The organism is Pseudocolwellia agarivorans (assembly GCF_002000085.1).
Classification (GTDB): domain Bacteria; phylum Pseudomonadota; class Gammaproteobacteria; order Enterobacterales; family Alteromonadaceae; genus Pseudocolwellia; species Pseudocolwellia agarivorans.
Genome location: NZ_MUZU01000019.1, coordinates 1 through 52,581 on the forward strand (window position 1 = coordinate 1; position 52,581 = coordinate 52,581).

Annotated in this window: 40 protein-coding genes, 1 tRNA gene and 1 riboswitch; of the genes, 31 read left to right on the forward strand and 10 right to left on the reverse strand. The window is 35.1% G+C overall.

The features are described 5' to 3' along the window. Nucleotides 1–229: 229 nt before the first annotated feature. A complete protein-coding gene (locus tag B0X80_RS18975; RefSeq protein ID WP_077343172.1) occupies nt 230–1,477 on the forward strand; it encodes a GGDEF domain-containing protein in 1,248 nt (415 codons plus the stop codon). Nucleotides 1,478–1,582: 105 nt separating this feature from the next. On the opposite strand, the gene B0X80_RS18980 is transcribed toward B0X80_RS18975, so the two are convergent. Continuing rightward, complete coding sequence (locus B0X80_RS18980; protein ID WP_077343174.1) at nt 1,583–3,166, reverse strand: LysM peptidoglycan-binding domain-containing protein; 1,584 nt, start codon at nt 3,164–3,166, stop codon at nt 1,583–1,585. A gap of 72 nt (nt 3,167–3,238) precedes the next feature. Further along, nucleotides 3,239–4,048, reverse strand: a complete 810-nt coding sequence (gloB, locus tag B0X80_RS18985) for a hydroxyacylglutathione hydrolase (RefSeq protein ID WP_077343244.1) — start codon at nt 4,046–4,048, stop codon at nt 3,239–3,241. Nucleotides 4,049–4,218: 170 nt separating this feature from the next. Here gloB and B0X80_RS18990 point away from each other — a divergent pair, with 170 nt between their 5' ends. After that, a complete protein-coding gene (locus tag B0X80_RS18990; protein ID WP_077343176.1) occupies nt 4,219–4,974 on the forward strand; it encodes a class I SAM-dependent methyltransferase in 756 nt (251 codons plus the stop codon). A 34-nt stretch (nt 4,975–5,008) separates the two neighbouring features. Then, nucleotides 5,009–5,782 (forward strand): Nif3-like dinuclear metal center hexameric protein, encoded by a 774-nt coding sequence (locus tag B0X80_RS18995; RefSeq protein ID WP_077343178.1) that lies wholly within the window; start codon nt 5,009–5,011, stop codon nt 5,780–5,782. A gap of 20 nt (nt 5,783–5,802) precedes the next feature. On the opposite strand, the gene B0X80_RS19000 is transcribed toward B0X80_RS18995, so the two are convergent. After that, nucleotides 5,803–6,510 carry an ElyC/SanA/YdcF family protein gene (locus tag B0X80_RS19000; RefSeq protein WP_245825501.1) on the reverse strand — a complete coding sequence of 236 codons (708 nt, stop codon included), beginning with the start codon at nt 6,508–6,510 and terminating at the stop codon, nt 5,803–5,805. Between the two features lie 204 nt (nt 6,511–6,714). Further along, nucleotides 6,715–6,887: riboswitch (Lysine riboswitch) on the forward strand. 155 nt (nt 6,888–7,042) lie between these two features. Between B0X80_RS19000 and lysC the strand changes: the two genes are divergently transcribed. From lysC to B0X80_RS19020, 4 genes are all read left to right on the forward strand, one after another. After that, the gene (lysC, locus tag B0X80_RS19005) at nt 7,043–8,404 is read left to right on the forward strand and encodes a lysine-sensitive aspartokinase 3 (RefSeq protein ID WP_077343182.1); all 1,362 of its coding nucleotides are present in this window, start codon (nt 7,043–7,045) and stop codon (nt 8,402–8,404) included. Nucleotides 8,405–8,625: 221 nt separating this feature from the next. Then, entirely contained in the window at nt 8,626–9,108 is a 483-nt protein-coding gene (locus B0X80_RS19010) for a low molecular weight protein-tyrosine-phosphatase (RefSeq protein WP_077343184.1), read from the forward strand. Between the two features lie 261 nt (nt 9,109–9,369). Beyond that, on the forward strand, nt 9,370–10,209 hold the full coding sequence (locus B0X80_RS19015; protein ID WP_077343186.1) for a sulfurtransferase: 840 nt from the start codon (nt 9,370–9,372) through the stop codon (nt 10,207–10,209). A 77-nt stretch (nt 10,210–10,286) separates the two neighbouring features. After that, nucleotides 10,287–10,634, forward strand: coding sequence for a hypothetical protein (locus tag B0X80_RS19020; RefSeq protein ID WP_077343188.1), 348 nt, complete (start codon nt 10,287–10,289; stop codon nt 10,632–10,634). A 63-nt stretch (nt 10,635–10,697) separates the two neighbouring features. Here the strand turns inward: B0X80_RS19020 and B0X80_RS19025 are convergent, their stop codons facing one another. Continuing rightward, the gene (locus B0X80_RS19025) at nt 10,698–11,753 is read right to left on the reverse strand and encodes a 3-deoxy-7-phosphoheptulonate synthase (protein WP_077343190.1); all 1,056 of its coding nucleotides are present in this window, start codon (nt 11,751–11,753) and stop codon (nt 10,698–10,700) included. Nucleotides 11,754–12,087: 334 nt separating this feature from the next. Between B0X80_RS19025 and B0X80_RS19030 the strand changes: the two genes are divergently transcribed. Then, on the forward strand, nt 12,088–12,822 hold the full coding sequence (locus B0X80_RS19030) for a PEP-CTERM sorting domain-containing protein (RefSeq protein WP_077343192.1): 735 nt from the start codon (nt 12,088–12,090) through the stop codon (nt 12,820–12,822). Nucleotides 12,823–13,023: 201 nt separating this feature from the next. Next, nucleotides 13,024–16,098, forward strand: coding sequence for a D-2-hydroxyglutarate dehydrogenase YdiJ (gene ydiJ / locus B0X80_RS19035; RefSeq protein WP_077343194.1), 3,075 nt, complete (start codon nt 13,024–13,026; stop codon nt 16,096–16,098). Nucleotides 16,099–16,210: 112 nt separating this feature from the next. Here ydiJ and B0X80_RS19040 read toward each other — a convergent pair whose 3' ends face one another. Both B0X80_RS19040 and B0X80_RS19045 read right to left on the reverse strand, forming a co-directional pair. After that, nucleotides 16,211–19,282, reverse strand: coding sequence for an immune inhibitor A domain-containing protein (locus B0X80_RS19040; protein ID WP_077343196.1), 3,072 nt, complete (start codon nt 19,280–19,282; stop codon nt 16,211–16,213). Then, nucleotides 19,275–19,622 carry a hypothetical protein gene (locus B0X80_RS19045; RefSeq protein WP_077343198.1) on the reverse strand — a complete coding sequence of 116 codons (348 nt, stop codon included), beginning with the start codon at nt 19,620–19,622 and terminating at the stop codon, nt 19,275–19,277. The genes B0X80_RS19040 and B0X80_RS19045 overlap by 8 nt, the downstream gene beginning before the upstream one ends. A gap of 248 nt (nt 19,623–19,870) precedes the next feature. Between B0X80_RS19045 and B0X80_RS19050 the strand changes: the two genes are divergently transcribed. The 15 genes from B0X80_RS19050 to B0X80_RS19120 all read left to right on the forward strand — a co-directional run bounded on the left by B0X80_RS19050 (nt 19,871) and on the right by B0X80_RS19120 (nt 39,751). After that, nucleotides 19,871–19,961 (forward strand) — tRNA-Ser (locus B0X80_RS19050). A 439-nt stretch (nt 19,962–20,400) separates the two neighbouring features. Beyond that, a complete protein-coding gene (locus tag B0X80_RS19055) occupies nt 20,401–21,375 on the forward strand; it encodes a GGDEF domain-containing protein (protein WP_077343200.1) in 975 nt (324 codons plus the stop codon). A gap of 101 nt (nt 21,376–21,476) precedes the next feature. Beyond that, nucleotides 21,477–21,983, forward strand: coding sequence for a CreA family protein (locus B0X80_RS19060; RefSeq protein WP_077343202.1), 507 nt, complete (start codon nt 21,477–21,479; stop codon nt 21,981–21,983). Between the two features lie 33 nt (nt 21,984–22,016). Then, on the forward strand, nt 22,017–22,874 hold the full coding sequence (locus B0X80_RS19065) for a hypothetical protein (RefSeq protein WP_077343204.1): 858 nt from the start codon (nt 22,017–22,019) through the stop codon (nt 22,872–22,874). Nucleotides 22,875–22,999: 125 nt separating this feature from the next. Continuing rightward, nucleotides 23,000–23,440 (forward strand): CBS domain-containing protein, encoded by a 441-nt coding sequence (locus B0X80_RS19070; protein ID WP_077343206.1) that lies wholly within the window; start codon nt 23,000–23,002, stop codon nt 23,438–23,440. 123 nt (nt 23,441–23,563) lie between these two features. Next, nucleotides 23,564–27,499, forward strand: coding sequence for an ATP-dependent RNA helicase HrpA (hrpA, locus tag B0X80_RS19075; RefSeq protein ID WP_425439720.1), 3,936 nt, complete (start codon nt 23,564–23,566; stop codon nt 27,497–27,499). Nucleotides 27,500–27,555: 56 nt separating this feature from the next. Next, nucleotides 27,556–28,080, forward strand: a complete 525-nt coding sequence (locus B0X80_RS19080; RefSeq protein ID WP_077343208.1) for a hypothetical protein — start codon at nt 27,556–27,558, stop codon at nt 28,078–28,080. A gap of 520 nt (nt 28,081–28,600) precedes the next feature. Next, entirely contained in the window at nt 28,601–32,632 is a 4,032-nt protein-coding gene (locus B0X80_RS19085) for an ExeM/NucH family extracellular endonuclease (RefSeq protein WP_077343210.1), read from the forward strand. A 70-nt stretch (nt 32,633–32,702) separates the two neighbouring features. Then, the gene (locus B0X80_RS19090) at nt 32,703–33,302 is read left to right on the forward strand and encodes a cohesin domain-containing protein (RefSeq protein ID WP_077343212.1); all 600 of its coding nucleotides are present in this window, start codon (nt 32,703–32,705) and stop codon (nt 33,300–33,302) included. A gap of 254 nt (nt 33,303–33,556) precedes the next feature. Next, nucleotides 33,557–34,201 (forward strand): ANTAR domain-containing response regulator, encoded by a 645-nt coding sequence (locus tag B0X80_RS19095; protein ID WP_077343214.1) that lies wholly within the window; start codon nt 33,557–33,559, stop codon nt 34,199–34,201. A 349-nt stretch (nt 34,202–34,550) separates the two neighbouring features. Beyond that, the gene (locus tag B0X80_RS19100) at nt 34,551–35,951 is read left to right on the forward strand and encodes a CmpA/NrtA family ABC transporter substrate-binding protein (protein WP_077343216.1); all 1,401 of its coding nucleotides are present in this window, start codon (nt 34,551–34,553) and stop codon (nt 35,949–35,951) included. 91 nt (nt 35,952–36,042) lie between these two features. Beyond that, the gene (locus B0X80_RS19105) at nt 36,043–37,041 is read left to right on the forward strand and encodes an ABC transporter permease (RefSeq protein WP_089024924.1); all 999 of its coding nucleotides are present in this window, start codon (nt 36,043–36,045) and stop codon (nt 37,039–37,041) included. Between the two features lie 70 nt (nt 37,042–37,111). Next, a complete protein-coding gene (locus tag B0X80_RS19110) occupies nt 37,112–37,948 on the forward strand; it encodes an ABC transporter ATP-binding protein (RefSeq protein ID WP_077343218.1) in 837 nt (278 codons plus the stop codon). A 75-nt stretch (nt 37,949–38,023) separates the two neighbouring features. Beyond that, nucleotides 38,024–39,181 carry an alginate export family protein gene (locus B0X80_RS19115; protein ID WP_077343220.1) on the forward strand — a complete coding sequence of 386 codons (1,158 nt, stop codon included), beginning with the start codon at nt 38,024–38,026 and terminating at the stop codon, nt 39,179–39,181. 339 nt (nt 39,182–39,520) lie between these two features. Further along, entirely contained in the window at nt 39,521–39,751 is a 231-nt protein-coding gene (locus B0X80_RS19120) for a hypothetical protein (protein ID WP_077343222.1), read from the forward strand. 7 nt (nt 39,752–39,758) lie between these two features. On the opposite strand, the gene B0X80_RS19125 is transcribed toward B0X80_RS19120, so the two are convergent. Continuing rightward, nucleotides 39,759–39,986 carry a glutaredoxin family protein gene (locus B0X80_RS19125; protein WP_077343224.1) on the reverse strand — a complete coding sequence of 76 codons (228 nt, stop codon included), beginning with the start codon at nt 39,984–39,986 and terminating at the stop codon, nt 39,759–39,761. A gap of 529 nt (nt 39,987–40,515) precedes the next feature. Here B0X80_RS19125 and B0X80_RS19130 point away from each other — a divergent pair. Next, nucleotides 40,516–42,963 (forward strand): ATP-binding protein, encoded by a 2,448-nt coding sequence (locus B0X80_RS19130; RefSeq protein ID WP_077343226.1) that lies wholly within the window; start codon nt 40,516–40,518, stop codon nt 42,961–42,963. A gap of 81 nt (nt 42,964–43,044) precedes the next feature. Here the strand turns inward: B0X80_RS19130 and htpX are convergent, their stop codons facing one another. Further along, entirely contained in the window at nt 43,045–43,920 is an 876-nt protein-coding gene (gene htpX / locus B0X80_RS19135; RefSeq protein WP_077343228.1) for a protease HtpX, read from the reverse strand. Between the two features lie 186 nt (nt 43,921–44,106). Beyond that, complete coding sequence (asnS, locus tag B0X80_RS19140; protein WP_077343230.1) at nt 44,107–45,507, reverse strand: asparagine--tRNA ligase; 1,401 nt, start codon at nt 45,505–45,507, stop codon at nt 44,107–44,109. 145 nt (nt 45,508–45,652) lie between these two features. Here asnS and B0X80_RS19145 point away from each other — a divergent pair, with 145 nt between their 5' ends. Further along, the gene (locus B0X80_RS19145) at nt 45,653–46,018 is read left to right on the forward strand and encodes a hypothetical protein (protein WP_076419998.1); all 366 of its coding nucleotides are present in this window, start codon (nt 45,653–45,655) and stop codon (nt 46,016–46,018) included. A gap of 34 nt (nt 46,019–46,052) precedes the next feature. Here the strand turns inward: B0X80_RS19145 and bioA are convergent, their stop codons facing one another. Further along, entirely contained in the window at nt 46,053–47,354 is a 1,302-nt protein-coding gene (bioA, locus tag B0X80_RS19150; RefSeq protein WP_077343232.1) for an adenosylmethionine--8-amino-7-oxononanoate transaminase, read from the reverse strand. Nucleotides 47,355–47,496: 142 nt separating this feature from the next. Here bioA and bioB point away from each other — a divergent pair, with 142 nt between their 5' ends. The 5 genes from bioB to B0X80_RS19175 all read left to right on the forward strand — a co-directional run bounded on the left by bioB (nt 47,497) and on the right by B0X80_RS19175 (nt 52,047). Beyond that, complete coding sequence (gene bioB, locus B0X80_RS19155; protein WP_077343234.1) at nt 47,497–48,579, forward strand: biotin synthase BioB; 1,083 nt, start codon at nt 47,497–47,499, stop codon at nt 48,577–48,579. Nucleotides 48,580–48,595: 16 nt separating this feature from the next. Next, entirely contained in the window at nt 48,596–49,735 is a 1,140-nt protein-coding gene (locus tag B0X80_RS19160; protein ID WP_077343236.1) for an aminotransferase class I/II-fold pyridoxal phosphate-dependent enzyme, read from the forward strand. After that, the gene (bioC, locus tag B0X80_RS19165; RefSeq protein WP_077343238.1) at nt 49,735–50,520 is read left to right on the forward strand and encodes a malonyl-ACP O-methyltransferase BioC; all 786 of its coding nucleotides are present in this window, start codon (nt 49,735–49,737) and stop codon (nt 50,518–50,520) included. Before B0X80_RS19160 ends, bioC begins: the two co-directional genes overlap by 1 nt. After that, entirely contained in the window at nt 50,513–51,184 is a 672-nt protein-coding gene (gene bioD, locus B0X80_RS19170; RefSeq protein ID WP_077343240.1) for a dethiobiotin synthase, read from the forward strand. Before bioC ends, bioD begins: the two co-directional genes overlap by 8 nt. A 389-nt stretch (nt 51,185–51,573) precedes the next feature. Beyond that, nucleotides 51,574–52,047, forward strand: coding sequence for a hypothetical protein (locus B0X80_RS19175; RefSeq protein WP_077343242.1), 474 nt, complete (start codon nt 51,574–51,576; stop codon nt 52,045–52,047). Nucleotides 52,048–52,581: the final 534 nt, after the last annotated feature.

A 52,581-nucleotide genomic window follows, 5' to 3' on the forward strand; every position in this document is an offset into this window, starting at 1 on the left:
CCTGCTTGAAGTGCTTTAACTGCATCTTCGAAATTGAATTGATTTGTCATGTGTCATTCCTGTTTTTACTAGTTTACTGAAATGACACAGATTTTTGAACACTACCATGATTAATGCTTTTTTTAATCTACTGTTTATTCATAATTTATCGCCTTGATATTTGACTATATTCATTACAAATCTATACTCAAATAAGAATCTCCCCCACATAAGTTTGAAATTTATAGTTATGATGACAATAGAACCTCTTTTTGCCTTTTTAGCTGTAACAATACTTTCTGTTAGCTTAATTATGTTTTTTGCCTCTGGTTTACTGTATGCCTTAAATAGCCAAATGGGATATTTTTATCAGAAGTACTGGGCAATGGCTTGGTTTTTGATGGCTGGTTATACATTTTTTGGTGGTTTGACTATGATTTTAAGGATCCAAGGAATTAATGAACACTGGTCCTTATTAGTCTGCACAGGTTTCTCACAATTTTTTGGTTATAGCGGGCCCATTTTACTACTTGCTGGTTGCTTAACGATGAAGTCTGAGCACAAGATCAACTTTCATTGGTGGTTCGTTTTTACAATTATTATTATTTTTTCTGTGGGGGTTACATTTTCATTTAACTCACCGGAACAATGGCAAGAAAGATATATTTTACGAGTAGGGTTAAGAAGTGTTTTTTGCCTTATTATCTCTTCTTGGGTGGCAATAAAAACCATTCAATTCTTTAAAGATGATTCAAAATCTGGGCCTAAAATATTTTCGTATGCCATGCTTACCTACGGTCTTTCATGGAGCGTATACATCATTGCCAGTATAGACTTACTTTTTGGAGGATTATTTTATCGATATTTAGCAATATTCGGCATTATTGAATTTGCTTGCCAAGTTGTACTTATTTATGGCTTTACTATTTGGGCTATTCAAAATGAAAAAGAGAAAGTAGATAACGCCCAACAAAAGCTTGAAGAAATGGCTTGGTTAGATAGTTTAACCGGCTTATATAATAGAAGGTGGTTAGATTGTCATGCTGAACAGTGGTTGCAAAACAATAATATATCGGTAAATAGTGTTGCTGTCATGTTTATAGATCTTGATGGGTTTAAACAAATAAACGATCGATTTGGTCATAAGGTGGGAGATGAATTATTGCAAAAAGTCACCTATGTACTAAAAGAAGAAGCAAGTAACACCGATATTCTTTGTCGATTAGGGGGAGATGAATTTATTTATGTATACACGTCTAGCAGTTCATATGACGATATAAAAAACAAAGCCAATAAATTACGTTCAAATATTCGTTCAATTAAAGATATAGCGAATAACCCCATAAAATTATCTTGTTCAATTGGTATATCTTGCCCGGATAATGTTTTTAATATTGAAGCACTTACCATCGCGAGTGATAAAGCTATGTATGTTGCTAAAAATAAAGGTAAAAATACAATAGAGTTTGCAACATATGAAACCAATTATAATAGGTGAGATTTAATAAAGAGTAATACTGACGTTATTTTTTAGTCAACTCACTTTTGTTACCTGTATAAAAGTGAGTTGATCACAACTGAGTTAGCATTTGTTTAAGATCTGTTAACCATTACTACTGACATCTATTTTTAATTTTTGCCCTGGTTGCAAATACTCTTTTCTGGTTAGGTTATTCCATTTCTCAATACTTTTAATTGATACTTTAAATTTATTTGCTATACGTGCAAAAGAATCGCCACGTCTTACTTTGTAAGTAATGCTTTTAGATTTTGGTGTTATTGATGCGTTCCAAACAACAAGTTTTTGACCTAACTTTAAGGTCGATTGAGTTGAAATATTATTCCATTTAGCTATCTCTTTAGTACTAACTTTATAAGCTTTACTTATATCCCATAAAGTATCACCAGCACTCACTACATGGATTTGTTTTGTTTCAGTTGGTTGACTATCAGTCAATTGTACTTGTTCAGTTAAAGTATATTGTTGACTACTTGAACTGTCTTTTGCAGCAACCGGAATTAATAAATGTTTGCCTGCTCGTATATTATTACCTGATAATTTGTTGATGGTTCTGATTGAATTAATATCTAAATGAAATTTATGGGCTATTTTTCCTAAGCTATCACCTTGTTTTATTTGATAACGTTGCCAAACCATGTGATCTTTTTTGGGCAGTTTAGCTAACTTGTCATTAAAACTAGCAATATTTTCATTCGGTAATAGGAAGCTTGTTGAATGATTAGGATCTGTTGCCCATTGATTGAAACCGGGGTTTAATTCTTTAAATTTGTCTAAAGGTAAACCCGCTAAATGGGCTGCAACAGATAAATCAATTTGTGATTCTACTTTAACCGTATTTACCACTTGTTTATTTTCAATAGGGTAAAGGTCAATTTTATATTCTTGAGCGTGTTGAATAATATCAATAATGGCTAAAAGTTTAGGAACATAATCTCGAGTTTCTTTAGGTAATTCTAATTCCCAGTAATGCGTAGGTCTGTTTTTACGGATGTTTTTTTTCATTGCGCGTTGTACACGACCTTCACCCGAGTTATACGCGGCTAGGGCAAGCATCCAGTCACCATCAAAAAACTTATGTAAGTATTTTAAATATTCAACTGCGCCGTCTGTTGAAGCAATAACATCGCGTCTGCCGTCGTACCACCAATTTTGTTTTAAGCCAAATTGTTTACCTGTTGCAGGAACAAATTGCCATAAACCTGAAGCATCTACACTAGAACGTGCATAAGGACTGAATGCGCTTTCTACTAAAGGTAAAAGAGCTATTTCAAGTGGTATGTTATTTTCTTCTAATTTTTCAATAATATAGTAAAGAAAGGGTTCTGAGCGCTTTAATAAGTTATTTAAAGCGGTAGGGTGCTTTAAATAAGTATTTCTATGACTGATCACATTTTCATGAATAGGGATATCTAATACGAGGTTGTTTTTTATACGTTCCCATACATTACTATATTCTACGGGTGTGCCTTTAGCTATTTTGGGTAAAGGAGCAATACTTTCTTCTTGTATACCGAGTACAAGTAATCGATGAATATCAGACGGTTTAGCGGTGTTTTCAGGTGTTAACTTGGGATTATTTGTCTGTTTTGCTTGTTGAGAAAATGGCGTGCTTTGACAACCAACAAGTACTATTGATAATGCTAATGAGAGAGAAATATACTTCATGAAAAGTTCTATTCGTTAAATGTGGCGTAAGTGTCACTTATTTGAAATACTAATTCAAGAAAGACTATTAAGTTAAAATTCATTTTTCCAATTTCTTAATTGAGTAAAAATGTCTAATTCACTTGTTAATGTAGCATTGCAATATGCTTCAACACTTTGCTTTATGTTGTTGTCAAAACATCGTAAAAATGGATTTATTTTTTTCTCGGTGCAAATAGATGTAGGAATACTGCTTTGATTTTTATCGCGTATTTTTTTTACATAATTATAGTAATTCACTAGTTCTTCATTACTGGGATCTACAGTAAGCGCAAAAGCTAAGTTAGATAGGGTGTATTCGTGTGCACAATAGACTTGTGTTTTTTCAGATAAAGCAGATAAGGTTTGTAATGAGTTAAAAAGTTGTTCGCTTGTTCCATCAAATACTCGTCCACAACCCGCAGAAAATAGAGTATCACCACAAAATAAATTATCTTCAATTAAATAAGCGATGTGCCCTAATGTATGGCCTGGAATATCAAGCACTCGACAGTCTATCGCTAAAGCTTCTAAGTAAATGTTATCTGCATTTTTAACTTGAATGTTACTGTATTGTATTGCTTCTTTGGTGGGGCCGTATACGGTAATTGGCCAGTTGTTATCGTTACAGTACTTAACAAGTTTTTCAACACCACCAACGTGATCACTATGACGGTGAGTAATAAGAATGTTGCTTAGTTGAAGTTTGTTGTCTTGTATATATTTAATACATACGTCAGCATCTCCTGGATCAACTAAAGCAATATAATTCGCAGTGTTTGAATGAATGCACCAAATATAGTTATCGCTAAAAGCCTTAATTGCTTTTACCAATAGAGGCGAGGTAGGTTGTGTTGAATTCATTTTAGACTTATTTTTAATATATAATTTCTGTAATACGGTTATTATACTCATACTACTTCAAGATGCGAGTTTCAGTACCTTGAGATATTATGTTCATATAAACGTTTTAAAATACGGTATCAGTTTTTAAAACTTTATTATTCACGCAGTTAATTAAGGGAATTAGGTATATGAAACCTGCTTTAGCTTTTAGAAAGCAACGCTACCCAAAAGGTTGGGAGCAATTACCTAATGGCAAAGTTATTCTTGATGAAATTAATCAGGTTTTAGCTCGATGGACACCGAAGTTTTTTGGATATCATTTACTTAAAATAGGCGCTTTAAGTGGAGAGGTGGATTGTAGTCAATCGACGATTAAACATCAGGTTACCATTGATGAAAGATCGCCCGATGCTGCTGTAATTTCTGATATTGATGATTTGCCTTTTTTAGAACATAGCGTGGATGTTTGCTTGTTAAGCCATGTTCTAGAATTTACAGGCGATCCGCATCATGTTGTACGTGAAGCAAATCGAGTCTTAATTCCCAACGGCTATTTAGTTATTACAGGATACAATCCTTTTAGTTTAGCGGGACTAAACAGCTTTATACCATATAGGCGACAGAAGTCTCCTTGGAATGAGCGATTTTTTTCTTCTATGCGAGTAAAAGACTGGTTACATTTAATGGGCTATGAAATTTTAGCTGACGAACATTTAATACATTCATCACTTGCTGGTACTATAGGAAAGGGGAAGTTGTTTTCTTATTGGCAGCGTTTTGCTAATAACTTTTTGCCTCAATTAGGTTCTGTTTACATTATAGTAGCTAAAAAGCGCGTGTTGCCATTAACGCCTATTAAGCCAAAGTGGAAGTTACGTCCAAAGTTTTCACCTGTTAAAGTTACAGGCATGAGCTCTAGCCATAAAACACCTAATAAAACTTAGGTTTTCTTCATTCAATAATATTCAAAATAAGACTATGACATATAAAACAATTGCCTGTACAACATTAGAAAAATACTTATTAGACTTACTTAAACCGGAAAAAATTAGAGATTTTTGTCCTAATGGATTACAAGTACAGGGCTCTGAAAAAATCACTAAAATAGTGACGGGAGTTACTGCTACACAAGCATTAATAGATGAAGCTATTAGCATAAATGCCGATGCGATTTTAGTACATCATGGCTATTTTTGGAAAAATGAGTCTTATGTTATTCGAGGTATGAAGCATAAGCGTATTAAGTCACTTCTAATGAATGATATTAATTTATTCGCTTATCATTTGCCCTTAGACATTCACCCCGTTTTAGGTAATAACGCACAACTTGCTAAACTTTTTGGCTTAACCGTTACGGGCCCTTTAGAAATTGGAAATGATTACAGCGTTGCTATTCAAGGAAAATTTACTGAAGAAAAAACAGGAGAAGCACTTCAGACATTGATTTCCAACACGTTAAGACGCGAATGTTTACACATTCAGCCACCTTCTAATAAGCCTATTAAAACGGTTGCTTGGTGCTCAGGCGGTGGTCAAAACTATATTGAATTAGCCGCAGAACAGGGTATTGATGCGTTTATTTCTGGTGAAGTATCAGAGCAAACGACTCATGTAGCGCACGAAATGGATATTCACTTTTTTGCGGCAGGCCATCATGCAACAGAGCGCTACGGCGCAAAAGCTTTAGGCGAGCATTTACAAACTGAGCTAGGCGTAGAAGTTGTATTTATTGATATCGATAATCCGGTTTAATCTTTTTTATTGATAAATAATTAACGTTTAAGCCACTGCACAAATTGCCCAAGTTTTTCATACCAAGCAACAGATGTTTGATTTAATGCAGTAGATCGGGGGAGTTCTTCAAGAAAATTATCATTGCTGCCTTTATAAAAATATCCTGTTGGGGCAGGAATAGGGGCAGTGTTTTGGTTGATAAAATACTGCGCAGCTCTTGGCATATGATTAGCATTTGTCACCAACGCGAATTTTTTATTAATTAATAGTGGAGCAATTAGTATGGCCTCTTCTTCTGTATCTTTAGGAGAAGGTTGAGTTATTATTTTAGCTTCAGGTATTCCTAACGATATAGCAGCATCTTTAACTTTTACAGCATTCGATTCTACATCACCCCCACCATAACCCGAGGTTATGATTGTTGCTTCTGGATGTAATTGAAAAATCCTAAACGCTTCTATTAGTCGTTGTAATGAGCATGTTTGTAGTTGAGTTAAAGCAGGTAATTCATTATTGGTTGTATGACCACATCCTAAAATAACTATATAGTCTAATGTCGTATCTTGTTTACTAAAGGTTTTATATTGGCTTTCTATCGGTTTGATAAAGTTATCTGAAATATAAGGTGTAGAGGCTATGAATAACACCATAAAACCTAATATGAGAAAACCTCGACTAAGTTTTTGATGGTATTTAAATAATAAAATAGCAATGAACAATAAGACAAGAACGATATTAATAGGCATTAATAAAATACCTAAAAGCTTTTTAATAAAGAATAAATCCATGAATATTTAACTAACTCAGTATGTTTTGTTAAGTATAACGATTAGTAAAATAATATTCTTTCGATTTTTTCAAATAGCCATCTAAAAGGCTATTGCATTGCTTTTGTATTTAGTGTCTAATACGCATCGTTAAATGCTACTAATTCTTTATTAGTATTTTTTAATACCAGAAGAGGTGCGATAGCCAGGTAAATAATATGAGGAAGCCAATATTCCGATGATTATTATTGAGGGGGACTACCGCCGAGAATATTACTGTTAATGGCACATAATATTCGGTCGCTAGGGTTGAATCCTTAGGGCTGTCACCATGTTGGTGGAGAGCTTCTGGCTGAATGTTTAGTTATAAGTTCATCTGCACACTAATCCAATCAGTCATGCTCTTCCTTATTTTTTAAACGTTTACTAACGTATTTAGGGAGACTTTAATGTTAAATATCTCACAAACAAATTCTATTCAATTATCTCATTCAATAAGAGCGAGTTTATAATGTCTACTGTAAAAAACTTAACTGTATCGAAATTTGGTGGAACCAGTGTTGCCGATTATGAGGCGATGCTTAGATGCGCGAATATAATTAAAAGTGACTCAGCTAATAAAGTTGTGGTTGTTTCTGCAAGCTCAGGCGTAACTAATTATTTGGTGCGTTTAAGTCAGCCTCAAATTTCACAAGATGAACAACTAGACATTGTTAATAAAATAAAAGCAATTCAATTCAATATTACTCAACATTTAAGTAAAGAGCTTGAGTTAAATGAAAGAGTAGAGCAGTTACTGGCTGAACTTACTCAGCATGCAAAAGAACAATCATTAAATCATAGTTTACGTATTGCCGACGCTATTCTTTCTTACGGTGAGCAACTGAGCTCAATTATATTTGCAGAAGTATTACAAACCATAGGTGTAAACGGTAAAGCGTTTGATGTTCGCCAAATAATGAGAACAAATAGTTTATTTGGTAAAGCGGTGGTTGATCTTGACGCATTAAAAACAAATACTACGCAAGTGCTACTTCCTGAACTTGAAAACAATGTGATTGTGACTCAAGGCTTTATTGGCCAAAATGAAGCGGGGCAAACAACAACGCTAGGTAGAGGCGGTTCCGATTACAGCGCTGCGCTTTTAGCTGAAGCATTAAACGCTAACGATTTAGCTATTTGGACCGATGTTGTAGGTATTTTTACAACGGACCCCCGTATTACTGATCAAGCGCGAGCGATTAAAGAAATCAGTTTTGGTGAAGCAGCAGAAATGGCAACCTTTGGCGCTAAAATTCTGCATCCTGCCACGTTAATTCCAGCCATGAGACAAAACATCCCTGTTTTTGTGGGTAGCAGTAAAGCGCCTGAACAAGGTGGTACACGCATTCAAAAAGTGGTTGATTCTGCACCTACATATCGTTCAATTGCTTTAAGACGAGAGCAAACACTGGTAACTGTTAAAAGCCCTGAAATGCTTCATGCAAGCGGGTTTTTAGCTAAAGTATTCACTATTCTAGCTAAGCATGAACTGAGTGTAGACCTCATCACTACAAGTGAAATTAGTATTGCGTTAACCTTTGATAATCCAGCAGGTTCAACACAAGCGGTTATTACCAAAGCGGTTGTTGAAGATTTAGAACAACTTTGTGAAGTAAAAGTTGAGCACGGTTTATCATTAGTAGCGGTTATTGGTAATAATATTCATACTACAAGCGGTATAGGTAATGTTATTTTTGATGCTGTTGAAGGTGTAAATATTCGCATGATTTGCCAAGGTGCTAGCGCACATAATTTGTGTTTCTTAGTACCAGAAAATGATGCTAATAAAGTGGTTGAAACCTTACATCACAGACTCTTTCCTTTATCATAAATAGGATGGTCATACTAAATAGATGCGTTTATTTGGTATGACTCGCTTAAATTGTATATTTTAGAATGCCTAATTATTATTATTTTAGGATTATGGCTATAAATGAAGTTTTTGTTAATAAAGTATTAAATTATTGTTTTAAAAATGCTGAACAATGATTATAGTATATGTTATCTCGTCTAAATCATTAGGCGGTCCTTTAACTTCATTATAGGTGAAACATGCTAGAAAACAGCGATTTAAAAAATATTAACTCAGTACTTTTTGTGTGTATGGGCAATATTTGTCGCTCACCTAGTGCCGAAGCTGTTTTCAGACATAAAGCTAATCAAGCGGGTTTATCTATTATAATTGATTCAGCTGGAACTATAGGTTCTCATGCTAGAGAAAAGCCAGATCATCGTGCTCAAAAAGCAGGTATGGCTCGAGGTTATTCTTTCGATAAAATTAAAGCTCGTAAAGTTGTAGAAAAAGACTTTGACGCTTTTGATCTTATACTTGCTATGGATAGTGACAACGTTAAAAATCTTAAAAAAATAGCACCGGAACACCTACATTATAAAATTCAACTTTTTCTAGACTACGCTAGTAATCATGAAGAATCTGAAGTACCAGATCCTTACTATGGTGGTGCAAAGGGATTTCAATTCGTTTTAGATCTAGTGGAAGATGCTAGTGATGGTTTGTTAGCTAAACTAAAGTAAGCCTTTATACTCGCTAATACCCATAAAGGTGCATAATTTAATTATTAGCACCTTTTTTTAATAGCGTTACCCTGAAATATTTCTATTTTCGTCACATACCACCATTCTTTTATTTATATTCTTAATTTCTTTCAGATTTAGTTTTATACTTTTCATAACGATTTACAATATAAGACTTATTGACTTTTATGTGTATACAATTTGTTATTAATTAACTTAATATAAACGTACTCATTAGTACATAGGTCATAGAGAAAGCATATGAATAACCCGTTGGTTTCTACACATTGGTTAAAAACAAATATTGATAAAAAAGATTTATTTATATTAGATGTCAGTGTAACGACTGTAATAGGCAAAGAACCTATTATTTATGATGAATTAATCACTATTCCTAACAGCTACAAAGTAAGTATTGAAGCATTATCGAATTTACGATCACAAGCTATACATGCTTTTCCTTTAAAAGAAGATATTCAACAACTTGCCGCTAAAATAGGTTTTACAAAGCAAAGTACTTTAGTGCTTTACGATAATCAGGGAATATATTCTTCCCCAAGGGCTTGGTGGGTTTTTAAGTCGTTTGGTTTTGATCATGTTTTCATTTTAAATGGCGGTTTACCTAAGTGGATACAAGATGGATACTTAACTGAAGATCGTCATATCGAAGCTTTAAAAACTACAGGTGAAATAATTGAACCTGTTTATAAACCTCAGTTACTGGTTAATAGTAATGATGTACTAAGTAACATAACTTCAGAAACAGCTTTAGTTGTTGATGTTCGTTCAAAAGGGCGGTTTATGGGTACAGAACCAGAGCCTCGTTCTGGTGTTAGGTCAGGACATATTCCTAAATCAGTTAATTTACCTTATGGAATGGTACTGAATTCAATTGAATATAAAACCACTGAAGAATTAAAAGCGTTATTTGATGGTATTTGTGATAATAAAACGTCATTGATTTTTTCGTGTGGTACTGGCGTTACTGCAAGTATTGTTCTTGTTGCTGCTTATATTGTTGGTTTTGAAGATGTACGTTTATATGCAGGTTCTTGGGCTGAATGGGGCGCTGACCATTCACTTCCTATTTCAATAGAGTAATGCTAATCCATTAATGAAATGGATGTCATTTAAATAAATTTACAACGTTGTTTGCTTATTAGAACAAGGACATTGTTTTGAATATTGCTTTAAAAGCCGTTTTACTTTCGGCGCTTGTATATCCAGGTGTTGGCCACTACATTTTAAATAAGCGTATAGCGTGTGCTGTGCTTGCATGCGCTTTTACTTTACCTTTACTCTTCTTATTTAGCGATATTTTTCAGGTGGCTCACAGTTTAGCTGACCAAATTTCAGCCGGACAAATACCTCTCGATATTATTGAAATTAGGCATCAGATAGACACTGAACTTGCAAGTATGACTGAAGGCAGTTTTAGCTATTATCTTTACGGATTAGGTATTATTTGGTTGATAGGAATTATAGACTCTTATCGATTGGGTAAAGCTGAGAGCCATTTAAAATAAAGGGTATTTTATTATTCAGTTTTAAGGGGTATATTTTAAAACTGAATAATAAATAATTTAGTGTTATTTAGCGCGTGCAACTTTTACTGCGTTGGCAAGCACATTAATAATTTCTTCACTTTCGGTTAAGTTTACACAAGCATCGGTAATACTTTGTCCGTAAGTTAACGAATCAATAGATTCAACTTTTTGATTACCTTCAACTAAAAAGCTTTCTACCATTAAACCAAATATAGATGTTTCACCGTTTTTAATTTGATCAGCAATTGAGTTTGCAACATCTATCTGTTTTTTATGGTCTTTGTAGCTATTTCCGTGACTGCAATCCACCATTATTTTGGTATGAATACTCGATTTTTCTAATGATTCACGTGTTTGCTTTATATCATTTTCATGGTAGTTCGGTGTTTTTCCACCACGTAAAATTACATGAGCGTGCGGGTTACCATGTGTTTGATAGATACACATTTGACCACTTTTATCGGGTGAATATAAAACATGAGGTACACTTGAAGCTTTAATGGCATCTAAAGCAATTTGAATATTACCGTCAGTTCCATTTTTAAAACCTACTGGACATGAAAGAGCAGAAGCTAATTCACGATGAACTTGGCTTTCTGTAGTTCGTGCGCCAATAGCTCCCCAACTAATTAAATCAGAAATATATTGCCCAGTTACCATATCCAAAAATTCAGTACCGGCAGATAAACCTAATCTATTAATATCCATTAACAAATTACGCGCAAGGTTTAACCCTTTTGCTACATTAAATGACTTATCTAAATTAGGATCACTTATTAAACCTTTCCATCCGACGGTTGTTCTAGGTTTTTCAAAATAAACACGCATTACAATTAATAGCTCATCTTTATGTTTATCACTTAATACCTTAAGTTTTTTAGCGTAATCAATAGCTGCTTCAGTGTCATGAATAGAACAAGGACCAATAACAAGGAGTAACCTGTCATCTTCACCTGTAATGATGTTTTCAATGTTTTTTCTACTTTCGATAATAAAATCAGCGGTTTCTTGATCAAGGGGAATTTGATTAGCTAATTCTTCAGGAGAAACTAAGTTATCAATAAGCGTTGTACGTAATTCATCAGTTTTAATTGTCATGGGCTTTTCTAAAAGAGTTGTACTCAAAGTTGAACAGTAAAATTATGAATAAATTGTACAGGTAAAGTCGGGCTTAGTTAATGGTTAATCTTATTATTATATTCTCATTTTTTTTCAAAACTTATCAGGAGTACATTTTTATATACATATGTTGTAAAAAGGGAGCAACATGTTTAATCATTTGATTGTTATATGTCCAATATTTTTACAGTTATAAGTCAATTTTATCTATGTTGAATTATAATTCATTGTATTTAAATGTAATTAATAGATTGGCATTTATTATGCTGGCTTTAGTTATAGTTATATAAAATAAAATGAGAGGGATACCAATATGTATATTGCATTTATAAAATTAATTAAATATATACTATGTTCAACTTGTATATTTGCTGCTACGGCTAGTGCCGCAATTATACAGTGGGCCGACTGGCAATCAGGCACAGCAAACGAAGTAATTGGTGAGTTTGTAACCACGACTTCAACGGTTAATATCACTTATACTAATCCACAAGGTTATGCGTTTCTTCAAACAGGTACAGGATTTGATTATTTTCATGGGTTTGAAGATGTAACTCGATCTCCTTATACGAGTGCATTTGTAGAAAATATACCTACGGCAGCTGAAATGATTGCACTGCGTTACGCAGGTTCTCAAACACTTACCTTTTCTGAAACTGTTGCAAATCCTGTATTCTCATACGTGAGTTTAAATGGTAATGGTTACGCTTTTGATCAAGACTTCGAAATTTTAAGCTTTGGTGATGGTGTGGATAACCTTCGAGGACATTGGGGAGCTGGCACTTCATATAAAGATGTAGTTGATATTGGTGGAGGGGTTATGGAATACCGTTTATTAGGTACTGGTGAACCTCATGGTACAATCCGATTTACAGGTGCATTTGATAGTGTAACTTGGCAAAGCTCAAGTAATGAAAACTGGAACGGTTTCACTGTTGGTATTCAGGGGACAGCGAAAGAAGTGTTTGATGTTCCAGAGCCATCTACTCTTGCTATTTTTTCTTTGGCGGTAATGGGGTTAGTGACTCGTAGAGTTAAAAATAAATAATAATTTACTATACCATTATCCAAAAGCACCTAAACTTTAGGTGCTTTTTTTTATTGAGCAGTTAGTGAACTTTAAAGTAAGTTAATTCTTATCTATTAAAATATAAAAAAGTGTCAATGAATTAGGTTTTCAATAATCAATTCTTAATTACGTCATGATATACTAACGGCATGTTAAACCTTGCTGAAATATAATAATTACATGTTACCTAGGATTGATCACCTCGAAGTCGTAGCTCCGCTATATCAAGAATTTGCCCGTTTATTACAAACTAAGCCCTACCAAGGCGATATTAGTTGTCAATATAGTGCTCGTTTATCTGTTGCAACAGATAACAGTGTATATCAACAACTGCCACAGTTGGTGTTAAATCCACGTAATAAATTCGATGTTCAAATAATTACTCAACTTGCGAACGAAGAAAAATTTAATAACATTAAATTTAGCGCAAGAGGGGGTGGTACAGGTACTAACGGCCAAAGTTTAACACCGGGTATAGTGGTTGACTTGTCTAAATACATGAATCGTATTTTAGAAATCAACGTAAAAGAAAACTGGGTTAGAGTTGAAGCGGGTGTTGTTAAAGACCAACTCAATGATTATTTACGACCTTTTGGTTTCTTTTTTGCTCCAGATTTATCAACCAGTAACCGTGCAACCATTGGTGGCATGATCAACACCGATGCTTCAGGCCAAGGCTCCTTGTATTACGGTAAAACATCTGATCATGTTCTAGAATTAGAGTCTATTTTAGCTAATGGTGACTTTTTACATACAGCTCCCATGAGTATGGAAAAAGCCGTTGAACTTTCACAAGAAGATTCAAGTTTAGGTAAAATTCTTCAACAAGTACTTGCTACATGTAAAGATAATCGAGAACAAATCCTTGAAAAATTCCCTCGTTTAAACCGTTTTTTAACGGGCTACGATTTAGAGCACGTGTTTAATGATGATCTAACACAAGTTGATTTAAGTCGTATTATTACTGGTTCTGAGGGATCTTTAGCTTTTGTATGTGAAGCTAAATTAGATTTAAACCAAATTTTAAAAGCTAAAACCGTTATTAATATTAAATACGACAGCTTTGATTCAGCATTAAGACATTCTCCCGCTTTAGTTGAAGCTAAAGCAACGTCTGTTGAAACAATTGACAGTAAAGTTCTTAATCTCGCTAAACAAGATATTGTATGGCATTCAGTGAGTGATTTAATTACTGATGTTGAAGGTAAAGTGATGGATGGTATTAACGTTGTTGAATACAACGGCACCAGTGTTGAAGATTTAGCGGATCAAGTTGCTGAATTAACCGCTCGCTTAGACAAAGATATTGAAAGTAGCATTGGCGGTATTATTGGTTATCAAGTAACAAGCGATCTCGCGAGCATTAACAAGCTTTACGCTATGCGTAAAAAAGCGGTGGGTTTACTCGGTAATACTAAAGGTAGTCAAAAGCCATTAGCGTTTGCCGAAGACACAGCGGTACCTCCAGAAAACTTAGCGGATTATATTGTTGAATTTAGAGCATTATTAGACAGCTACAATTTACAATACGGTATGTTTGGTCATGTAGATGCTGGGGTTTTACATGTGCGCCCAGCACTTGATATGTGTGATCCAGAACAAGAAGTTTTATTACGAGAAATATCAGATAAAGTTGTTGCTTTAACCGCTAAATATGGCGGTTTAATGTGGGGCGAACATGGTCGTGGTTATCGTAGTGAATACGGTCCAGAATTTTTTGGCGAAGCATTATTTTTAGAACTGCGTAAAGTTAAGAGTGCTTTTGATCCATTTAATAAAATGAATCCAGGTAAAATTTGTACACCGATAGAGTCTACTGAAAAGTTAGTTTCGGTTGATGCAATTAAACGTGGGTTTTATGATCGTCAAATACCTATTGAAGTAAAAGACTCGTTTAAATCAGCGCTAGACTGTAATGGTAACGGGTTATGTTTTAACTACGATGCCAATAGCCCTATGTGTCCTTCAAGTAAAGTAACGCGTGACCGAAGGCAGTCGCCAAAGGGCAGGGCTGGCTTGATGCGTGAGTGGTTACGCTTATTAGAGCAAAAAGGTGTAGATGTTCTTAAACTCGAACAAAATGTTAATGGTTGGTCTGTTAAACAACTACTTGAACAAACATTATTTAAGATGAAAAGTCGTTTCTCTAGTGAATATAAAAATGACTTTTCTCATGAAGTGATGGAAGCTATGTCTGGCTGTTTAGCTTGTAAAGCGTGTGCAAGCCAATGTCCAATTAAAGTTGACGTTCCTGACTTTAAAGCGCGTTTTGTGAATTTGTATCACACGCGTTATTTCCGTCCTTTGAAAGACCACTTAGTCGCAAATGTAGAAGTTATTACGCCGTTGTTAGCTAAAGCACCCAAGTTAGTTAATAGTGTATTAAGTACTAAAATTTATGATGCGTTTTCAAGCGCGACAATCGGTTATGTAAATACACCTTTATTATCTGTGCCTACACTTGAAGAAAGTGTAAATAATCATGTAAGCAAAGGTTTGTTTGAAGCGTTTGATTTAGAAAAGTTAGAAGCATTAACACAAGAAGAAAAACAGCAATATATATTAATAGTACAAGACCCTTTTACATCGTTTTATGATGCTAAAACGGTTGAGTCTATGATGTTGTTAGCGCATAAATGCGGATTTAAACCTGTGTTATTACCGTTTAAACCTAATGGTAAAGCACAGCACGTAAAAGGCTTTTTAGCGCGCTTTGCTAAAACGGCTAAAAATACAGCTGAGTTCTTAAATAAATTACACAACTTAGATTTACCTATGATCGGTTTAGATGGTTCTTTAGTGCTTTGCTACAGAGACGAATATAAACAAGTGTTAGGCGAAAACCGCGGTGACTTTAACGTGATGTTAGCTCATGAGTGGTTATTACCTAAGCTAGATATCATTCAAGAAAAGCTGCAATTAACTTCTCAAATAGAATATAAATTATTCTCACACTGTACAGAGAAAACTGCATTGCCTAATAGTGAAACTCAGTGGGTTACTATATTTAATGCGTTAGGCTTGTCTTTACAAAAAGAGAGTGTAGGTTGTTGTGGTATGGCAGGTACATATGGCCATGAAAAAGTGAATGTAGAAAAGTCTAAAACATTATTTGAATCAAGCTGGGAGCCTAAATTAGAGCGTTTAAACGCGCAACAAATTGTGGCGACTGGCTTTTCATGTAGAAGTCAAACAAAACGCTTTGCTGATTTAAAAGCACGACATCCAGCGCAAGTATTAGCCGAGTTGTTATAAGTTGATTGATGTTTAGCTTTTAATGAGCAAATTATAAGAGAATGAAACTAAAAAGGTCAGATAAATATTTATCTGACCTTTTTTATTTAAGATGGAATTTATAATTAAAAAATTATTTGTTTAGCTTCGTCTTTCTCCAGCCTAATAAACCAATAATACTAAACATAAACCAACCCATAGAGCCACCTGAATCGCTATTTGAGCTACTTTGATTTTGATTATTCGTAACGGTGGTTGTGGCACTAACGGTTATGTTATTACTTACCGTTTGTGTTTTTTCATCTGCATCTGTTATCGTTAAACTCACCGTATAAGCACCAGCAGTAGCATAAGTGTGGCTAGGTGTTGCCGAGGTATCTGTTTGGGAATCACCGAAATCCCATAAATAACTATAGGGTTTACTTCCTCCTGCTACATTACTGGTAAAGCTTGCGATTAAATTATTTGTTGAAGATGTAAACGAAGAAATTAAGGGGTTGTCTATCGTAATGCTTTTAGTGAAAACAAACGATTCACCGGTTTCATCTGTTACGGTTAACGACACAGTAAATGCACCAGCGTTCTTGTAGGTATAAGCACCAGAAACCAAGCTTGAAACACCTTCGTTATCACCAAAGTCCCACCGGTAGGTAAAGTTGCCTTGGCCGCCCGTTAGTGTGGCGCTATAATTTAATTGCGTATTATCTGCTGATAAATTGATATTACCCTGTATGGGAGATCCAACAGTAATTGATTTTGATAATTCTTTCTCACCACTATCAGTTGTATAAGACACTTCAACATTATAAGAGCCAGCACTTTGATAAGTATGATTAACAGAGCTGCCCGTTAACTGTGTACCATCACCCATTTTCCAAGTAAAAATACTCGTATCGGTTATTTCATCGTCTTCAATTGAAAGGCTAACACTTAACCCATTTTGCGTTTTTACTAAACTGCTTACTTCATTTTTTGTTAATAAAACAGTCGCTGTTGAACTATCAGAAGCTTGTGTAATAATTTCCATATTTAAACCTAAAGTCGGTAGTTTAATACCCGACTCTGGTTGAAGTGGTGAAGAGTAATCATCTCTATCATTAAAAATAGCGTTATTCGTTAATGATGTATCAAAGGTCGAAGTCGTTTGATCATACAAACTAAAAGCAGCATCTCGTAATTGCTTTTCGGTTGTTCTTATAGCGTTATTACGTTTAATAAGTGTTTGGTCTGCATCAACTACACCAATAAAAACTTCCCCCGCATGTTGACTCACATTGTTGTTTTCAACCCCTTCGTTTCTATACCAAAGCAAAACACCAGGATCGTGGTCTATCGTTTTTAATGCTGAATCAGTTACGCTGTGGTTACGTAGTTGAACATAGTAATAATGTTCAGCTCCGTCTACTGTTTCACTTATCCGGCTAAAACCATCTAATATAAGAGGGAACAATGTTTCAGCACCATTACTGAATATAGTACCGTTACTTGATGTTATTTTAATATCATCAGCCACAAAGCCATAACCATATTCAGCAGTGTCAGTAACATACTCAATTTCAATATTGACATTTTGATTAGTAAAATTTGATAAATTAAAAGTTAAATCAACCCAACCTAATGGTAATGATGCACCGGAGAGATTAGTTGATTCACCACTAATAAAGTTTTTGACTTGAGAGTAAAATTCATTTGTCGCTTTGGTATAATTACCAGCAACTACTTGGTTATTTACTTTAACAACAAGGTAGTCGTAATCTTGTTCTATATCCCATCGGGCTTTCATGCTTAATATCGGGTTACTACCAGAAATTGAGGCATTAAAGCTGAGGCTGTTGTTTAATTCATCACCTTTACCCGAATAATATTGATGCGTGCCTGAAAAAGGTTGTCCAAAATCTTCAGGAACATTAGGTAAGTTGATTTTTATCTGATTAACGCCACCGCTGTGGTTAGTCGCGCGATTTACTGTGAGGGTTTCGTTTAAAGACTCTGTTAACGTGACACTTTGTTGGTTGACCCAATTTCCTTCATAGCGTGTTTGAAAATATTCTCTAGCATAAGGACTAAAAGATACTGGTTGTGATCCTCTTGGGCTTCCTAACCAACTACCGCTTCCCATAACCGACCATGCCTGCACAGGAGCGCCAATATCATCATTACCTGTATCATATTCGTCAGGTACGCCTAAGTCATGGCCAAACTCATGAACCACTACTCCAGTAGACGAATCTATTGGTGTTATAGTATAACCAAATATTTTCGTGGTCGAGCCTACAATATCCATAGGTTGGTTGTTATCGTCAAACACGAAAAATCGATGCGACCAAATAGCGTCTGTTCCTAAATTCCCACCGCCAGACTCTTCACCAATACTTGAATGAAATATCATTATATGATCAACAATGCCGTCAGGTTCGTTAATATTGCCATCGTTATCTCTATCAAAATAATCGGTTTTGTCATAATCACTTAAATCAATTTGGTTTTGAGCGACGGCTTTGGTTACTGCTTCAATAACAAGTTCGCCTACGTTGCTATCATTTTCATCATTATTATTAGCACCATAATACTTTGCATCGTTATCTGCCGTTATCCAACCATAAGTGTTACCCGTAAACGAAAGACTTTCGCCTGATTCATGTTGATAATATTGGTAAGCTGATTCTATATTTTGATTCGAAGGGCCGTTATAGCCAGTAGCTGAAAATAATAAATCTTCATAATGAGATTTAGGATATTCATTGTAAAACATGTCTGTATCGCCATCACTTAAACCATGGTTGTCATGCTTTAAGTCTTGAAAATCAATCATAATAGCGAGTACTTTTACTGTGTTTTTGACATCGGCAGGGGCAAAGTTAGGGCGACTGATTTTTGATAATTGATTGTTTGATTTTGATGCTGAGTTGTTAGACATCGCTTTCAACGTTGCTTGGTGTTGGCCTAATACTTTTTTATTGAAGGTGTTAAATGCACTATTAGCTGATACTCTTTTAGAAAGGTAGACATTCACAGCGTCTTGTTTTTCTTTTTCTGTAGCATTTGAAAATAATATGCCTCTTTTTTCTAACCAGTAAGCAATCCTTTCTTTATTAACCACACCCAGATCTGTTGGAGTAACAATGTTAGTAAGAGATTCGGCATAAGATAAGTGACTTGATATAAGAATACTTGTTAAAAGAGTGGTTTTAAAAAATTTATGCATAATGAATTTTCTCTAATAGGGGAGTGATAACTGTTAACTTTTGTGATTTGCATGATTTATTTTTCTTTTTGATAAAGTCATTAACATACTGAGTTATTTCTTCTTCAGTCATTGTTTTATTTAACTTACCTTCTTTGAACAACATATCTTTGATTTTACTTTTATCTTTAACCAGTGGAGATGAATAATTCTTACAAGGAATAGGAAGAGAAGACTGAGCTGAAACTTTACCTGTAGTTTGGTTATTATCATCCACACTTATAGTTTGTTGATTTTGACAACCTAAAGCACTGATTGAAAATGCGACAAATACTACTGAACTTAAAATTCGTCTATCCATATTATTCCTTACTGCAAAAAAGGGGGTAACTAAACTGTAGAACGTATACTGTAATTGTAAACATAATTCAGTGTTTTTGATTGAGTATTTTACAATAAGACCTGAAATGTATGCTTTTTATTCATTCTTTTGGTGTTTTTTACACAAGATAAATAAAATTACACTTTTGCTTTAAAAAATACTTTACAAACATACTAAGTGTCTTTAATATTCGCCTCGCTTTAACGCTACAGCGTTATTTGCATTCAGGTGAGATGGCTGAGTGGTCGAAAGCACCGGTCTTGAAAACCGGCAAGGGTTTGTAGCCCTTCTAGAGTTCAAATCTCTATCTCACCGCCACATTCTAAGAAACCGCTAATTATTTAGCGGTTTTTTTTCGTCTAGAGTTTATAGAATATATCTTTAGGTTTGTAGCGCTAAACCTATTATAGAGTTCAAATCTCTATCTCACCGCCACATTCTAAGAAATCGCTAATTATTTAGCGGTTTTTTTTCGTCTAGAGTTTATGGAATATATCTTTAGGTTTGTAGCGCTAAACCTCTTATAGAGTTCAAATATCTACCTAAACCCTATAACTTTATCTTTAAAGAAAACAGGCATATTGTAAAACGTTATTGAATATCAACTATAAAAGAAGTAATCATCTATTTTTTTGTTAATATGTAGGAGGGCGTAGTTATTTATATAAAATATTTACAATATCGAGTATTACATTTTTCATATAAGTCATTTTATTATTCTTAACCAGATGGCATAATTTTTTATTTTGAGAGCGCTATGATCAATCAGTTGCAACAAAAATATCAACTTTCTATATTGTTCTTACTTGGGATTGTTGCTGTTGTTGGCGTTTTCCCATTTGTTTGTATTCGATTTTATGAAGGTAATAATCTCGCAGCATTTATTGATTTGATGTTAGTGATAGGTATTGTTTCTTTGGTTGCCTACGCAAGTTACTCAAAAAAAATTCGGTCAGTAAGTATTGTTATTGCTCTATTTATTAATGGTGGTGCTGTTACTATTATTGTTGCTAATGGCATTAATAGCTTTTTATGGATTTACCCTGTATTAGCCAGCACTTTTATTTTCATTAAGCCTCTTGAAGCTTTTTGTATTAATCTCCTATCATCAATGTCGTTAATCTTTTTCTCCGATGTATTTACGATTATTTCTCTAGATTCCTATATTGTAGCAACGTCAATGTTATCTATGAGTATCTTTGTTTCAGCCAAACACAGTGAAAAACAATTTAGTTCGTTAGAAATGCTAAATTCTGTTGATACGCTAACAGGGGCTTTTAATCGCCGAGCGATGAATTTTGATTTGGAATCTGCTTTGTCTTTTTCGAATAGAAATGGAGCAAAACAATTATTAGTTATGTTAGACCTAGATTATTTCAAGAAAATTAATGATAAATATGGGCATGCTGTAGGTGATCAGGTACTTAAAGAGTTTGTTTCGATTGTACAATCAAATATACGTAAGTCTGATCGACTTTATCGTTTTGGGGGCGAGGAGTTTGTATTGCTTATTCCAGAGCTGAATGATAACCAAGATATTTTTATTAATAACTTAAGAGAAGCGATTAAAGCACAATTAAAAACGCCTGACGGTAAAGAAATTACAGTATCTTTTGGTGCCGCTTTTTGGGTACCTAATACAACAGAAGATACATGGTTACAGCGTGCCGACGAAGCACTTTATCAGGCTAAATCAAATGGTCGTAATTGTGTTGTATTTAATCACGAATAATTAATTTAACTGTTATCTAAAAATTTTTATCAAGTTCAACTAACGTCATACCTTGTTATAGTTTATCATCTTTAGCAAACGTTATTTAAGGATGCTATATTATGAAAAACGCAACATTTTCATCTCTTTTCACCACTTTATTTATCCCATCGTTATTAACTATCGGATTCTTATCAGGTTGCTCTGATAATGTTGGCAAGGTGAGTTTAGGTTTGTTTACAACAAAAGATGTTGTGATAGAAGCTAAACAAGATCCTATTATTACCGGTGTTACTTGCCATATAAGTCATGTTGAAGCGGATTTAGACTTTAGCGATCCGTCTGATATGTCTATTGCTTGTCGTCAAACAGGTGAAATTACCGAAGCACAGTTAAATAAGATAGATCGCTCTAAAAACGGCGAAATTGTTTTTAAGCAGTCAAAAAGTATTTTATTTAAAAGCCTTAAGGTACGCAGAATTTATGATGCTGAACACAAAACCTTAATTTACCTGTCTTATTCTACAAAGGAGTCTAGCGGTAGCCATCACCATTCACTTTCAACCGTTGCGCTATTTAATACTCAAGGTTGGGATTGGGCTTTACAACAGGCGAAATCAGCTAACTAAACTTCCTCGTTTTTACGATAATAAGATACAAATATGATTTTAGATTTATTTAAAACAAAACCCGTTATTGAAGACAGTGTACACAACTGGATTGCAGATACTTATGCGTGGGCAATAACTCATCTTAATGGTGATTTTTTAAAAAATGATAGTCAGCTTATTTTACCTAGCAATAAATTTTATCCGGGCAGAGTGTCTAGCGTTCATGAAATGGCGCAACAAGTCTTTAGCCAAACGGTTAAATACGCAGGTATGGAAAACTGGCCTTTGGTGTTAGTAGAGCCTCATAAAGCGTCTACTAATGAGATACCTAAATTGTCAACAAGTCGCTTATTACGTGGAGCTTCAGCTAACATTACGATTGCCAATGAAAACACTTATGATAGTGGAAATTTAGCTGAGGTTAGTTATGGCGGCGAAAGTATTACTCGTGGAAATATCGCTAATAAGAATTTAATCGAAATTAGTTATAACCCAGCACAAGTTAATCAACCACAAGACTTAGTGTCTTCATTTGCGCAAATATTAGCCTCACTCCTTGTGTATCATTCGCCACAATTGCCACCAGGCGGCAAAGACTACATTCCACAAACCATAGATTTAGTCGCTTGTTTTATGGGATTTGGAGTTATATTTTCTAATACCGCCTTTCAGTTTAAAGGTGGGTGTGGATCTTGTAATAATCGGCAGGCCAATAGGCAATCAACATTAACTGAATTAGAAACGGTTTATTGTTTAGCTATGTTTTGCCAGTTAAAAGATATTAACAAAAGTGATGTTTTACCGCATTTAAAAGGGCACTTGAAAAGCCTTTTTAAAGGAGCTGTTAAGCAATTAAATCAACAAAATAGTGAATTAGAAGCTTCAGCTTTACTGTCGTTGATAAAATAATGAATAAAATTGAGTATTTTTACACGTTAAGGTCTACAGTTATAGAATATCCCCGTAACCATTCAAGATGCATGTTTCAGTGGGAAGAGGGATATAACCAATAAAAACAACAAAGGGCAAGTGGTATGGAATCATTACAAGTTCAACATTATATGAATCATTATCCTGTAACTTTTTCACCTGACATGGTTGTGCAAGAAGCTTCGTTAAGATTTTTAAAAACGAAACAAATTGGTGGTCCTGTTATTGATACTAATAATCAGTTAGTCGGTTTTTTATCTGAAAATGATGTGCTGTCTAAAATGTTAGATAGTATTTATCACAATAAACATTTTGCTTATGTGTCTGAGATGATGCGAAAAGACGTATTAACAGTTAAACCTTACGACAGCATTATAGAGTTAGGCCAAACCATGTTGTTAAACAAGCCTAAGGTTTATCCCGTTGTAGACGACGATGGTAATTTACTTGGTACTATTTGCCGTAACGATGTTTTACGGGCTATTGATAAACATATACGTTCAGGTGAAATTGCTGATAAATTAAGCCATAAATCAACTGCTTAATTATAAGTAAGACTTAAACAAATAAAATGAACTTACTGCCATTTTGGGTAGAAACTGATATTATAGTTGCAATGTAACTATGTATTAGAGCCTGTTGTGTCGTTAGAAGTAAGTTCAAATCCTATTCCTGAAATTCAATCACTTTTTAATTTATTACCTAAAACAAAAGGGGCCGACAGAGCACGCCTAAAAAATAGGTTAATTAATGCTAAAAAACTGAGTGAAGGCGACAAAAAGAATAACGCTTTATTACAAGTAGCCAAATTAATTGAAAAATCTTTACTCAATAAACAGGCTAAAATAAGCAAGCTTCCTAAAGTAACCTATAACGAATCTTTACCGGTATCTCAAAACGTAGAGCATATTGCAGAAACCATTAAAAATAACCAAGTCACTATCATTGCGGGTGAAACAGGTTCAGGTAAAACCACACAAATTCCCAAAATATGTTTAGCACTGGGTCGCGGTATCGACGGTATTATTGGTCATACACAGCCAAGACGTATTGCTGCACGAACAGTCGCAACACGTATTGCAGAAGAGCTAAATACAAAATTAGGTACATGTGTCGGTTATAAAGTTCGTTTTAACGACATGGTCGACGAACACAGTCATGTAAAGTTAATGACAGACGGTATTTTATTAGCTGAAATGCAAACAGATCGTTTACTGCGCCAATACGATACTTTAATTATTGATGAAGCCCATGAGCGTAGTTTAAACATAGATTTTATTTTAGGTTATGTTAAACAAATATTACCTAAACGCCCTGATTTAAAAGTTATTATTACCTCGGCAACCATTGATCCTCAACGTTTTTCAAAACACTTTAACGACGCACCTATTATAGAAGTATCGGGCAGAACCTTTCCTGTTGATATATTGTATCGCCCTTTAAATGAGCCAGGTGGAAACGATGATGAAGGCAATACGCAACGAGACGATCTAGATGTTATATCAGGCATTTTAAATGCGGTAGATGAATTAAGTGATATAAGTAACGGCGACATTCTTATATTTTTAAACGGCGAACGTGAAATTAGAGACACAGCAAGTGCGTTAGAAAAAGCAAACTTACGCTTTACCAATATATTACCTTTGTATTCACGTTTAACAGTACAAGAACAAAACAAAATATTTCAACCTCATAGCGGTCGAAATATTGTTTTAGCGACAAACGTTGCTGAAACCAGCTTAACGGTTCCGGGGATTAAATATGTAATAGATCCAGGAACTGCACGGATTTCTCGTTATAGTTATCGCACAAAAGTACAGCGTTTACCGATTGAAGCTATTTCACAAGCCAGTGCTAATCAACGTTCTGGTCGTTGTGGCCGCGTATCTGCGGGTGTTTGTATTCGTTTATATTCAGAAGAAGATTTTTTAGGTAGACCTGAATTTACTGATCCTGAAATTGTTAGAACAAACTTAGCTACGGTTATTTTACAAATGCTCGCGCTAGATTTAGGCAGTATTTCTGACTTTCCATTTGTACAACCGCCTGATGGTCGAAATATTAATGATGGCGTTAAATTACTAGAAGAACTTGCTGCTATATCTTATCAAAGCAATGGCGGTAACAAGCAACAGCCTCAATCTAAAGTTGTTTTAACTAAAATAGGGCGCTTGCTTTCAAAGTTTTCTATTGATCCCCGATTATCAAAAATGATTTTAACGTCAATCGACTTAGGTTGTGTTGAACAAATATTGATCATAGTAAGCGCGCTAAGTATTCAAGACCCACGTGAACGCCCACACGAAAAACAACAAGCTGCTGATGAAAAACATAACCGTTTTAAAGATCCACAATCTGACTTTATTAGCTTACTTAATTTATGGAATTATATAACCGATCAGCAAAAAGAATTAAGCAGTAATCAGTTCAGACGCATGTGCCAAAAAGACTTTATTGCATATATGCGTGTTAGAGAATGGCAAGATATTTTCTCACAATTAAAATCGACTTTTAGAGACCTAAAAATTCAGGTAACGCGTATCGATTTTGAAGAAGAGAAAAATCAAGAAACCATCCATCAAGCCATACTATCTGGGCTATTGAGCCATATTGGGCAATTAGATGAAAACCGAGAATATAAAGGAGCTCGTGGTAGTAAATTCTATATATTTCCGGGGTCTGGTGTTGCTAAAAAATCACCTAAATGGATCATGGGCGCAGAGCTTGTAGAAACCAGCCGCCTGTTTGCTCGCATGGTAGGTAAAATTGATGCGCAGTGGATTGAACCTCTAGCTGAACACTTAGTTAAAAAGAGTTATAGCGAACCTCATTGGGAGAAAAAACAAGGTGCTGTTATGGCATCTGAACAAGTATCACTTTACGGTTTAATTTTAGTCGCAAATCGTAAAGTTAATTTTAATAAAATTGAACCTGATACTTGTAGAGAAATTTTTATTAGAGAAGCATTAGTTAATGGCGAATGTACTATTCAAGAAAGTTTCTTTAAAGACAACAAAGCCCTTATTAATGAGATTGAAACGTTAGAGAAAAAAGCTCGACGTAAAGATTTTTTAATTGATGAGCAACAGCTCGTTGATTTTTACTCATCAAAAATTCCCGAACATGTTAACTGCCAACGTAGTTTCTTATCATGGTGGAAAAAAGAAAAACATAAAAATGGCAAGTTACTACATTTTACTAAAGCCTTTTTATTAAATGAAAGCTCTGAAGAGTTATCAAAAACTGAATATCCAGACACTTGGCAACAAGGCAACCTAACTTTACCGCTACAATACCATTTTACACCGGGCGATATTGACGATGGCATTAGCGTGATTATTCCTATCGGTATTCTTAATCAAGTTCATGAAGAAGGTTTTGACTGGTTAATACCCGCACTTCGTTTTGACTTAGTTGTAGCGTTAATAAAGGGTTTACCTAAATCATTACGTAGAAACTTTGTACCAGCACCTAATTACGCTGAAGCTTGTGTAACGGCCATGACAGATACCGACAAACCTTTAGTTGAAGTGCTTGAAAAACAGTTACTCAGAATGACGGGCGTTAGATTACCTGAAAACTCGTGGGACAGTATCGAGCTACCTGTTCACTTAACCATGAATTTTAAAGTGTTGAACGAAAAAGGAAAACTAGTTAAACAAGGCCGCGATCTCGATTTATTAAAAGCTGAACTACAAGGCAAAGTTAAAGCTTCTATCAAGCAAGTTGCAGATAAAGGAATTGAAAGAACTGATATTGAAACCTGGGACTTTAAAGATTTACCTACAGGTTACGAGAAAAAAGTCGCTAATATCACCATAAAAGCCTTTCCTGCTTTAGTCGATAAAAACAAAAGTGTCGCGATTGAATTGTTTGAACAAGAAGAAATTGCTGAACAAGCCATGTTAAAAGGCGCTAGCCGATTAATTTTATTAAACATACCGTCACCTATTAAATATCTGCAAGAAAAGCTACCGAACAAAGCGAAGCTGGGTTTGTATTTTAATCCGTTTGGTTCAATTACTGATTTATTGCAAGACTGTATTGTTGCCGCGTGCCAGCATTTATTGCTGACTCATGGCCCTTTACCACGCAGCGAAAAAGAGTTTACCAAAGCGAAAGATTACATACGTGCAGAAATTGCTGATTGTGTATTAGATAGCGCCATAAAAGTAGAAAAAGCGTTAAGCACAGCACACGACATACGTAAAAAGCTAAAAGGTAATGTGAGTTTAAACATTATTCAATCGCATGGTGATATCAAACAGCACCTAGAATCGCTTGTGTTTAAAGGATTTGTCACTGAATCTGGTCACGACAAGCTAGATGATATAAACCGATACTTACAAGCAATTATCAGGCGTTTAGAAAAACTACCTATAGATCCAAACCAAGATCGTTTAAAAATGATTGAAATTGAAAAAGCCAACTCAGCTTATCAAGCCGTATTAGGTAAACAGAAGAAAGGCCAGCCATTATCAAAAGAATTGTCAGACGTTACTTGGATGCTAGAAGAGTTAAAAGTGTCGTTATACGCACAAAATCTTAAAACACCGTATCCTATATCAAGCAAACGCGTGTTGAATCATTTAAAAGAGTTTTAGGGCGCGTGTATTAGCATTCGTATTTATATTATTTAAAATAAGTTAAGGAAAATGTTGTGAGAAAAATTATTTATGTCAGTTTATTTGGTTTTATTCTATTCGGAGCTAGTGGTTGTTCAAGCCTTGCTAAAATGAAAACTGTAAACAAAGTTGATAATGTTCAAAGTAATCAATCTATGGTGAGCATTGTTCGTCCTCGTATTTTTCTTGGCGATGGTGTTGATTTTGAAGTATGGGACGGTAATAAATTTATTGGAACATTAAAGGCAGGATCAATGATCCAGTATTTAACTTTACCAGGAGAACACGATTTTATGATTGATCCAACTCAAGGTGGTAAGTGGGCATATACAAATTTAAACCTTGAAGCAGGTAAAACGTATTACATTAAACCAAATACAGTGCCTTTTGTAGGGCTGAATTTAGGAGTTGCTTTGCCAGACGATGCTAGAATTAGTAAGTGGAATGAGGGATTAACACCACTAGCTATTGATGAAGTAAAATCTAAACCCGTACCTAAGAAAAATATAGATGAAGCACAAGCATATTTGAAAAAGTATAAAATGCAAAACGCTCATTAAAATGATCAACATAAATATTAAGCTATGTTATTCATAGCTTAATATTAATTATCTACATCCCTCAATACTTCTTCAATATACGCTACAAACAAAGCTGTAAAAACCCTCTCTAAAATTGTAATTTATATAAACGAATAAATTCTCTTCTGTATTACCTGTAAACGAAACTGGTGGTTTCATCTTAAAATATTATTAATGTAAACCAGCTATATTTAGCTGGATTTTTTATAGTTTTTTTTGCTTTTTATCGTCTAGTTCTTTCAATTTAATGCCTTTATAAATTAAAACCTCCTCTAATACATACATATAAATTTATTGTCTATTTGGTTAGCACGTGAAAATTATTCATGTGACATATATATTACACGGCGTTATAAAGTAGACTGATTAGTCAGGTTTTTACATTGTGTAATATATTAATAACACTAATGTAACAATTCAACGTCATTATTATGCTCAATAAGGTGTTTGTATTAATGCCTATATTCTCTTTTAATTTAGTTATCATCTGGAGTGTTCAATGTTCAAGAAAAAGACGGTTAAAGTCGATTCATTAGTACCAAGATCAGCCCAATTTACGTATACAAAAAGTCAACTGGCTTTGTGTATATCCTCAGCTTTACTAATAAGTACCTCTGCTTATGCTGAAGACTTATGGAGTGAAAACTTCAATGATCCTCAACTAAATAATAAAGGCGCTGTTAATTCAACAATTGATATGGCAAATGTAGACCGTTGGTCTATTGATGTTAGCAATGCTTCGTTAACAGCTTCTTCAGATTGGTTTAAAGTCACAAATGCCGTAATGGAAGCCAGAGATGTTGATGGTGTTGTGCAATGGATGTCAGAATCTATAGATATTTCAAATAAATCGGATATCAAATTATCTCTTTTAGCTGCAGAACAAGGTACACATGAGGCTGATGATTATTTTGATTTATTCTACTCTGTTGATGGTGGTGCATTTGTTCAAGTGCCAAATTGGCAAGGTTTAGGCAGTACTGAACACACTTTAATTGATGATTTTACATCAACCACAATTGAAGCAGACATTGCTGAAGGTTCAACTTTAGTGATTAAAGTTGCTATGCAAAACGGTGCTGGATCTGAATATTTAAGACTTGATGACGTACTTGTTACTGCTGGAGCTGCTACAGGTGATAATGGAGGCGACAATGGAGAAGGTGGAGAAACACCGGAAACAGATACGATTACAGATGCTTGTTTTAATTGTCCTGACTTAACTAAAATTGCGAATGCTGCCAACTTTAATGACAACGATTATTATGCTCAAGTATTTGATGCCGTAAATTCTGCTCAAAGCCAATCAATAATTAAAGAAAGCATTAGCAATACTATTTCTGAAAATCATAAGCAATTAACGTATTCTGAAGTTTGGACTGCTTTAACACAAACCGATGAAGATCCATTAAATAACAACAATGTTATTTTATTTTACCGAGGCCTTTCATTAGCTAAGTCTTCAAATGGTAGCGGTGCTCAATCTAGTAATCAGGATAACTGGAATCGTGAACATGTTTGGGCTAAAAGTCATGGTTTTCCTAGCAGCAGTGCGCATGCTTATACCGATATTCATCATTTACGTCCCACCGATATTTCGGTTAACTCATCTCGTGGAAATTTAGATTTTGATTATAGCGATAGTCCATTAGCTGAATCGCCAGCCAATAGAGTAGACAGTGATTCGTTTGAACCACGTGATGCAGTAAAAGGTGATGTTGCTCGTATCATTTTTTATATGGACACACGCTACGCAGGTAATGATTCTTCAACACCCGATTTAGAAGTTGTAAACCGTTTAACCAGCACTGGTGAAGCAAAATTAGGTAAATTATGTGCACTGTTAAGCTGGAATGAAAACGATCCTGTTGATGAGTTTGAACAAAAACGTAATAACAGAATTTATGAATTTCAAGGTAACCGTAACCCCTTTATAGATCACCCTGAATGGATTTCATTAATTTATACACAAAGCTGTACGGGCCAACAACCGACAGATCCAACACCAACAGATCCCGAACCTACTGATCCTGAGCCTACCGATCCAGAACCAACAGATCCTACGCCAGCACCTGGCGGAGCAGATTTGTTTATTTCTGAATATGTAGAAGGCAGTAGTTTTAATAAAGCGGTTGAAATATATAACCCAACATTGGGGACTATCGATTTAACGGGTTATGAATTTAAGCTTTATTCAAACGGCAGCTTATCGCCAACAAGTACTTTAAGTTTATCAGGTCAATTATTGTCAAATAATGTATTGGTGCTAGGTAATAGCCAAGCTAGTGGGGATATTGTTAGTAAAATTGATGTGTTTACTGGCGCTGCTAATTTTAATGGTGATGATTATATCGAATTAACCAATGGCAATACGATTATTGATTCAGTAGGTTTTTACGGTGTTAAGCAAAGCTGGGGGAGTAACAAAACCCTAATAAGAAAAGCTTCAATTACTCAAGGCGATTCAAACAGAACTGATGCCTTTGATGTTGCAGCCGAATGGGATGCAGAACCAAGCAATACTTTCAGCTTCTTAGGCTCTCATAATGCAAATGCAGGTACACCAACGGATCCAGGTACGCCAACCGAGCCTACATTACCTATTGGTTCATGTAACGATAGCGCTGATTATATTCATACTATTCAAGGTTCAGGAACTGAATCTTTAGTGATAGGTGAAACAAAAACTATTGAAGGTGTTGTTACTTCAACAGTAGCATCTATTAACGGTTACTTTGTACAAGAAGAACTTACAGACCAAGATTTATCTGATGAGACTTCTGAAGGTTTATTTGTTTTTGATGAAAACCTAGCAACTACAGGTATGCCAGCTATTGGCCATAAAGTACGAGTACAAGGTGTTGTTAAAGAGGCATTTAATAGAACACAGTTAACGGCTTCTACTGCTTATGTCGATTGCGGAGTAGGTGAAATTATTGCTCCTCAAGACATTAGTTTACCTGTAGACAATATCTCTGATTGGGAAAGTGTTGAAGGTATGTTGATCAATGTAACGCATAACCTGCAAGTGTCTGATTCTTATAATTTAACACGTTTTGGTGAGTTGTCTTTATCTAACGGCCGTTTACTTAAAGCAACAAACGTTTATGCGCCAAATAGCCCTCAAGCTATTGCATTAACAGAACGAAATAGCCGAAATACTATTTTGTTAGATGATAAAAATAGCCAGCAAAACCCTGAAGTGGTTTCATTTCCAGCGCCTAGTTTAAGTTATATCAATACGGTTCGTTTAGGCGATTCAATTAGTAACTTAACGGGTATTGTAGATTTCAGCTTTGGTAACTATCGTGTGTTACCAACTAATGAACCTCAGTTTATATCAACAAACAGCCGTACCAATGAGCCACAGTTTTCTAACGAAGGTTCATTAAAAATCGCTAGCTTTAACGTATTAAATTACTTTAATGGAGATGGTTTAGGCGGTGGTTTTCCTACTGCACGAGGCGCACATACCGCGGAAGAGTTTTCTCGCCAAAGTGACAAAATCGTTTCAGCATTGGTTGCCATAAACGCTGATATCGTTGGCCTGATGGAAATTGAAAACGATGGTTACAACACGACTAGTGCTATTAGTGATTTAGTGAATAAACTAAACGTACAAATGGGCGCTGATACTTATCGCTTTGTTAATCCTAATAGCTCGACTTTAGGTTCAGATGCGATAACTGTAGGTTTAATTTATAAGCCAGCAAGTGTTGCGCTAGAAGGTAATGCAGTAACAACTACTCAAACTCCATTCGATTTTGGTAATCGCCAACCTTTAGTACAAACTTTTAAAGAAATAGCCACTAATGAAGGTATTACAGTAGCGGTTAATCATTTTAAATCTAAAGGTAGCTGTGGCAGTGCTTCAGGTAACAATGCGGATATAAATGACGGACAAGGTTGTTGGAATGGTTTACGTACACAAGCCGCTAACTCGTTAACAGCATGGTTAGACACATTACCTACAGGTACAACAGATACAGATGTATTAATTATGGGTGATTTAAACGCTTACGCTAAAGAAGACCCTATTACGGCAATTGAAGCTAATGGTTATCAAAACTTAGTTGAAAAATCGTTAGGTCATAACGGTTATTCTTATAGCTTTGGTGGTGAATTAGGTTATTTAGATCATGCACTTGCATCAAGCTCATTAACTAGCCAAGTGGTTGAAACTACGGTTTGGCACATTAATGCTGATGAACCAAGATCGTTTGATTACAACACCGAGTTTAAATCAGCTAATCAATTAAATACTTATTATGGAAGTGACGCTTATAGAGCATCTGACCATGATCCTGTTGTTATTTCACTTAATTTAGCATCTGCCTCAAGCTTGCTAGGTGATTTTGATAGTGATGGGGATGTTGACCGCAACGACCTTACCGCGTTTACACTGCTATTAAGAAGAGGTGAAACACTTGATATTAAAAATGACTTTAATAACGACGGTGCTGTAAATACACGTGATGTCAGATCATTAATGTCACTCTGTACACGCAGTCGTTGTGCTGCTGAACAATAATATGAACCAATAATGTCTCCCCATTACAGGGGAGACATTACATACATTAAAATAAGTTTAGGAAAATAAAATGAAAAAATTAATCGCATTATGCGCATCATTGCTCATCACATTAAGCTCACAAGCTACATTATTAACAGTAGAGTTAGATAACACAAATTATCAAATGGGCGATGTTATGCAGGCCAATATTGTTATTTCTGATATTGAGCAAAATTTAGGATTTACATCATTAGTAGCGACATTCGATTTTAATTTATTATTTGATAATTCATTACTTGCGTACAAAACAACAACCTTTGGTAGCTTATTAGACGTTGACCCTTTTTTACCAAGTGATCGAGTAGCAATAGATTCAGGGCTAGGTTCGTTAAAACTCTCTGAATTGAGTTTAGCTTTTGGCGATGATTTATTTGCAGCACAAGATGGTTTAGTAAGTTTTGTATTAGCCACGGTAAATTTTGATGTAAAAGCTAACGGAATGAATACATTCAAGTTTAGCAATATCGCGTTAGGTGATGACTTAGGTGATTCATTTAAGTCAGTATCATTTACACCAACAGAAATTGTAATTGGTAATGTAGCATCAGTGCCAGAAATGCCATCTCTAGCTATTTTTGCTTTAGGATTGTTTGCTCTTATTGTACGTAAACGTAAAACTTATACGTAAAACTTAAACGTTAATATGTAATTGAAGCACTTAACTACTTTTAGCTAGGTGCTTTTGATCAATTTTTATCTTCCTCCCAATTTAAACCGTCCACATTAGCGCATCATTGCATCATTTAGGTACATTCATTTTATTTACCTATCTATATAATATTATAACCTACTGATAAATAATCTAATTTAACTTTCTCTCGTGTTGGTCTAATACTTGGATAATGCTGTTTATATATTATTTTTATAGCTATCGAGAAAGATATGAATTCTATAAAAAAGTTGTCACAACAAAGTGATACAAAACAGAAATACAACATCTTATTAATTGAACACGAACTGTGTAAACGTAATAACTTAGTAAAAGTTTTATCGGGTACTCATTACGAAATTTGTTCCGTATTAAATAGTAGTAGTTTACTCAGCGATGGCCCTGATAACGTATCGTTAATCAAAGAAGTTGAAAAACATAATCCTGATATTCTTGTGATTGATGTTGAATTTCCTAAAAAGCGTATGCTTGAAAGTTTAAATTACATTTCTAAGTACTCACCTAAACCTATTGTTATGTTTTCAGAGCAAGAGGGCACCGACCTTATAAACTTACTGATTAAGTCTGGCGTAACTGCTTATGTAGCAGGAGAAACCGATTTTAGACGTATTAAGTCAATATTGGATACTGCCATTGCTCGTTTTGTCGAACACGAAACCTTAAAACAAGAACTTGCTTTAACTAAAAATAAGCTATCAAACCAACGTACCGTTGAACAAGCCAAGTTATTGTTGATGCAAAATAAAGACTATTCTGAACGTGAGGCGTATCACAGCATGAGAAAAATGGCGATGGATAATGGACAGAAAGTGGAAGACGTTGCTAAGAACATTTTGTCATTGGCCGCGATTTTATAGCCATTGGTCGTGCACCAAATGTATAAAAATACGATCAAGATAGGTGCGAAGTTTTTGAATAATTACTCTAAGCATTTATTAAATAAACATAACCTTATGTAAAATAAGTAAAAGTAACTATTGGCATAATGATTGTATTGATAAATATCAAAAGATAACGGTTTAATATTGCAATAACGTAATGTTAAACGCTAAGCGCTACTGTATAGATAAGTTCTAGAGTAGCGCTTAAACACATTAAACTAATGTTACTGCAACGGCGTGGTTATTTATTAGTTTGGCATTGTAGCCCATAGCGATTGAAATTTATTTTCAATGTCGTTGTGGGCTTTTTTATTTGGAGAAAAGTATGTTTGCTAAACCCTTAAAAAACTTTAATAAAACCATTTGTAGCGCAATTGTTGCGAGTACCTGTTTATTAACAAGTGTTATTACCACCTTGTCTGTTCAAGCCGAAGAATTAGGTTTTCCTGAAAAAGAAGAACTTAAATTTGGTTTTATTAAATTAACGGATATGGCGCTAATTGCTATCGCTTACGAAAAAGGCTTTTTTGAAGACGAAGGTTTATATGTCACGATTGAAGCACAAGCAAATTGGAAAGTTTTATTAGACGGTGTTATTGATGGGCGTTTAGATGGTGCTCATATGTTAGCAGGGCAACCTATCGCAGCAACCATAGGTTACGGTACGAAAGCCGAGATTGTTACACCATTTTCAATGGACTTAAATGGTAATGCTATCACTGTATCAAATGCTATTTGGGAGCAAATGAAGCCACACATTCCTAAAATGGCAGATGGGCGTCCGGTGCATCCAATCAAAGCGGATGCATTAAAACCTGTTGTACAAAGTTACATTGATAAAGGTAAGCCATTTAAAATGGGGATGGTGTTTCCTGTATCTACTCATAACTATGAACTGCGTTATTGGTTAGCGGCGGGTGGAATTCACCCTGGTTTTTACGCTCCACATAAAGGTGATACTTCAGGTAATATTGACGCACAAGCGCTTCTTTCTGTGACACCTCCACCGCAAATGCCAGCCACCATGGAAGCAGGTACTATTTATGGTTACTGCGTAGGTGAACCTTGGAACCAACAAGCGGTATTTAAAGGTATTGGTGTTCCCGTTGTTACCGATTACGAAATTTGGAAAGACAACCCAGAAAAAGTATTTGGCTTATCTAAATCTTTCACTGAAAAATATCCAATTACTACTCTACGTTTAACACGTGCATTGATCAGAGCTGCTAAGTGGTTAGACGATAACAATAATGCTAACCGTCCAGAAGCCGTTAAAATTTTATCGCAATCAAACTATGTAGGAGCTGACTACAACGTTATTGCTAACTCAATGACAGGAACCTTTGAATACGAGAAAGGTGATAAGCGCGCTGTGCCAGACTTCAATGTGTTTTTCCGCCATAACGCTACTTACCCTTATTACTCTGACGCTATTTGGTATTTAACACAAATGCGTCGTTGGGGGCAAATTAGCGAGCACAAGCCTGACAGCTGGTATAAAGATGTAGCGAAAAAAGTTTATCGTCCTGATATTTATATCGCTGCAGCTAAATCGTTAATTGCTGACAAGTTAATTAAAGCAAGTGAGTTCCCTAATTTTGAAACTGAAACAGGCTTCCGTAATCCTCAAACACACTTTATTGATAATTTAGTTTACGACGGTACTCAACCTAATGCTTATATCAACCAATTTAAAATTGGTTTGAAAGCTGACGACAAACTTTAACATTCACCGTTAAGTTTAGTTCTAACCGTACGTTTAATTTAATCATGTGTTGCGTAGACCATGTAAGTGGTCTACGCAAAGGGGAGAAAAAATGACAACCTTAATAAGTAAATTGGTAGCGGGAACATCGAGTTTCAGCCAATTTAAAACGAATTTCAGAATTTTTAACTATTATGCAAAACCTGTATTGTTACCTGTGATTGGTATGCTGATTTTTATGTTTTTATGGACAATAGCTGCCAGCAGTATTAATACATCACTAGGTAAATTTCCAGGTCCATCTGAGGTTGGTACTCAAATGGTGAACCTTTATCAAGAACATGTAGCTGAGCGTGATAAAGCCGATGCCTTCTATCAAAGACAAGAAGAGCGAAATGCTAAAAGGGTGGCTAAAGATCCTACTTACGAACCTAAAATACGTGCATATACAGGCAAAGAAACCTTTTTAGACCAAATTATTACCAGCTTAATAACGGTAATGAGTGGTTTTATACTGGCCGCTTTTTTCGCTATACCACTAGGGATCGCCATTGGATTAAGTAAAAACTTAAATACAGCCATTAACCCTATAATTCAAATTTTTAAACCCGTTTCACCTTTAGCTTGGTTACCTCTCGTAACTATGGCAGTGAGTGCCTTGTATGTATCAGATGACCCATACTTTGCAAAATCATTCGTTAACTCATTAATTACTGTAACGCTTTGTTGTATTTGGCCAATGGTTATTAATACCTCTGTGGGTGTGATCAGCATAAACCAAGACTGGGATAACGTAAGTAAAGTATTACGTTTACCTAAATTAAAGCATATTCAAAAAATTGTAATTCCTGCCGCTATTCCTTCAATTTTTACCGGCATGAGAATGTCGTTAGGTGTGGCATGGATGGTATTAATTGCCGCTGAAATGTTAGCTCAAAACCCGGGTTTGGGTAAGTTTGTATGGGACGAATTTCAAAACGGTAGTTCAGACTCGTTAAGCCGCATTATGACCGCTGTAGTGGTAATAGGTTTTATTGGATTTTTATTAGACCGCACTATGCAAAAAATTCAATACCACGTGTCTTGGAACAAAGACAGCGCAAAACTGTAGCCCATAATTTATCAGCTTATATCCATAATATTTATCCGATTGTATTTACACATTCGAATTAGGAAAAAATATGACAACGTTATTAAACATTAGCAAAATCGATATGGTTTTCCCAACCCCAAAAGGGGATTTCACTGCGCTACAAAATGTAGATTTACAAATTAAAAAGGGCGAGTTTATTTCATTAATTGGTCACTCAGGTTGTGGAAAATCAACAGTGCTTAACGTGGTTGCTGGTTTATACCAAGCCACTAAAGGCGGCGTTTTACTTAATAATAAAGAAGTAAGAGAGCCAGGGCCAGAGCGTGCTGTTGTTTTTCAAAACCATTCTTTATTACCTTGGTTAACTTGTTACCAAAATGTTGAACTTGCCGTTAAAGAAGTCTTTAGAAATAAAATGTCGGCCAGCGAGATGAAAGATTGGATCAATCATAATATTCATTTAGTGCATATGGACCACGCTGCACATAAGTTACCTGATGAAATATCGGGTGGTATGAAACAACGTATTGGTATTGCAAGAGCACTTGCCATGCAACCCGAAGTGTTATTAATGGATGAACCTTTTGGTGCGCTAGACGCATTAACCCGTGCGCATATGCAAGATTCATTAATGGAAATTCAAGATGAGTTAAACAACACCGTCATTATGATCACTCACGATGTTGATGAAGCCGTTTTACTCTCCGACCGTATAGTCATGATGACCAATGGCCCAGCAGCAACGGTAGGCGAAATTTTGGATGTAAACCTACCTAGACCGCGTGATCGTTTAGCTTTGGCTAAAGATCCTAATTACAATAATTTACGTTCATCTGTCCTCACTTTTTTATATGAAAAACAACGAAAAGTGGAAACGATTACAACGTCAAAAAAAACGTCATCTAAAAAAGAAGAAGTCGCTTAAAAATTGATACCAATCAACAACTTTTAAAATAATAACTTTAATATAAACCTAATTATTATATATAGGATCTTAAACATGAAACTAAGCAAAATTGCTGTACTTATCACCGCAACATTAGCATCAACCTCATTAACGGCTTTTGCTGCGAATGAGTCAAAAACTGCGCTAGATTTTAATTTGCGTTATGAATCGGTTGATCAAGATAATGCGCTTAAAGATGCAAATGCATTAACACTTCGTACACGCCTAACTCACACAACAGCAAGCTATAACGGCTTTACAGGTGTAGTAGAGTTTGAAGACTCACGTGTTATAGCGGGTGTAGACGATTACAATAATACAAACGGGTTAAATGCAGGTATTTATTCTGTGGTAGCAGACCCTGAAACAACCGAATTAGACCAAGCATTTATTCAATACAAAAAAGATAAATTTACCGCTAAAGTTGGTCGTCAGGTGATTACATTAGACGGTCATCGTTTTGTTGGTCATGTTGGTTGGAGACAAGACAGACAAACATTTGATGCAGCAACATTTATGTATCAAGCTTCTGATAAATTATCAGGTAGCTATTCATATATTAGTAAAAGAAACCGTATTTTTGCACAAGCGAAAGATTTTGATTCAAAAGATCATTTACTCAATGTGGCATATCAAACATCTATCGGTAAATTAGTGGGGTATGCTTATTTATTAGAAGTTGATGACAACACAGATAACGGTTTAGACACCTATGGCGTAAGCTTTACAGGTAAAAAAGACAACTTCTCGTATGCTGCGGAACTTGCAACACAAACTGACGATGCTACTGATGCCGATACAACTTATATCATGTTAGAAGGTGGTTATAACTTTGGTAAAGTTACCGCCAAGCTAGGTTATGAATCTTTAGGCAGTGATAAAGGTGTTGGCTTTTCTACTCCTTTAGCTACAGCACATAAGTTTAATGGCTGGGCCGATCAATTTTTAAATACACCACCGGTAGGGCTAGAAGATGTTTACGTTACGCTAGCGGCTAAAATATTAGGCGGTGGTTTAACCGTTACTTATCATGACTTTTCAGCAGAGGAAGGGAGTGCTGATTTAGGATCTGAAATTGATGCGGTTTACGCAAAAGGCTTTGCTAAGCACTATAAGGCAGGTGTTAAGATAGCTTCTTACTCTGCAGGTGATGCAGGTACAGGTAAGGTTGATACAGATAAAATTTGGTTATTTGTGAGTGCGACATTCTAATAACGCCTTTAGGTAAAAAGTACTAAAAGGTTAAATTCATATCAAACGCACTTCGGTGCGTTTTTTCATTTTTAATCATTCTTTTTATATTGTTTTTAACCTCTCTTATACCGTATATTAGAAATACGAAAGGTTGTCTCTCTCGTGAAATATGAATGCAATAAGATGAGAAATCGACTTTTGTTATGATTGAAAGGCGGGCACTTACCGAAAGTTATGTATAATCCTTTGTTGATTTTCCTAAAAACGATACGGAAAAAATAATACCTTTGCTTAGCGCATAGTCAATAGGTCGTTTCTTTATGGATATGTTATTTTTATTAATTTAAAGGGAGTTTTATGATTAACAAACTCATTAGTTTTTTACTTTTTGGTATATGGTTTAAATTATATAATGTTTTTTTCTATTCTTATTTTGATATTCCCGTAGAGTTTGTTATAGGGGCGGGAATGAACTGGTTTAAAGTGTATTGGCTTGGATTTTTTGTAGTTATTACGGTGTTAGCTTATAAAGGAATGCGATTTTTTTACAAGCTAAGTAGTCGTAGAATAGATCAAACAGAAAACTAACAATGCCTCAACTATTATAGGCTTGCTGAAATGTTTTTACAGAAAAACCATTTAAGAATTGATCACCCACTTTCAAAACCGGTACACCTCTATATCCTGTTTTAGAAAACTCTTTTTTACCCGCAGGTGTTTTAACATTACATACACGATACGTAACTTTGTTTTTGTCTAAATATTGTTTAGCTGTATTGCAATGAGGGCAATTAGCCATGGTGTATAACACAACGCGTTTCATCGTAAACCTAAACTGAATGTCATTTTTTAATGAGTTATTATACTCATTCCATCACTAAATTGTTATTACTTGTCATTAACCTTATGGGTTTTATCATGTTCATTGTTTTCGGTACGAATCAATTTCAAACGTTATCTCTTAGGGGCTTAAGCAAAATAGATAAAAATACATATAAAAATTTATGCGTAAAATAAAACGGAACGAATCACAGCATAAAAAGTAAAACATTAAACGAGTAAAAACTTGTTTAAAAACAGTAAATAGTGCTAAATTGAATATACAGTTAATGGCTATTCATTCATCTTTTGTTTTTTATTTATATTTTTATGTTCGGAAATTAATGGTTTCAAGTTCACATGAGTCATTGCTATTTTTGATTCAACTAATAAAGATATTTTGAGTTTATTGCGTATACTCAATGATGAATTAATAACAAGTATAATGTTTGATATATTAGTGGCTTGTACTATATTTAGCCTTGTACCTTTCCTTATATTTATAAAATCAATACACGCTCGGTGAATATATTATGGCTCTACTTAGAAGTAATATTGGATTAAAATTATTACGTTATGTTTTTGGAGGGTACTTTGCTGTAGCTATAATACTTACATCTGGACAATTAATATCTGAATACATTCATGTAAAAGATACTATTTTTGAAGAGTTATCAAATTTAGGGGAAACAATTGAAGAAAGCTTATCAAAATCGATATGGAATTTTGATATTGATCAACTTGACTCAACAATTAAGGGGATCAATAAAGTCGGATTGGTTTCTGGTATTAAAGTGGTAGCCTCAGACAAAAGCTTACTTTCAAAAACAGGCAATATAGGTGAAGGGCAGCAAGTTGAACTATCAGAGTATGTAGGAGAATACGGTAAAGGTACAATTGAAAAAATAATGTACGATAAAAATGAAACAGAACACTCCTTATTTCAATATAAATTTCCTATCTATTTCACAAATAAATTTGATTCACAAAAAGATTTAATCGGATACTGCTATATATATGCTAATCATGCTTCTATTATAGACCGTGTTAAATATGGTTTTACTCTTATCATTATTAACTCAGTGATCAAAACTTTAGCCCTTTGGTTAGTGTTCCTATTCTTTATCAAACGTATCATTGTAGATCCTTTAAATGTACTAACCAAAGTAACTCAAGACTTAGACTTGGATAAAACCGATTCAAAGCATAATTTTGACGACCTAAAAAAAATTGTTTACGCCAAAGAAAATAACGAACTTAATATATTAGCCAGTAGCTTTCTAAAAATGTGTAATACCATCATCGACAAGGTTAAGGTGATTGAAAGCCATGCCGTTGAATTAACTCAGTCTAAAGAAAAAGCTGAAAATGCTAGTCAGATAAAATCAGATTTTCTTTCTATGATGAGTCATGAATTAAGAACTCCAATGAACGGTGTTATTGGCTCTTTAGATCTATTAGCAACAACAAAACAAACAGATGATTCAAAAGATCTCATTGATACAGCAAAAACTTCAGCTGAAAACCTAGTCTTTATTCTTAATGACATTTTAGATATTAATAAAATTGAAGCCGGTAAATTAGAACTAGATGAACGTGTGTTCTCTATTTCGGAAGTTATAGATAATGTGATTAAAGTTTTTATCCCTATAGCAAATAAGCGTAATATTATTTTAAGTGTATATGAAGACCCTAATACGCCAATGTTTGTAAAAGGTGATGCCATGAGAGTACGACAAATACTCTTTAACTTGATTGGTAATGCACTTAAGTTCACATCTACAACACAAAAAAAACAAGGTCATGTAACCATTAAAACAAGTGTTATTCGAAGTCATGAAACGATGAGTAACATTAGTTTACAGGTTATAGATAACGGCATAGGGATTAGTAAAGAAAATCAACAACACCTCTTTATGCCTTTTACTCAAGCTGAAAAATCTACAACAAGAAAATACGGTGGAACCGGTTTAGGCCTTGCTATTTGTGGCAAACTTACCGAAATGATGGGAGGGAGAATCAAACTAACAAGTGAAGAAGGCCATGGCTCTTGTTTTAATGTAGAAATACCTTTCTGGAAATCACAAGAAACGCGCGCTATGCATATTGAAACGTTGTCTAATATACAAGTGACCTTGTTGAGTTGTGATGATTCTTTAGATGAAAAACTTGATGTTTTTAGCCATTATTTAAGAAATGAAGGCGCAGAAGTCATATCTTATCAACTGTCTGATTTTACGGTAGATCAACCTGAATATGGTGTACTCTTTCTTTTATATAAGGATAGCGATGAAAACCGCAAATTAACACTATCTATATTGAAGGAAAATCCAAATAAGAGTCGAATAATTATTGCCGTTAAAAATGATATTCTTGATGAAACAAGAAAGTTATTTAAAAAGGCCCGCGTATGTTGTTCTGAACCTATAACCAGAATACAGCTTATTCAAGCAATTGAAGATGCATGGCAAAAGCGATTTGAGTTTAATCTTGATGAACTTGATTTGAGTGAACTAGAATCTGACGATAGCGGTCTAGTTCTTGACGATTTAGATTTTGACTTAGATGAGGAAAATCCCAAAGATAAAGCGGTTAATAAACCACATGCCGACATCTTATTGGTTGAAGACAATCCTTTAAATCAAAAACTTATAGTAAGACAGCTTAATCAATTAGGTTATCATTGTGATGTAGCAGATGATGGACTGCAAGGAAAAATGATGTGGGAAGAAGGGGAATACCAACTTATTTTAACTGATTGCCATATGCCTAATGTTGATGGTTATGAAATGACGCGACAAATACGCGACAAAGAAAATATTAACCAAACTAAACGTATACCTATTATAGCGGTTACTGGCGCAGCAATGAGTGGCGATGCAGAATACTGTTATGAGGCTGGTATGGACGATTTCGTCAGTAAGCCGATTCAGCTGGCTGACTTTAGAGCAACATTAAAAAAATGGTATGTGCATAAATAACGGTATTAAGTTAAAAGGCCATTAATAATAAAAAACGCCAATTAAGGCGTTTTTGTACGTTTGTTATTATGCAAAGTTTGTCTATGCTCTATTTCTAAGTGCTTTAATACGATCATCAAGTGGAGGGTGGCTGGCAAATAAACTGATAAATTTAGATTTGTTGTTTATACCAAAGGCCATCATTGAACCTTCAAGCTGACTGTCTTGACTACGTTTTAGTTTTTCTAGCGCACCAATCATAGCTGTTGTACCAGCAAGGTTAGCGCCACCTATGTCGGCTCTAAATTCACGCTTTCTTGAAAACCAAGCAACAACAATACTAGCTAAAACACCTAATACCATTTCTAAAATAAATACTACCGCATAATAAGCGATACCGCCTAAGCCACCACCTTGGTTATTATTACTACGCGTTGCATTATCAATTACGCCTGCAATTAATCGCGCTAAAAATATAACAAAAGTATTTATTACGCCTTGTACTAAGGTTAGTGTAACCATATCACCATTAGCTACGTGGCTAATTTCATGACCGATCACCGCTTCAGCTTCTGCTTGGCTCATGTTTTCTAATAAGCCTGTACTTACAGCAACTAATGCATTGTTTTTGTTAGCGCCTGTTGCAAAAGCATTCATATCAGGCGATTGATAAAGAGCCACTTCTGGCATGCCAATTCCAGCTCTGTCTGAATATTTTTTAACGGTTTCTAATAACCATCTTTCAGTGTTATTTTGTGGTTGTTCAATAACATAAGCGCCAACTGAACGCTTAGCCATCCACTTAGACATCAATAAAGATATAAATGCACCACCAAAACCAAAAACAAAGGCTAGCATTAATAGACCACCTAAGCCTTGTCGATCAATACCAAAAACTGACATTAAAATACTTAACGTTACGCTAAGTACTAGCATAATGGCTAAGTTAGTTAGTAAAAATAATACAATACGTTGCATTTTTTAACTCCAAAATAAGATAACTAAAGACATAATATGTCGTTTTTTCAAAAAAACAAGATACTGTTAAAAATATAATTTTTTAAAAGTATAACGTATAAAATTCAGACATAAAAAAACGCCAATTAAGGCGTTTTTGTTTTCGATAATTATTGATTAGATAATAAAATAACCGTTAGTTATCAATTAAAATGCTGCGTTATTTGGTGTTCTTGGAAATGGAATAACGTCACGTACGTTTTGCATACCTGTTGCATAAACTACTAAACGCTCAAAACCTAAACCGAAACCAGAATGAGGCACTGTTCCGTAACGACGCAAATCGCGGTACCAACCATAATCTGCAACGTCTAAGTTCATTTCTGCAAGTCTTGCATCTAAAACGTCTAAACGTTCTTCACGTTGACTACCACCAATAATTTCACCAATACCTGGGGCTAAAATATCCATTGCGGCAACAGTTTTGCCATCGTCGTTCAAACGCATGTAAAAAGATTTAATGTCTTTAGGGTAGTTTTGTAAAACAACTGGACCACCAACATGTTCTTCTGCTAAGTAACGTTCGTGCTCAGAGTTTAGATCAACACCCCAAGTAACTTGGTTCTCAAACTTCTTACCACATTCTTGTAAGATCTTAATTGCGTCAGTGTAATCCATACGAACAAATTCGCTGTTCACTACTGAATTCAAACGATCAATAACCGTTTTATCTACACGTTGTTGGAAGAATGCCATATCGTCGGCACGTTCTTCTAATACTGCTTTAAATACGTAACGTAGCATTTCTTCTGCTAAGTCTGCTGCGTCTGATAAATCAGCAAAAGCGATTTCTGGTTCAATCATCCAAAACTCAGCTAAATGGCGAGTTGTGTTTGAATTTTCAGCACGGAACGTAGGACCAAACGTATACACTTTAGATAAAGCACATGCGTAGGTTTCAACGTTCAATTGGCCTGAAACCGTTAAGAAAGTTTCTTTACCGAAAAAGTCTTGTTTGTAATCAACTTCGCCTTTGTCGTTACGTGGTAAGTTTTCCATGTCTAATGTACTAACACGGAACATTTCACCCGCGCCTTCACAGTCACTGCCAGTAATAAGTGGTGTGCTTATCCAGAAGTAACCTTTACTGTGTAAAAAGCGATGAACTGCTTGTGCTAATGTATTACGCACACGAGTTACCGCGCCACCAATATTGGTACGAGCACGTAAATGTGCTTGTTCACGTAAAAATTCGATGCTATGACGTTTAGCGGCCATAGGGTAAGTATCAGGGTCTTCAACAAAACCGTATACTTCAATCGCTGTAGCTTGAATTTCAAATGCTTGGCCTTGGCCAGGAGATTCAACTAAAACACCGGTAACTTTAACGGCGCAACCTGTTGTTAATTTTAAAACGTCAGATTGGTAATTTTCTATGTCACTTGAAACAATAGCTTGAATAGCATCAAAACATGAACCGTCATGTATGGCTAAAAATGAAATACCTGCTTTTGAATCACGACGTGTACGGATCCAACCATGTACTGAAACTGTTTCGTTAACAGGCGACTTTCCTGCTAAAACATCAGTAATTGATATGAGTGACATTAATCGACCTCTTTGTCTGTCAAAATTGCTCTAAAGTTAAGGTGTGATATGTTACCGTGCAGAATATGATAAACAAGTAAAAATTGTTAATACCTGATATAAAATTCAATTTATCGTGTATGAGAAGAGTTAAATAAGAATAATTATGGAAAATAAGCCTGTAAATAGACGAAAGTCGCCTGACAAGTGGGTTTTTATTGTCAGAATTTTAACCCTGTTAAGCTGGTTATTATTTATTATTGCATTATGCGTGTCTTACTATGCCGCGCCAGAAAAAGATTACGGTTTGTTACGCTATCATGAAATTGAAGTAAGAACTTATTGGCTTGTTGAATTAACAGGTTATTTATACAAGGTACTTTGGTTAAGCGCCTTGGTGAGTTTTTTAAGTTTGATTGTTCACAAGTTTAGATCAAGAAGACAATCAGACAGTAAAAATTTCAACTTGTTATTATTAATGGCAGTTTCAATTGCTTGGGCAATATACATATTAATAAATTTAAACCAATAACAAACATTATGTTATTGGTTTTTAATTTAATTCATTATGACGAAAAACAATCGTCTTCATTCAATACAGTTTTTATCGCATCAATAATTGTTTGTAAATTTTCATGAGTAGAGATTAACGGCGGCATAATATAAATAAGTTTACCAAAAGGGCGTATCCATACACCTAATTCAACAAAGCGCTTTTGAATTACCGCCATATTTACCGAAGACTTTGTTTCTACAACGCCTATTCCTCCTAACACACGCGTATCTTGTACACGGTTATTAGTATTTAAAGGGACAAGATGTTGTTTAAGGTAACTTTCTATACGTGTAATACTTGCTTTCCAATCACTACTTTCTAATAAACCAATACTTGCATTAGCGACTGCACATGCCAGAGGATTTCCCATAAAAGTAGGGCCGTGCATAAAACAACCCGCCTCGCTATTGCTAATACCTTCAGCAATTTCGTTAGTACAAAGCGTTGCTGCTAGCGTGATATAACCACCCGTTAAGGTTTTACCTAAGCACATAATGTCAGGGGTAATATTTGCCCACTCACAAGCAAACAGTTTACCTGTTCGGCCTAAACCAGTTGCTATTTCGTCAGCAATCAAAAGTACATTGTATTGATCACATAACTTTCTACAGGCTTTAAGGTATTCAGGATGATAAAAGCGCATACCACCAGTACCTTGCACTATAGGCTCTATTATAAAGGCCGCAATATCATCGTGATGTTTTTTGAATAGCTCTGTTAATTCAGCGACATCTTTTTCGTTCCATTGCTCATCAATCATAATAGTTGGGGCAGGGGCAAAGTATTGTTTAGCTAATGCCTCGCTGTATATATGATGCATACCTGTTGTAGGGTCTGATACAGACATGGTGGCAAAGGTATCTCCGTGATAACCATTTTTTACCGTAAGCATTTTATTTTTAGTGGGTTTACCTTTTGAGCCCCAATATTGAATTGCCATTTTCATAGCAACCTCTACTGAAACAGATCCACTGTCAGACAAAAATACTTTATTTAATCCTTTAGGGGTAATACGCACAAGCTTTTTACATAACTCAACAGCAGGTTTATGGGTTAAACCGCCAAACATAACATGCGACATGTTTTTACTTTGTTCAATCAAAGCTTCATTAAGAACAGGGTGATTGTACCCATGTAGCACCGACCACCACGAAGACATACCATCAACCAACTGCTCACCTGAAGCTAAATTAATGTGTACACCATTAGCCGATTCAACCATAAAGCTTGGGAGTGGGTTAGTCATTGACGTATAGGGATGCCAAATATGTTCGCGATCAAACGCCAAATCATCTGTATATAAATTAGACATATGTTAACTTAATTCTCGTTGCTATGTTTACAAGTAAATTTTGATGGTAGACTACGCGTAAATAAATGTAGATGCAATATGCTCTATCGCGTCTATGTCACCTCATTATCACTGTTTATTATTAACAAGAAAAAGGTAGCTTATGTCTGTACAGCTTAATTCGTTGAATATGTTAAAAGAGTCTGACCAGGTGGTTCGTCACGATTGGACCAAAGAAGAAGTACAGGCTTTATTTGATATGCCTTTTAATGACTTAATGTTTGAAGCGCAAACGGTTCATCGTAAAAACTTCAACGCAAACGAAGTGCAAGTAAGTACGTTATTATCAATTAAAACAGGTGCTTGCCCAGAAGATTGTAAATACTGTTCGCAAAGTGCTCGTTACAAAACAGATATTGATAAAGAAAGATTAATGGCTGTTGAAAAAGTATTAGAAGCTGCTGAAAAAGCTAAACAACAAGGTTCAACCCGTTTTTGCATGGGTGCGGCATGGAGAAATCCAAAAGAGCGTGATATGCCATTAGTTGTTGAAATGGTTAAAGGCGTTAAAGCGATGGGTTTAGAAACCTGTATGACGTTAGGTATGTTATCTGAAGATCAAGCAGACGAGTTACAAACTGCTGGCCTAGATTACTACAATCATAACTTAGATACCTCGCCAGAGCATTACAACCAAATTATAACTACCCGTACTTACCAAGATCGTTTAGATACTTTAGGCAATGTGCGTAAAGCCGGTATGAAAGTATGTAGTGGCGGAATAGTTGGCCTTGGTGAAGATGCGAAAGACCGTATTTCATTACTTATTCAATTAGCTAACCTTTCTCCACAACCTGAAAGTGTGCCAATTAATATGTTAGTTAAAGTTGAAGGTACACCATTGGCAGACGTTGATGATTTAGACCATTTCGACTTTATTCGTTGTATAGCTGTTGCGCGTATTATTATGCCGAAAAGCCATGTGCGTTTATCTGCTGGTCGTTCAGAAATGAATGAACAAATGCAAGCCATGTGCTTCTTAGCCGGTGCAAACTCAATTTTTTACGGTTGTAAACTCTTAACGGCAGATAACCCAGAAACTAATGCTGATGTTGCCTTGTTCAAAAAACTAGGTATAAACACCGAAACGATCGATAGCATTACTGAAGAAGAACAAGTGTTGAAAGTGAAAACTGCAGTTGTTAATCAACAAAACAGCGACAAATTTTACAACGCTGCTAATTAACTGAGTTGTATTTATTTTGTCCTTTGATTTTATTCAGCAAAAATTAACGCAACAACGTGAACACGCTTTGTACCGAACAACAAAGTGTGTTGAGTCACAGACTGCGCGAGAAGTTAAAATAGAGGGTAAAACCTATCTAAATTTTTCATCTAACGATTATTTAGGATTGAATAACCACGCTGAAATTAACAAAGCGATGCAAGAGGGTGCTGATAAATTTGGTACCTGTGCAAGTGCTTCTAGCTTAATTACTGGGTATCACTATGCGCATCAATCTCTTGAAAACGATATATGCACATGGTTAAACAAACCAAAATGTTTATTATTTTCAAGTGGATTTGCCGCAAACCAAGGTGTTTTAGATGCCTTAGGTGAGAAAAACACCAACTATTGGTTAGACAAATTAAGTCATGCATCGTTAATTGACGGAGCATTAGCTTCTAAAGCACGCACTAAACGTTTTTTGCATAACGATATGCTACAACTTGATACATTGCTAAGCTCGTCATCTGATAAAGATAATATTATCGTTTCAGAAGGCGTATTTAGTATGGACGGCGATCAAGCTAATTTACGTTCTATTAGCGAACTCGCTAATAAGCACAAAGCGTTAACCTATATAGATGACGCACATAGTATAGGTGTAAAAGGGCTTTTAGGTGAAGGGAGTTTAAGCCAAGCACCTTTAGATATGGTAATGGCAACCTTTGGAAAAGCACTGGCTACCAGCGGAGCTTTTGTTGTTTGCAATAACGATATTTACGAATATTTAGTTAATTTTTCTAGGCACTACATATATTCAACAGCAATATCGCCCGCAGTTGCTTGGGCAACAAAATCTAGTATAAAACTGGCTCAAAAAGAGCATTGGCGACGAGAAAAAATAACAGAACTTAGTCATTTATTGTCTACAGAATTAAATGATGATATTGAATTAATAAAAACTGAATCCTCTATACATGCCATTGTTTTAGGTTCAGCAGATAAAACATTAAGCACGAGTGAAAAACTGAAAGAAAATGGAATTTGGGTTACTGCAATTCGTCCACCAACGGTTGCGAATAATAGCTCTAGGTTACGTGTTACTATAACAGCATCTCATAATGCAAATGATGTCAAACACTTAGCAAGTAGTATAAACAAGGCGTATTTTTAATGGTTAATACCCACATTAGGGTCAACATTGCTCGTTCATTTAGTTCAGCAACCCATTCTTACGACATATCTGCACGCTTACAGCGTTATACAGGTAAGCATTTAATGTCTAAATTACCTAATAGAACCGATTTGAACATTGTTGATTTAGGGTGCGGAACCGGTTTTTTCACCAATATACTTGCCAGTAAATATCAACAAGTTATTGGTGTAGACCTCTCTAAAAAAATGCTCAATTTTGCAGAAGCAAGGTCAACTCATGACATTCAATGGATTGAAGCTGATGCATACAAACTTCCTTTTGAGAATAATAGTATTGACGTTATCTATTCTAATTTGATGATCCAATGGTGTAACCCGTTAAGTGACCTATTAGTTGAAATTACACGTGTATTAAAACCCGGTGGATTATTTATTTTTAGCACTTTGGTTGATGGTACTTTACATGAACTTAAATCATCTTGGAAACAAGTAGACGACGATAAACATGTTATTGATTTTAAAAAAGAAGAAACATTAATACAAACGTTTGAAGATTCACCTTTTAAATTATTAGAAAACGACGTTAAAGATATCGTTTTAGAATATGAGAATGTGCTTCACCTAGCTCGTGAGTTAAAAGGTCTTGGCGCTAACCATGTTCCTAATAAAACTAAAAAAGGGTTAGCAGGAAAAGACAAGTGGAAAAAAATGACTAAACGCTATCAAGACTTTCAAGAGCCTAGTGGCGTTTATCCTGCCACTTATTGTGCATTTTCAGGCATTGCGGTTAAATTGAATGTCTAATCTTTTTATTACGGCTACAGACACAGATGCCGGTAAAACATTTGTTGCCACCGCTTTAGTTAAAGCGTTAACCAATATAGGTAAAACAGTCGCTGTTTATAAACCTATTTCAGCAGGCTGCGATATTATTGAAGGTAAATTAGTAAACGAAGACGCCTTTTTACTACAGCAAGTTGCTAATAGTGATCAATCAATTACGGTTATTAATCCTATCGCTTTTAAAGAGCCAATTGCTCCTCATATTGCGGCACAAAAATCAGGTACAGGTATTACAGTCAGTAATGTAATAGAACATTATAAAAATGTAACCTCACTAAAAGCAGATATAACAATTACTGAAGGAGCGGGTGGTTGGCGATTACCTTTAGGTGATGGGCAGTTTTTATCTGATTTTGTTAAGCAATCAAATCAACAAGTTATTTTAGTGGTTAATATGAAGCTAGGTTGCCTAAACCATGCGGTATTAACGTATGAATCTATTTTAGCTGATGGCCTTGAATGTGTCGGCTGGGTTGCTAACGCATTTGAAGGGATGAATTATTTAGAAGAAAACATAACGGAACTTTCTTCTTTATTAAAGGTTCCTATGCTTGCTCATTTAGGTAACGAAAAAACTGTTGAAGATGCTGCTGATAAATTTAACTTATCGGTATTACCACTTTAGTTTTAAATTTGATCTGTAAATAATCTGCAACTTTATTTTATTGAAATAATAGCTAGTTTACCTTTCGTACACTGTAAATAATTAAACCACTTTTCATTACTTTGTCATCTACTATCAGAACATTATTTTTTATACAAACAAAAAATAATGTTTATACCGCTACACTAACACTGTATTTATATACAGATCTGTGTATTTCTCGCTTTCTACAACAAAGCAGGTTTTTTTCCTCCTTTCACGCAGCTGCTAGCATAGGTAAAAAAGTTATATTGTTGATATTTCGATTAAAGTGACTTAATCTAGATTTTTAAAGTTGTTTGTAAATGTTTTGTGGAAAGCAGGGTTTTTGCAAACTAATAAGCTGTTAGGCAAAAAAGGATCTACGTAATATGAGTAAATATAGTGAATTAGCAGATTTGGCAGTTAAAAATATCGAGCTTTCTTATAGTTATGAAGAAAGCTCGCTTAAGTTAGCTCATGTTTTTTCTGGAGAGCTAAGAGAGTACTTAGGGGCTCCAAATGATACTGTTTATTTAGTCCAGTTGAATGAAAATTTAAACGGTGTGGTGAATACTGTAAAGAGACCGAATGTAATTGCTAAGGTAGACGGTAAATGTTACATCGGCTTGAAAATGCACTTCAAAAGTTCAGAATCTCGTTATTTTGGAGGCATGGTATTAGAAGTAGGTATTCAATATGGTAGTCCAATTTCTACTTTTCATGTTCTTGGAAAAACATTTAATATTGATGAGAATAGTGAAAACCCTTATTTAGCGCTGTGTGAATATGTCTATGCAGGAATTGAAAAAGAATATAGTACAGAAGTTAATGCTCCTAAAAATGGAATTGGTTTTATTCGATAATTTTGCCTAACAAGTTGCTTAAACGGAATAAAAACAGTTGGCCATCGCTTCGCGATTATAGCCAACCATTTTTATCCGCTTAGCAAGGCGTTATATGCACTCAAATAGTATGGTTGGTTTAGCTAAAAATGTTTTTATCAAAGGTGCTTTTGTAAACGCTGCTACGAGTTTCGCTATTATCGTTATTCAATAGTCACTAATAAGCTTTGTTGTTTTTATTACTACGTAATGTAACAAAGCTATTATTTCGTTCTGGTATTTGTGGGTAGCTCAATTTATAGTGCGTTTATTACTACCGTCTTTTACTTCTAACTTTTGTATTTAAGTTCAGTTTTATCAGGCATATAACAAGCAATTCAACGGGACTTTTACAGCTGGCTGTGCTCGTTCCTCGCAATTTTAGCCAGCAATAAAAGCCCATTAATTGGGCGTTATATTTTCAGGGAGGAATGGGGTTGAGGATAGTTTTGTTACTTTATTTTGTATCCTTTTTCAGTAGCGCTATGTCATGTCATATCACTGATAAGCAATTTG

Bases quoted from the DNA above. Each gene is read 5' to 3' on its own strand.
- B0X80_RS19025 (WP_077343190.1), bottom strand. From the start codon at position 11,753: ATGACAATTAAAACTGATGAATTACGTACAACGCTTATTGATAACTTA.
- B0X80_RS19065 (WP_077343204.1), top strand. From the start codon at position 22,017: ATGATTTTAGATTTATTTAAAACAAAACCCGTTATTGAAGACAGTGTA.
- B0X80_RS19030 (WP_077343192.1), top strand. From the start codon at position 12,088: ATGTATATTGCATTTATAAAATTAATTAAATATATACTATGTTCAACT.
- gloB (WP_077343244.1), bottom strand. From the start codon at position 4,048: ATGAATTCAACACAACCTACCTCGCCTCTATTGGTAAAAGCAATTAAG.
- B0X80_RS19090 (WP_077343212.1), top strand. From the start codon at position 32,703: ATGAAAAAATTAATCGCATTATGCGCATCATTGCTCATCACATTAAGC.
- bioD (WP_077343240.1), top strand. From the start codon at position 50,513: ATGTCTAATCTTTTTATTACGGCTACAGACACAGATGCCGGTAAAACA.
- B0X80_RS19095 (WP_077343214.1), top strand. From the start codon at position 33,557: ATGAATTCTATAAAAAAGTTGTCACAACAAAGTGATACAAAACAGAAA.
- B0X80_RS19145 (WP_076419998.1), top strand. From the start codon at position 45,653: ATGGAAAATAAGCCTGTAAATAGACGAAAGTCGCCTGACAAGTGGGTT.
- B0X80_RS19045 (WP_077343198.1), bottom strand. From the start codon at position 19,622: ATGGATAGACGAATTTTAAGTTCAGTAGTATTTGTCGCATTTTCAATC.
- lysC (WP_077343182.1), top strand. From the start codon at position 7,043: ATGTCTACTGTAAAAAACTTAACTGTATCGAAATTTGGTGGAACCAGT.
- bioC (WP_077343238.1), top strand. From the start codon at position 49,735: ATGGTTAATACCCACATTAGGGTCAACATTGCTCGTTCATTTAGTTCA.
- B0X80_RS18975 (WP_077343172.1), top strand. From the start codon at position 230: ATGATGACAATAGAACCTCTTTTTGCCTTTTTAGCTGTAACAATACTT.
- B0X80_RS19110 (WP_077343218.1), top strand. From the start codon at position 37,112: ATGACAACGTTATTAAACATTAGCAAAATCGATATGGTTTTCCCAACC.
- B0X80_RS19055 (WP_077343200.1), top strand. From the start codon at position 20,401: ATGATCAATCAGTTGCAACAAAAATATCAACTTTCTATATTGTTCTTA.
- bioB (WP_077343234.1), top strand. From the start codon at position 47,497: ATGTCTGTACAGCTTAATTCGTTGAATATGTTAAAAGAGTCTGACCAG.
- B0X80_RS19000 (WP_245825501.1), bottom strand. From the start codon at position 6,510: ATGCCTATTAATATCGTTCTTGTCTTATTGTTCATTGCTATTTTATTA.
- B0X80_RS18995 (WP_077343178.1), top strand. From the start codon at position 5,009: ATGACATATAAAACAATTGCCTGTACAACATTAGAAAAATACTTATTA.
- B0X80_RS19040 (WP_077343196.1), bottom strand. From the start codon at position 19,282: ATGCATAAATTTTTTAAAACCACTCTTTTAACAAGTATTCTTATATCA.
- bioA (WP_077343232.1), bottom strand. From the start codon at position 47,354: ATGTCTAATTTATATACAGATGATTTGGCGTTTGATCGCGAACATATT.
- B0X80_RS19060 (WP_077343202.1), top strand. From the start codon at position 21,477: ATGAAAAACGCAACATTTTCATCTCTTTTCACCACTTTATTTATCCCA.
- B0X80_RS19010 (WP_077343184.1), top strand. From the start codon at position 8,626: ATGCTAGAAAACAGCGATTTAAAAAATATTAACTCAGTACTTTTTGTG.
- B0X80_RS19125 (WP_077343224.1), bottom strand. From the start codon at position 39,986: ATGAAACGCGTTGTGTTATACACCATGGCTAATTGCCCTCATTGCAAT.
- htpX (WP_077343228.1), bottom strand. From the start codon at position 43,920: ATGCAACGTATTGTATTATTTTTACTAACTAACTTAGCCATTATGCTA.
- B0X80_RS19175 (WP_077343242.1), top strand. From the start codon at position 51,574: ATGAGTAAATATAGTGAATTAGCAGATTTGGCAGTTAAAAATATCGAG.
- B0X80_RS19120 (WP_077343222.1), top strand. From the start codon at position 39,521: ATGATTAACAAACTCATTAGTTTTTTACTTTTTGGTATATGGTTTAAA.
- B0X80_RS18980 (WP_077343174.1), bottom strand. From the start codon at position 3,166: ATGAAGTATATTTCTCTCTCATTAGCATTATCAATAGTACTTGTTGGT.
- B0X80_RS18990 (WP_077343176.1), top strand. From the start codon at position 4,219: ATGAAACCTGCTTTAGCTTTTAGAAAGCAACGCTACCCAAAAGGTTGG.
- B0X80_RS19130 (WP_077343226.1), top strand. From the start codon at position 40,516: ATGGCTCTACTTAGAAGTAATATTGGATTAAAATTATTACGTTATGTT.
- B0X80_RS19115 (WP_077343220.1), top strand. From the start codon at position 38,024: ATGAAACTAAGCAAAATTGCTGTACTTATCACCGCAACATTAGCATCA.
- B0X80_RS19085 (WP_077343210.1), top strand. From the start codon at position 28,601: ATGTTCAAGAAAAAGACGGTTAAAGTCGATTCATTAGTACCAAGATCA.
- B0X80_RS19070 (WP_077343206.1), top strand. From the start codon at position 23,000: ATGGAATCATTACAAGTTCAACATTATATGAATCATTATCCTGTAACT.
- B0X80_RS19015 (WP_077343186.1), top strand. From the start codon at position 9,370: ATGAATAACCCGTTGGTTTCTACACATTGGTTAAAAACAAATATTGAT.
- asnS (WP_077343230.1), bottom strand. From the start codon at position 45,507: ATGTCACTCATATCAATTACTGATGTTTTAGCAGGAAAGTCGCCTGTT.
- B0X80_RS19100 (WP_077343216.1), top strand. From the start codon at position 34,551: ATGTTTGCTAAACCCTTAAAAAACTTTAATAAAACCATTTGTAGCGCA.
- B0X80_RS19105 (WP_089024924.1), top strand. From the start codon at position 36,043: ATGACAACCTTAATAAGTAAATTGGTAGCGGGAACATCGAGTTTCAGC.
- ydiJ (WP_077343194.1), top strand. From the start codon at position 13,024: ATGTTACCTAGGATTGATCACCTCGAAGTCGTAGCTCCGCTATATCAA.